The 57,671-nt window shown below is 61.7% G+C and carries 50 protein-coding genes and 1 pseudogene (2 of these 51 only partly in view); 24 read left to right on the top strand and 27 right to left on the bottom strand.

The features are described 5' to 3' along the window. From NR164_RS02740 to NR164_RS02770, 7 genes are all read right to left on the bottom strand, one after another. Positions 1–699: the 5' end (the start) of an HAD-IIB family hydrolase gene (locus tag NR164_RS02740; RefSeq protein ID WP_046484227.1), read on the bottom strand. It extends 990 nt beyond the left edge of the window; only the first 699 of its 1,689 coding nucleotides appear in the window; the start codon lies at positions 697–699; its stop codon lies off the left edge, out of view. Positions 700–736: 37 nt separating this feature from the next. After that, positions 737–1,462, bottom strand: coding sequence for a dienelactone hydrolase family protein (locus NR164_RS02745; RefSeq protein WP_177033227.1), 726 nt, complete (start codon positions 1,460–1,462; stop codon positions 737–739). 296 nt (positions 1,463–1,758) lie between these two features. Then, a complete protein-coding gene (locus NR164_RS02750; protein WP_256822261.1) occupies positions 1,759–2,892 on the bottom strand; it encodes an NAD(P)H-hydrate epimerase in 1,134 nt (377 codons plus the stop codon). Positions 2,893–2,958: 66 nt separating this feature from the next. Next, the gene (locus tag NR164_RS02755) at positions 2,959–4,395 is read right to left on the bottom strand and encodes an NAD(P)(+) transhydrogenase (Re/Si-specific) subunit beta (protein ID WP_017845767.1); all 1,437 of its coding nucleotides are present in this window, start codon (positions 4,393–4,395) and stop codon (positions 2,959–2,961) included. A gap of 9 nt (positions 4,396–4,404) precedes the next feature. Continuing rightward, a complete protein-coding gene (locus NR164_RS02760) occupies positions 4,405–4,746 on the bottom strand; it encodes an NAD(P) transhydrogenase subunit alpha (RefSeq protein ID WP_017845766.1) in 342 nt (113 codons plus the stop codon). Continuing rightward, positions 4,743–5,882 carry an NAD(P) transhydrogenase subunit alpha gene (locus tag NR164_RS02765; RefSeq protein WP_046383386.1) on the bottom strand — a complete coding sequence of 380 codons (1,140 nt, stop codon included), beginning with the start codon at positions 5,880–5,882 and terminating at the stop codon, positions 4,743–4,745. Before NR164_RS02765 ends, NR164_RS02760 begins: the two co-directional genes overlap by 4 nt. 63 nt (positions 5,883–5,945) lie before the next feature. Continuing rightward, positions 5,946–7,328 (bottom strand): NAD-dependent succinate-semialdehyde dehydrogenase, encoded by a 1,383-nt coding sequence (locus tag NR164_RS02770; protein WP_017845764.1) that lies wholly within the window; start codon positions 7,326–7,328, stop codon positions 5,946–5,948. Between the two features lie 399 nt (positions 7,329–7,727). Here NR164_RS02770 and NR164_RS02775 point away from each other — a divergent pair, with 399 nt between their 5' ends. After that, positions 7,728–9,572, top strand: a complete 1,845-nt coding sequence (locus NR164_RS02775) for a response regulator (protein ID WP_079443764.1) — start codon at positions 7,728–7,730, stop codon at positions 9,570–9,572. Positions 9,573–9,582: 10 nt separating this feature from the next. Here NR164_RS02775 and NR164_RS02780 read toward each other — a convergent pair whose 3' ends face one another. From NR164_RS02780 to NR164_RS02790, 3 genes are all read right to left on the bottom strand, one after another. Beyond that, the gene (locus tag NR164_RS02780; RefSeq protein WP_017845762.1) at positions 9,583–10,263 is read right to left on the bottom strand and encodes a BON domain-containing protein; all 681 of its coding nucleotides are present in this window, start codon (positions 10,261–10,263) and stop codon (positions 9,583–9,585) included. 127 nt (positions 10,264–10,390) lie between these two features. Next, the gene (locus NR164_RS02785) at positions 10,391–11,773 is read right to left on the bottom strand and encodes an MBL fold metallo-hydrolase RNA specificity domain-containing protein (protein WP_046383383.1); all 1,383 of its coding nucleotides are present in this window, start codon (positions 11,771–11,773) and stop codon (positions 10,391–10,393) included. 35 nt (positions 11,774–11,808) lie between these two features. After that, entirely contained in the window at positions 11,809–12,729 is a 921-nt protein-coding gene (locus tag NR164_RS02790) for a universal stress protein (RefSeq protein ID WP_177033210.1), read from the bottom strand. A 283-nt stretch (positions 12,730–13,012) separates the two neighbouring features. Between NR164_RS02790 and NR164_RS02795 the strand changes: the two genes are divergently transcribed. From NR164_RS02795 to NR164_RS02805, 3 genes are all read left to right on the top strand, one after another. Next, positions 13,013–13,660 carry a BON domain-containing protein gene (locus NR164_RS02795; RefSeq protein ID WP_256822262.1) on the top strand — a complete coding sequence of 216 codons (648 nt, stop codon included), beginning with the start codon at positions 13,013–13,015 and terminating at the stop codon, positions 13,658–13,660. A gap of 79 nt (positions 13,661–13,739) precedes the next feature. After that, positions 13,740–15,563 (top strand): ATP-dependent zinc metalloprotease FtsH, encoded by a 1,824-nt coding sequence (gene ftsH / locus NR164_RS02800; RefSeq protein WP_256822263.1) that lies wholly within the window; start codon positions 13,740–13,742, stop codon positions 15,561–15,563. 33 nt (positions 15,564–15,596) lie between these two features. Continuing rightward, complete coding sequence (locus NR164_RS02805; RefSeq protein ID WP_079443761.1) at positions 15,597–16,022, top strand: potassium channel family protein; 426 nt, start codon at positions 15,597–15,599, stop codon at positions 16,020–16,022. Positions 16,023–16,025: 3 nt separating this feature from the next. Here the strand turns inward: NR164_RS02805 and NR164_RS02810 are convergent, their stop codons facing one another. Then, a complete protein-coding gene (locus NR164_RS02810; RefSeq protein ID WP_256822264.1) occupies positions 16,026–18,395 on the bottom strand; it encodes a phosphoketolase in 2,370 nt (789 codons plus the stop codon). Between the two features lie 362 nt (positions 18,396–18,757). On the opposite strand from NR164_RS02810, the gene NR164_RS02815 reads away from it, so the two are divergent. After that, a complete protein-coding gene (locus NR164_RS02815; protein ID WP_017845755.1) occupies positions 18,758–19,387 on the top strand; it encodes a helix-turn-helix domain-containing protein in 630 nt (209 codons plus the stop codon). A 30-nt stretch (positions 19,388–19,417) separates the two neighbouring features. Beyond that, positions 19,418–20,401, top strand: coding sequence for a zinc-dependent alcohol dehydrogenase family protein (locus NR164_RS02820; RefSeq protein WP_102617453.1), 984 nt, complete (start codon positions 19,418–19,420; stop codon positions 20,399–20,401). Between the two features lie 13 nt (positions 20,402–20,414). Here NR164_RS02820 and NR164_RS02825 read toward each other — a convergent pair whose 3' ends face one another. From NR164_RS02825 to NR164_RS02835, 3 genes are all read right to left on the bottom strand, one after another. Beyond that, entirely contained in the window at positions 20,415–20,666 is a 252-nt protein-coding gene (locus NR164_RS02825; RefSeq protein ID WP_017845753.1) for an Lpp/OprI family alanine-zipper lipoprotein, read from the bottom strand. Positions 20,667–20,776: 110 nt separating this feature from the next. After that, positions 20,777–21,697: a universal stress protein gene (locus tag NR164_RS02830; protein ID WP_046383377.1), complete on the bottom strand. Its 921-nt coding sequence runs from the start codon at positions 21,695–21,697 to the stop codon at positions 20,777–20,779. Between the two features lie 51 nt (positions 21,698–21,748). Further along, a complete protein-coding gene (locus NR164_RS02835; protein WP_104903156.1) occupies positions 21,749–22,663 on the bottom strand; it encodes a universal stress protein in 915 nt (304 codons plus the stop codon). A gap of 188 nt (positions 22,664–22,851) precedes the next feature. Between NR164_RS02835 and NR164_RS02840 the strand changes: the two genes are divergently transcribed. Both NR164_RS02840 and NR164_RS02845 read left to right on the top strand, forming a co-directional pair. Beyond that, the gene (locus NR164_RS02840) at positions 22,852–23,754 is read left to right on the top strand and encodes a GGDEF domain-containing protein (protein ID WP_017845750.1); all 903 of its coding nucleotides are present in this window, start codon (positions 22,852–22,854) and stop codon (positions 23,752–23,754) included. A 147-nt stretch (positions 23,755–23,901) separates the two neighbouring features. Beyond that, the gene (locus tag NR164_RS02845) at positions 23,902–24,771 is read left to right on the top strand and encodes an oxaloacetate decarboxylase (protein ID WP_046383376.1); all 870 of its coding nucleotides are present in this window, start codon (positions 23,902–23,904) and stop codon (positions 24,769–24,771) included. 20 nt (positions 24,772–24,791) lie between these two features. Here NR164_RS02845 and NR164_RS30435 read toward each other — a convergent pair whose 3' ends face one another. Both NR164_RS30435 and NR164_RS30440 read right to left on the bottom strand, forming a co-directional pair. Then, entirely contained in the window at positions 24,792–25,286 is a 495-nt protein-coding gene (locus tag NR164_RS30435; RefSeq protein ID WP_372340279.1) for a methyl-accepting chemotaxis protein, read from the bottom strand. A 93-nt stretch (positions 25,287–25,379) separates the two neighbouring features. Continuing rightward, positions 25,380–26,147 (bottom strand): annotated as a pseudogene (locus tag NR164_RS30440) (PAS domain-containing protein); the annotation flags it as partial. 198 nt (positions 26,148–26,345) lie between these two features. On the opposite strand from NR164_RS30440, the gene NR164_RS02855 reads away from it, so the two are divergent. Continuing rightward, positions 26,346–26,726 carry a RidA family protein gene (locus tag NR164_RS02855; protein ID WP_177033196.1) on the top strand — a complete coding sequence of 127 codons (381 nt, stop codon included), beginning with the start codon at positions 26,346–26,348 and terminating at the stop codon, positions 26,724–26,726. Between the two features lie 139 nt (positions 26,727–26,865). Further along, positions 26,866–28,854 carry a U32 family peptidase gene (locus NR164_RS02860; protein WP_079443756.1) on the top strand — a complete coding sequence of 663 codons (1,989 nt, stop codon included), beginning with the start codon at positions 26,866–26,868 and terminating at the stop codon, positions 28,852–28,854. 40 nt (positions 28,855–28,894) lie between these two features. Here the strand turns inward: NR164_RS02860 and NR164_RS02865 are convergent, their stop codons facing one another. Continuing rightward, the gene (locus NR164_RS02865; protein WP_046484202.1) at positions 28,895–29,788 is read right to left on the bottom strand and encodes a DMT family transporter; all 894 of its coding nucleotides are present in this window, start codon (positions 29,786–29,788) and stop codon (positions 28,895–28,897) included. Between the two features lie 109 nt (positions 29,789–29,897). Here NR164_RS02865 and NR164_RS02870 point away from each other — a divergent pair, with 109 nt between their 5' ends. Next, entirely contained in the window at positions 29,898–30,338 is a 441-nt protein-coding gene (locus NR164_RS02870) for an Lrp/AsnC family transcriptional regulator (RefSeq protein WP_017845744.1), read from the top strand. Between the two features lie 102 nt (positions 30,339–30,440). Here the strand turns inward: NR164_RS02870 and xylB are convergent, their stop codons facing one another. The 6 genes from xylB to NR164_RS02900 form a co-directional block, all read right to left on the bottom strand. Continuing rightward, a complete protein-coding gene (xylB, locus tag NR164_RS02875) occupies positions 30,441–31,901 on the bottom strand; it encodes a xylulokinase (RefSeq protein ID WP_126588365.1) in 1,461 nt (486 codons plus the stop codon). A 16-nt stretch (positions 31,902–31,917) separates the two neighbouring features. Then, the gene (locus tag NR164_RS02880) at positions 31,918–32,910 is read right to left on the bottom strand and encodes a LacI family DNA-binding transcriptional regulator (RefSeq protein ID WP_046383370.1); all 993 of its coding nucleotides are present in this window, start codon (positions 32,908–32,910) and stop codon (positions 31,918–31,920) included. Positions 32,911–32,932: 22 nt separating this feature from the next. Beyond that, complete coding sequence (locus tag NR164_RS02885; protein ID WP_057004076.1) at positions 32,933–33,865, bottom strand: ABC transporter substrate-binding protein; 933 nt, start codon at positions 33,863–33,865, stop codon at positions 32,933–32,935. A gap of 34 nt (positions 33,866–33,899) precedes the next feature. Next, positions 33,900–34,868 carry a ribose ABC transporter permease gene (locus NR164_RS02890; RefSeq protein ID WP_086005473.1) on the bottom strand — a complete coding sequence of 323 codons (969 nt, stop codon included), beginning with the start codon at positions 34,866–34,868 and terminating at the stop codon, positions 33,900–33,902. A 13-nt stretch (positions 34,869–34,881) separates the two neighbouring features. Then, positions 34,882–36,414 carry a sugar ABC transporter ATP-binding protein gene (locus NR164_RS02895; protein WP_108524059.1) on the bottom strand — a complete coding sequence of 511 codons (1,533 nt, stop codon included), beginning with the start codon at positions 36,412–36,414 and terminating at the stop codon, positions 34,882–34,884. Positions 36,415–36,577: 163 nt separating this feature from the next. Then, positions 36,578–37,120, bottom strand: a complete 543-nt coding sequence (locus tag NR164_RS02900) for a cytochrome b (protein WP_017845739.1) — start codon at positions 37,118–37,120, stop codon at positions 36,578–36,580. A gap of 182 nt (positions 37,121–37,302) precedes the next feature. Between NR164_RS02900 and NR164_RS02905 the strand changes: the two genes are divergently transcribed. From NR164_RS02905 to NR164_RS02935, 7 genes are read left to right on the top strand one after another with little or no spacing between them, the layout of a single operon-like run. Next, positions 37,303–37,980, top strand: coding sequence for a thermostable hemolysin (locus NR164_RS02905; protein WP_256822265.1), 678 nt, complete (start codon positions 37,303–37,305; stop codon positions 37,978–37,980). Continuing rightward, a complete protein-coding gene (locus NR164_RS02910; RefSeq protein WP_256822266.1) occupies positions 37,970–39,448 on the top strand; it encodes an AMP-binding protein in 1,479 nt (492 codons plus the stop codon). Before NR164_RS02905 ends, NR164_RS02910 begins: the two co-directional genes overlap by 11 nt. Next, a complete protein-coding gene (locus tag NR164_RS02915) occupies positions 39,445–40,119 on the top strand; it encodes a TenA family transcriptional regulator (RefSeq protein ID WP_046383364.1) in 675 nt (224 codons plus the stop codon). The genes NR164_RS02910 and NR164_RS02915 overlap by 4 nt, the downstream gene beginning before the upstream one ends. After that, entirely contained in the window at positions 40,106–40,915 is an 810-nt protein-coding gene (locus NR164_RS02920; RefSeq protein WP_046383363.1) for an SDR family oxidoreductase, read from the top strand. Before NR164_RS02915 ends, NR164_RS02920 begins: the two co-directional genes overlap by 14 nt. Beyond that, positions 40,912–41,556, top strand: a complete 645-nt coding sequence (locus NR164_RS02925) for a tetratricopeptide repeat protein (RefSeq protein WP_017845734.1) — start codon at positions 40,912–40,914, stop codon at positions 41,554–41,556. Before NR164_RS02920 ends, NR164_RS02925 begins: the two co-directional genes overlap by 4 nt. Before the next feature lie 11 nt (positions 41,557–41,567). Beyond that, a complete protein-coding gene (locus tag NR164_RS02930) occupies positions 41,568–42,230 on the top strand; it encodes a response regulator (RefSeq protein WP_017845733.1) in 663 nt (220 codons plus the stop codon). Continuing rightward, positions 42,227–43,591: an ATP-binding protein gene (locus NR164_RS02935; protein ID WP_079443752.1), complete on the top strand. Its 1,365-nt coding sequence runs from the start codon at positions 42,227–42,229 to the stop codon at positions 43,589–43,591. The genes NR164_RS02930 and NR164_RS02935 overlap by 4 nt, the downstream gene beginning before the upstream one ends. Positions 43,592–43,598: 7 nt before the next feature. Here the strand turns inward: NR164_RS02935 and NR164_RS02940 are convergent, their stop codons facing one another. Together NR164_RS02940 and NR164_RS02945 are read right to left on the bottom strand one after the other, a co-directional pair. Beyond that, positions 43,599–44,837: an MgtC/SapB family protein gene (locus NR164_RS02940; RefSeq protein ID WP_104903149.1), complete on the bottom strand. Its 1,239-nt coding sequence runs from the start codon at positions 44,835–44,837 to the stop codon at positions 43,599–43,601. Positions 44,838–44,849: 12 nt separating this feature from the next. Then, positions 44,850–45,923 (bottom strand): NAD(P)-dependent alcohol dehydrogenase, encoded by a 1,074-nt coding sequence (locus NR164_RS02945; protein WP_090234857.1) that lies wholly within the window; start codon positions 45,921–45,923, stop codon positions 44,850–44,852. 243 nt (positions 45,924–46,166) lie between these two features. Here NR164_RS02945 and NR164_RS02950 point away from each other — a divergent pair, with 243 nt between their 5' ends. The 4 genes from NR164_RS02950 (at position 46,167) to NR164_RS02965 (ending at position 53,959) form a co-directional block, all read left to right on the top strand. Further along, entirely contained in the window at positions 46,167–47,090 is a 924-nt protein-coding gene (locus NR164_RS02950; protein WP_256822267.1) for a universal stress protein, read from the top strand. A 201-nt stretch (positions 47,091–47,291) separates the two neighbouring features. Further along, positions 47,292–48,041 (top strand): helix-turn-helix domain-containing protein, encoded by a 750-nt coding sequence (locus NR164_RS02955; protein WP_032804245.1) that lies wholly within the window; start codon positions 47,292–47,294, stop codon positions 48,039–48,041. 103 nt (positions 48,042–48,144) lie between these two features. Beyond that, a complete protein-coding gene (locus NR164_RS02960; protein WP_079443749.1) occupies positions 48,145–48,708 on the top strand; it encodes a GNAT family N-acetyltransferase in 564 nt (187 codons plus the stop codon). A 259-nt stretch (positions 48,709–48,967) separates the two neighbouring features. Next, a complete protein-coding gene (locus NR164_RS02965; protein WP_256822268.1) occupies positions 48,968–53,959 on the top strand; it encodes a glycosyltransferase family 32 protein in 4,992 nt (1,663 codons plus the stop codon). 51 nt (positions 53,960–54,010) lie between these two features. Here the strand turns inward: NR164_RS02965 and NR164_RS02970 are convergent, their stop codons facing one another. Beyond that, positions 54,011–54,145, bottom strand: coding sequence for a hypothetical protein (locus tag NR164_RS02970; RefSeq protein ID WP_256350977.1), 135 nt, complete (start codon positions 54,143–54,145; stop codon positions 54,011–54,013). A gap of 422 nt (positions 54,146–54,567) precedes the next feature. Here NR164_RS02970 and NR164_RS02975 point away from each other — a divergent pair, with 422 nt between their 5' ends. Both NR164_RS02975 and NR164_RS02980 read left to right on the top strand, forming a co-directional pair. Continuing rightward, positions 54,568–55,977: a circularly permuted type 2 ATP-grasp protein gene (locus tag NR164_RS02975; protein WP_026139870.1), complete on the top strand. Its 1,410-nt coding sequence runs from the start codon at positions 54,568–54,570 to the stop codon at positions 55,975–55,977. A gap of 2 nt (positions 55,978–55,979) precedes the next feature. Further along, positions 55,980–56,930 (top strand): alpha-E domain-containing protein, encoded by a 951-nt coding sequence (locus tag NR164_RS02980; protein ID WP_017845722.1) that lies wholly within the window; start codon positions 55,980–55,982, stop codon positions 56,928–56,930. On the opposite strand, the gene NR164_RS02985 is transcribed toward NR164_RS02980, so the two are convergent. Then, positions 56,927–57,671, bottom strand: partial view of an AraC family transcriptional regulator gene (locus NR164_RS02985; protein ID WP_256822269.1) — the 3' portion only. The gene runs 176 nt beyond the window's last position; the window shows 745 of its 921 coding nt (coding positions 177–921); the start codon falls outside the window, past its right edge; its stop codon occupies positions 56,927–56,929. The two genes, NR164_RS02980 and NR164_RS02985, sit on opposite strands and share 4 nt — an antisense overlap.

Genomic DNA, 57,671 nt, shown 5'->3' on the forward strand with positions numbered 1-57,671 from the left:
TTGCACGCCGATACGCTCGACCGGCACCAGCGCGGCGTCCTTTTGCAGCAGCATGTCTATCAGCTCGCAGACCCCGCGCCCGTGATCCTGGCTCAGGCAGATGTCCGCGCGGGCCTTGATTGAGTCGATCGCGTTGTTCACCGCCGCCGCACAACCGCAGATCGCGAGAAACGCGTGGTCATTTTCGGCGTCGCCCACGCCGACCACATTCAGTTCGCAGATGCCCAGCCTCAGCAACGCGGCACTCAGCCCCGAGGCCTTGTTCACCCCCGTCGGCAGGACCATGATCGCGTCCTTGTTGAACGTCATCTGCAGCTCCAGGCCCAGCTCGCGAATCGAGCTGATCACCGCGTCCTCGAACGGATGCCAGGTGGCGATGACGGACCTGCCGACGGACAAGGATGAAACCCCTTTGTCGCGCAGGCGCTCGACCAGTTCGGTGGAGGCCGAATCGGCGATGAGTTCCTCGGTGTCAGTGCGCGGGTCGTACAGGAGCGCGCCATTCTCCACGACCACCAGGTCAAACAGATCGAGCTGGGTAAAATGATGCTTGAGCGCCTGCAACTCCCTGCCGGTAATCAACAGCAACTTGCGACCGCTAGCCTTGAGGCCGGCAAGCGCTGTACAGACGTGTTCGGGAACATTGCCGTTTTCGGCAATGGTTCCGTCATAGTCGACCGCCAAGGCTAAGAAATGCATGTTCGCTCCATGACGGGTTGGGTTGTACAGGCCCGCGCTAAGAAGATGAAACCTTGCCATTGATTCCAGGCAGAGGCTCGCTGGGCAAAGGTTCCTTGTGCAGGTACTTTTCGAACCAATCGCCGGTCAGCCTGGCTACGTCCGCCAGGGTGCCCGGCTCTTTGAAAAGGTGCGTCGCGCCTTTGACGACCTCCAGGCTTTGCGTGCAGTGCAACGCCCGACTGGTCCGCACATTCAAGCGCAGGATCATCGGGTCTTCCGCGCCCACCACTTGCAACGTCGGCGCTTTGACCTCGCACAACGCCTGGGCGGCCAGATCGGTGCGCCCGCCTCGACAGACCACCGCCCGCACACCGCCCACGTGAGCCGCGGCGACCAGCACGGCGGCGGCGCCCGTACTGGCACCGAACAAGCCCATGGCAAGTCGGCGTAATTCAGCGTCTCGGGCGATCGCGTCGATGACCTTGACCAGTCGATCGGCGAGCAATGCAATATCGAAACGCAGCACACCGGTCAGGTTATCCCAGCGCTGCTCTGTCCTTGTCAGCAGGTCGATCACCAAGGTGCCCATCCCGTGGCGCGCCAGGTACTCCGCGATAAAATGGTTACGCGGGTTCGAATGACCGCCGCCACTGGCATGGACGAGAACGACCAGGCTTTCGGCGCCTCGCGGCAATCGCAGATCACCGGCCAATTCATAGCCGGTAAAGTTAAACTTTTTGTATTGAAGCTCAGATACTGCAACACCGCAGTGAGAGGCCATTAGTTGAATACCTTCGTATATAACCTTTTCGAGGGGCAAGGTACTTCAAGAGTGGCTTCATCTTTCTTTTTGATTGTTCGTCAGGTCGATGGATTGGGCATGAACGCCTATCAGGTTAAAACCGAAAAAAGCCCGGCCTGCTCTGTTGGATACACGACGATGACCTGAAGCCTCTGGGGGGTAAACTGCGCTTTTCCGGCAAAGCGTACTTGATAAATATCAAACGCACGGCCATCCACGTTTCAAATCGGACATTTGACGTGCAATACACCACTCGCCGACATGTCCACGGACAATCAGCCGTACAGTCGACGCAATAACCCAGGTAAAAGATGCGGCACTTCTTTGGCCAGTAACCCTGGGCCGAATTCGGCAGCGGCCACATCATGCAACCACACGCCCGCTGCCGCAGCCGGAAAGGCCGGCATGCCCTGGGTCCGCAGCCACCGAATAATGCCGCCCAAAAGCTCGCCAGTAGCGGCCGAGGGCACACTGCAATGGATCACGGCGCGGCCATCGGGGCAGGCAATCACTGTGTCACTGCCGCGATGCACAACCACAGCCGAGCCGTGCTGGGCAGCGGCTCGAGTGCGGGTCAGTTTGTCGCCGACGAAGTCGAACATCCGCCGAAATTCGCTCTCGTGAAGGGTCAGCACCTGCGTGGCATCCGCCGCAACGACCGGTGGGTGCCCCGCGACGGTATCGAGACCGGCTCGCGGTAAATCGGGCAGCCACAACCCAGGGTGATTCTCAAATGCCTGGGGGACGATGGCGTCGAGCACCGCTTCGGGCGTGCCAATATCGGCCACAATCACTTCGCCACACAGATCGCGCCCCGGTAACAGCAGATGCCCCGGCTTTTTGCGAAAAAACGTCACCGTCAGCACCGCCGCCACCGCGCCCAACGACTCACCGCTATCGCCCATCACTCCGCTGGGCGTGTCGACCGCGACAATCGGCACCGTACCACGGCCAGCCGCAGCCAGGGTGTCCAACACCTGCCCCTCCAGCGCACGGGCGAGACCGGCGCCGAACACCGCGTCGACAATCAGCTCGGCCCCTTCAAGCACCGCGGGGCTCAGGGCTTGAACCTCGCCCGGCCAGCGCTGTGCATGTTGCCCGGCTTCGCCTTTCAGCGCGGCGCGACTGCCCCACATCGCCACCCGCACTGGCCAGCCCGCTTGCGCAAGCCGGTACGCGCAGACAAAACCATCGCCGCCGTTATTGCCCGGCCCGCAGAGCACCAGCAGCGGCCGGGGTGTCCAGCGCCGCTGGATTTCGTGTGCCACCGCCGCGCCGGCATTGCTCATCAACTCGAAAGACGACACGCCGGCAACCACCGAAAGCCGGTCGGCTTCCGCCATCTGGCGCACCGTCAGCAAGGCCGCCTGGCGCGCGCCGTTATCGAGGTCGGGGCTCAACGTGTTCATGCTTTTCACACTCTCGATCGCTACTGAAGTCACTCACCGCCTGCGCGGTGACGTCGCCCCGCTTGGTTACCCCAAGCCTCTGACCGCCTCGATCATCTTGACCAGGACGGCCTGTGCATCGCCGTACACCATGTTGCAGTTTTCCGCATAAAACAGCTGGTTCTGAATACCAGCATAGCCCTTGCCCTCCCCGCGCTTGACCACGTACACATGATGAGCCTTGTCCACATCCAGGATCGGCATGCCGTAGATGGGCGAGGCTTTGTCGCTGCGCGCGGCGGGGTTGACCACGTCGTTTGCTCCGATCACCAACACCACATCGGTGTCGGCGAAATCGGTGTTGATGTCGTCCAACTGGAAGATCAGGTCGTAAGGCACACCGGCCTCTGCCAGTAGCACGTCCATTTGTCCCGGCATACGCCCCGCCACCGGGTGGACCGCGAATCGCACAAGCACGCCGTGGGCCTGTAACAACTTCACGAACTCATAGAGCTTTTGTTGGCCCTGCGCCACGGCCAGGCCATAACCGGGCACGATGATGACTTTATTGGCGTACCGCATGGCGACGCCGGCATCACTCGCCGCCGTCGGCTTGAGCTCACCCACGATCGCCGCGCCTTTGCGCACGGGTTGGCCGCCAAATCGGGCAAACAGCACATGCGCGACCGTGCGATTCATGGCCTTGGCCATCAGCAATGTGAGCAGCACACCCGCGGCGCCGACCAGCATGCCGGCGATCATCATGGCCGGAACCTGCAACACAAACCCTTCCAGGCCGACCGCCAGGCCGGTGAAGGCATTGTAGATGGAGATGACCACCGGCATGTCGGCACCGCCGATGGGCAATGTCATCAGCACACCAAACAACAGCGCGCAGCCGAAGAACACACCGATCAACCACAGCACGCCGTTCAACGAACCGTGTTCGGCGTGCATGACCACCATCAGCCAAGCGCCTACGCACAGCGTCACCAGCATCAGCAAGGCGTTGATCAGTTGCAGGCCTTTCATGTGCAGCGGCTTGTTGATGCGGCCATCCAACTTGGCCCAGGCAATCAAGGAGCCGGATAACGAAATCGCACCGATCAACGCGCCAAACAAGGTGCCGGCCAATGCCGAAAGGTCGAACACTCGGCCCCCGAACAACTCCATGGCGGCGATCGCGGCGGCGGCGCCCCCGCCCATGCCGTTGTATATCGCGACCATCTGCGGCATGGCGGTCATGGCCGCCTTGCGCCCGCTCCACCACGCTGCGCCACCGCCCAGCAGCAGCGCGACGAGCGCCAGGCTGACGTTGACAGGCAAATGTGGCCGGGCCGCCTCACTCACCGAAAATACGTAGAGAAAACTCACGATAACGGCGGCCGCCATGCCCCAACCGGCGACATGAATGCCACCGGCCGCCGTGACCGGCGAAGACATGCGCCACAACCCGAAAATCAGTAGAAAAGCGGCGAAGAAATACACCAGCCCTATCAGCCACTGCGACGTCATAATCAACATGGTCAAACCTCAAACCTTTTCAGGCTTCCGGGTGGCAGAGTGATGAGCTTTGCGCCGCTTGGGTTCCGGCGCGCTGGTCTGGAACATCGCCAGCATCCGGCCCGTGACGGCGTACCCGCCCGCGGCATTCCCCGCGCCCAGCAACACCGCGACAAAACCAGCCGCCTGTTCGGCCACGCTCGCCGCATCGAGCAGGCCGATAAGCCCGCCGATCACCACGATGCCATGGATAAAATTCGAGCCCGACATCAACGGCGTGTGCAGAATCGCCGGGACCCGCCCGATGATGACCCAGCCGGCGAACGCGGCGAGCATGAAGATATAAAGCCCGACGAAGCCAACACTGTTCATGAGGTCTTCTCCTGGGTTGCGGCATCCGCCGGGTTCAGCGAATGCATGAGTTTGCCGGCATGGGTGAGTACCGTTTGCGCCAGAATCTGATCGTCCCAGTCGATGCTGATGACGTTGTTCTTCAACATCAGCGCCAACAGGTTGAACTGGTTTTTCGCATACAGCAGGCTGGCGTCTTGGCTCAAGGATGAGGGCAGATTCAACGGCGCCATCAGGGTTACCCGACCGATCGTGACGGTCTGTCCAGGCACGCAGCCTTCGCAGTTGCCGCCGCCTTCGGCGCCAAGATCGACGATCACCGCGCCAGGTTTCATCCCGGCAAGCTGTGCGGCACTGATCAGGCGCGGGGACGGCCGCCCCGGCACTGCCGCCGTGGTAATGACCAGGTCCGCCTGTTGGATATGCTCCGTCAGCACTTGAGCGACTTGGGTTTTCTCTGCCTCACTCAGCTCCCGTGCATAGCCGCCCTTGCCTCGCGCATCGACCCCGACATCGACAAACTCGGCCCCCAGGGACCGCGCCTGTTCCGCGGTTTCCGGGCGCACGTCGTAGCCCTCCACCACCGCGCCCAGACGATGGGCAGTCGCGATCGCCTCCAGCCCCGCCACGCCCAACCCCAGGACCAATACCCGCGCCGGCCCCACGATACCCGCCGCGGTGGTGACTTTTGGCAGGATGCGAGACATCTGCACCGAGCCCAGTTGGACCGCATAGTACCCAGACAACGCCGATTGACTGGACAGTGCATCCATCGACTGGGCCCGCGTGATGCGCGGCAGGCGCTCCATGGCAAAACACGTGATTTGGCGCTCCAGTAAACGTTGCACCAAGGCCGGATTCTTCTGCGCATACACAAAACACAGGAGTACCGACCCGGGCTTCATCTTGCCTACGACTTCCAGCGAAGGCGCCTGCACCGCGAGAAGCACATCGGCCTCATGCAGCCACTGTCCGCCGCTGGACACGAACAGCACATCCGAATAAGCAGCGTCCGGCAAAAAACTCGCTTCACCCGCCCCCGTCTGCATATGAAGCCTTGCCCCCAGCGCGCATAACTTCGCGCAGAGGCCAGGCACGAGGGCCACACGTCGTTCGTGCGGGTGGGTTTCTTTCAGCACAGCCACATTGACGTACATCGCGCGCTCCGTTGAAGGCACCCGCGCATGGCCGGGCACCCGGAATGTAAACAGGACAAGGCTTCAGACCGGCGCCTGAGCCAACACGTAACGCACCAGTTTTTTATTCACGAACTGCTGGATACCCATGTCGCCCAACTCGCGGCCATAGCCGGAGTCCTTGATGCCGCCAAAGGGCAACTCGGCATCGCTCCAACTGATGTTGTTGATGAACATCATCCCGGTCTCGACGCGACTTGCCACACGACGCCCCCTGTCCAGGTCACGTGTGAACACCGAGCCGCCCAGGCCGAAGTCGGAGTCGTTGGCCAGGGCGATCGCGGCGTCTTCGTCCTTGACGCGGAAAAACAGCGCCACCGGGCCGAAGAACTCATCCCGGAACGCCGGGTTTTCAGGGGCGATGTCAGTGAGAATGGTCGGCGTCATAAAGGCGCCGGGGCGATCGATACGTGTGCCCCCGAGCAGAACCTTCGCTCCGTGATCGGTCGCCGTGCGAACCTGCCCGAGCAACTGCACCAATGCCGCTTCCGAAGACAGCGGGCCCAGGGTCGTCGCTTCGTCCATGGGATCGCCGGGTTTCAGCGCCGCGAGCCCGGCCTGAAAGCCCTTCAGGAACGCATCGGCGACCTTATCCACGACAATGAAGCGTTTTGCCGCGCAACAGGTCTGCCCGCAGTTGTACATCCGCCCCCAGATCGCCCATTTGACGGCCAGCTCCAGGTCGGCGTCTTCCAGCACAATGAATGCGTCGCTGCCGCCCAGCTCCATGGAGGACGGTTTCAGGTTCTGCCCGGCCCAGGCCGCCAGGCTGCGGCCCGCGGCGACACTGCCGGTCAGTGCAACCCCGCGAACACGCGGGTCATCGACCACCTGTCTGGACTGCTCATGGGAGATCGACAGGTTGGTATACAGCCCGGCAGGCGCGCCGGCTTCGAGCAGGATTTGCTCGAAGGCCATCGCGCATTGAGGCACGCAACCGGCATGCTTGATCACCAGCACGTTGCCTGCCATCAAATGCGGACCGGCCACGCGAGCCAACTGATAGAACGGAAAGTTCCACGGTTCGACCCCAAAGATAACGCCGATGGGACTGCTCTCCATGTGCGCCTCGCCTTGGCTCGGCTCCAGCGCTTGCGGGGCCAGGAAGCGTTCCGCGTTCTTGGCGTAGTACGCCATGATATCGGCGCTGAATTTGACTTCGCCTCGGGCCTCGTCGATGCGCTTGCCCATTTCCAGCGTGATCTTACGGGCCAGGGCATCGAAGCGCTGATGCATCAATTCACCGGCCTTCGCGATGATCGAGGCGCGCTGGGCATACGTTGTGTGTTTCCACGTCGCATAGCACTGCGCCGCAGCCGCCAGTTTGTGCTCCAGTTGCTCAGCCGTCAGCGTATCGAATTGTGCGAGCAACTCGCCGTTGTATGGATTGATCGTTGTATAAGCCATAACGGTTGCCTTCCCATGAGATTGAGTTAACCAACGTCAACCGGCTACCTTCAGCCGCCGTCCCCACGAACCGGCATTACGTTGGCCTGAATGCATTCAGCTGGCTAGCGTCGGAAACTACTTACGTCTCCCCTCTTGAGCCCAGGCCAGAGCCTGAAGAGCGGGCACTCTAACGGTGCCTTCGGCGCACTTCGTTGGCGCAAAGCGCGGTGATGTGAACCGAAAGGCGGCCTGAACAAGGCGCTCAGCGTGAACGGCCTGCTCGCTCGCGATCAACCGAGCGGTTTAGAACCGTCGGGGCTCGGTAAATACTTACATAGATCAATTAAGCCGCCTTACAAACTGCATAGGATTGCGCATCAGGCAATACGACTTTGCGTCTTGCCAGGAGGGGTAATCATGCAAGTCAAGCAATCCATGTCGGAAGAGGTGTTGCCACGTCAGGCATCAGGCCCGGCATCGGCCTACTGTCCCCTCCCCGCTGAACGGCTGGGCGGCATCGATCAGAAACTTCGCCAGACCGCGCAATTGGTTTCACTCATCGTCGGGCAGCTTGAGGCCTGTGAATTCGACCCCGCGACACCGGCGCGCAGGGTGCTTGAACAATTGGATGCCACGCTGGAGAAATTGTTGAGTCGATTCGGGCTCGACCAACCCGCCCCCGCGACAGACTATGATCGCCACGCAGCGGTGGATTTCCCCATACAGACCCTCTTCAAGGCATTGGCTCAAGACTTTTTGCCGTTGGCCGCCGCCCAGCGCCGCAACCTGCGGATCGTGCCGTGTTCGTCGTGGGTCAGGAGCCTTCCCGATTGCCTCAGGCAACTCTTGAGCGGTCTGCTTGCCAACATCATGGACAGTACCAGTACGCTACGCCTGACACTGGGCTGCAGGCGCCACGCGGAGTGGCTGAGCATCGAGCTGTGGTTCGCGGGCTGCAAAAGCCGCGACGACGCCTTGCGTATCGTGTCGATGCCTGTCTATGAGGCTTCGCTGCCGGGTGCCTGTGGCAAGCCTGCCCTTCGCTCGATAGCGGAACTCAGCGCGATGCTGGGTTTACAGCTACAGGTCAAAACCGCTGACGAACGCGCGACGCTGATTTCCATCAGCGCGCCGTTATCGCCGTCAGTCGTTCAGCCCGGCGCGCGCAGGCAACAGAACGCTCGAGCGCTGGGCATGGCTCGCACGTGCCTGCTGTTGATCGTGGAACCGGACGCCCTGCTAGGCGATATGCTCAGTTGCGGTTTGGGGGCGCTGGGCTATCGAACGGCAGCGGTGCGCGATAGCGTCGCCGCGTTGGAATGGATCGCGCGATCGGGCATTCAACCGGACCTGATCTTGACCGAGCACGTGCTCGAGCGGTCCTCGGACGGTGTCCAACTGGTGCAAAAGATTCGCGATCAATTCAGCCGAACCACACCCGCGGTCATATTGACCGCCGAGACGAAAAAGCAGGTTTCCCAGTCCGCCCTGACCGCCGACTGCATGCTCCTTCGCAAACCGGTGAGCCTGAACCTGCTGCGCGTCACCCTCGCCAGTGCATTGAGTACACACGCCGAAGTACACGCTGTTCACGCCATGCCTCCGTCGCGCCAACCCGTCATTTACGTGGTGGACGACGACGCCGCGCTGCGCAGCGACTTGCGCACGCTATTGGAGTCGGAAGGTTACCTGGTGCGCGACTACGGCGCTGCCGAGCAGTTTCTCGACAGTTATACCGCTGACCAACCGGGCTGCCTGATCATTGATGCGCGCCGCTCGGGCATCAGCGGGCTTGAGACGGTGGCCCGTCTTAAAGCACAGGGCGACGAGTTGCCCGTTCTGATGATCAGTTGCAACAGTCGCGTTGCCGATGTCGTCGATGCGATGAAGGCTGGGGTATGCGACTTCATTGAAAAGCCGTTTCGTTATCAGCAGCTGTTAACCAGCGTGAAGAAAGCGTTGGCCAGCCAAGTCGCAACCGAGAGTTCCCAGGTCCTTCGCAAGGCTGCGATTGACCATATCAACCACCTCACCGCACGGCAGCGCCAGATTCTGGCGATGGTGCTGGACGGTCATCCGAGCAAAAACATCGCTGCCAACCTGGGGATCAGTCAACGGACAGTGGAAAAGCACCGAGCGTCGATCATGAGCAGGACCGAAGCCAGGTCGATTCCCGAACTCGCCCGCATCGCCCTGGCGGCCGGCGAAAAAACACTCTCGGCGGCTGCCAATGACAAACGCAACGGGCTCATCGGCGGATGATCGCGGAAGGTTATGTCGAACCCGGCGATTCAAGGCCGCTGGGCGATACCATCAGATTGTCGACAACCTTCTGCACACCCGCAGTGCCCGATGCCGTCAACCGCGCCATATCCCGCTCCGGGAGCGATCCGACAACCCCCGAGAGCGTGACTTCCCCGCCCTCCACACGCACGTCGATAGCGTGGGCGTCGATGATCGCCTTGCGGCGAAACGCTGATTCGATATCGGTCTTGATGGTTTGCGCAGAGGCGTGGGCCTTGACGACGATATCGTTACTGATCCCCTTGATCCCTTGCAGATAGCGCACTGCGTAGCCGGCCGTCTGGCGCTGATGCTCAGAATCCACTTCTCCGCTGAGCACCAGCCAGCCATCGGTCACGCTGACTTTGACGCGGTGGTCCGCCAGCGAGGTATTCCATTGCAATGCGGAAACGGCGGCCGCGACGAGATCGCTGTCAGTCCGCACATGACTGGAAGGCAGCACGACATCGATCTGGTTGAGCAGATCCACGACACCGGCGACATGTGCGACCGCCTGTTCCGCGTGCCAGCGCTCGGCGTGACTGGCGACATTGCCGGAAAGCGTGACGATGCCATCGGACACTTGAACCAAAATCTGATCGGCTTTAAGTGCCAGGTCCCAATTCAGTTCTTCGATCACCTGTTGCCTAAGCTTTTCATCGGTATTCATAAAAAAGCTCCAGAGTTTTTCAAAAGTCTCAATCAGCCAAAGCGTATCCGGTTGCGATGTTTTTCAGCAGGTCGGAAAGTACCCATCCTTGGCGCGGGAGCGGTGATTCAGGCGCGTTTTTTTGGCGCTAGACCGGCAAAGGCTGCGCGACCGCCGGCAGTTCGACACTGTCCCGATACTCCGGCACCGACACCGACCAGCCCAGTTCCTGGCTGATGCGCCGCCGCAGCACGTCCGAGGCGTTCGGCTCGCCGTGTACGACGTAGGTGTGTTTCGGCGCACGCTTGAAGCCGCGCAGCCACTGCATGATTTCATCGGCATCGGCGTGTGCGGACAGGGTTTGCATCGGCACCACCTCGGCGTTGATCGGCACGTCCTGACCGTGGATACGCACCGACGGCACACCCGCGACAATCTGCGCGCCACGTGTGCCGCCGGCCTGAAAGCCTGGCACCAACAGGGTGTTGAGCGGGTTGGGCGCCAGCGCCTTGAGGTGGTGCAGCACCCGCCCACCGGTGGCCATGCCACTGGCGGCAATGATGATCGCGGGGGTGCGCTGCTGGTCCAGGTCAATCGACTGTTGCACGGAACACACAAAGTGCGTGCCATCGCACATGCCCTGGCAGTCCTCCAGCGACAGCCGATGCTCAGAGCGAAAACGCTGGTACAGGCGGGTGACCTCGGTGGCCATCGGGCTGTTGAGGTAGATCGGCAGGTCCGGGATCGCGTGCTGTTGTTTGAGTCGATACAGGTGATACATCAGCAGTTGCGCGCGCCCCACCGCAAACGACGGCACCAGGGTGATGCCGCGCCGCAGCGCCGTGCGGTTGATCACGTCCGCCAGTTGCTGTTCGGGAGGCTCAGCGGGGTGTCGACGATCGCCGTAGGTGGATTCCACCAGCAGGTAATCGGTCTGCTCGATGGTTTCCGGGGCGAACATCAGGGGATCGTTTGGCCGCCCCAGGTCGCCGGAACACACCAGCGTGACGCCATCGGCGACGACTTCGACCGTCGCCGCGCCAAGAATATGCCCGGCGTCACGCAGCAGGATGGTCAAGCCCGGCGCGATCGCGACCCGGTGGTGCAGCTCGATCGGCCGCAGCAGCTTCAACGCGCGCTCGGCGTCCTGTTCGGTATAGAGCGGCAGCGCCGGGTCATGCTTGGAGAAACCATGCCGGTTGGCGAATTCGGCCTCTTCTTCCTGCAGGCGGCCACTGTCGCGCAGGAGGATTTTCGCCAGCTCGCAGGTGGCCGGCGTGGCATACACCGGCCCGCGATAGCCGTTGCGCACCAGAACCGGCAGGTAGCCGCTGTGGTCCAGGTGGGCGTGGGTCAACACGATGGCGTGCAGGTCTTGAACCGGCAGCTGGAACGTGTCCCAGTTGTGCAGGCGCAATTGCTTATAGCCCTGGAACAGGCCGCAATCGATCAGTACGTGCAGGTCGCGATGCTCCAGCAAGTACTTGCTGCCGGTGACCGTACCGGCCGCCCCGAGAAATGTCATACGCATGGCTATGTCCTTGAGGTCTCATGGGATCGGTGGTTTCAGTCAACCCAGGGTGATGGCTTGACGATCATCAAACTGCAGGAGGTGCGGTTCAGCACACTCTCGGCGGTGCTGCCGATCAGCCGGTCAAGCTTGTCGCGATAGACCGTGCCAAGCACCACCACGTCGAATGCATTGCGCCGGGCGAACAAGCTGATCACTTTGTGCGGAATGCCGGTCAGCACATGTTGGCGTTCCTGCTCGACCCCATAGCGTTCGGCGAGCACATCGAAGGCTTCCACCTGCGCGTCATTGACCGCCTCGCCCAAACTGCTATCCAGGCTTTGGGTCGGCACGCTCGTGGGGGTATCGCCCACCACCGACCAGTTGCTGACATTGAGCAGGTGCAGATGGGCATCGCACACATGCGCCAATGTCGAAGCCAGTTCGAGCACGCGCTCGTTCAGCCCGTATGTGAGTTCTTCGAGGTGCGACAGGTCAATGGCCGCGAGTACTTTCAACGGTTTGGGGTGCCTGGCGTCGGTGACCAGGTGCAGGCAGGCCGGACAATCGCGCAACAACAGCCAATCCAGGGGTTGATGGAAGGTCCGGTCAAGGGCCGAGACATGCTGGACGTCCTTGATCACCAGGTCGGCGTGAAAGTCGTTCACATACGCCAGCACGTGCGCCAGGTTGGGTTTGGCCCACACCACTTCACAGCTGACCGCCAGCCCCGCACGCCGTTGAACGCGCATTTGCTGCTCCAGCCAGTGGTGATGGACCTGCAGGTAGCCTTCCCTGGCCTGGGCCATCGCGTCATGGTCAAACAGGCCGGCCACCTCCAGCGATGCGACATAATCAAACGCCACAATGTGCAACAACGCGCCGGTTGCAATGGCCAGTGCCTGGGCCCGGTCAAAGGCCGGGGTGCGTGTCATCTCCGAGGGTGCAATCAATAAAATACGTTTGAGTGGCAGCATTAGATACCTCGGCCTGGGCGCATGTAATCACCTGACTGCAACCCGACGTCCTAGCGAGCAGCGTGGTGCCCTGTTGTTGTGACTGAAAACCGTCGGTCAAGTATCTGGCGCCATAGGGCGCGCGCTCTGATCTTTGTCAACTAATGGCTGGCTTTCACACAATGAGTGAATCACTCAGGCCTTGTTGATATAGCTCAATGATTTTCCGTGGTTCGAGCGTAGAAACCAGTGACTGGCCACTCTCGGCCCGTCATCAGCCACGAATTCGATTGAGGACACCATCATGAGCGACTTGAGTTTGCGCAAAGCCATTATGGAAGAGCTTGAATTCCAACCGCAGATCGATGCAGCCAGCATCGGTGTTGCCGTGGAAAACGGCGTTGTCACGCTCACCGGACATGTCAGTAGCTATGAACAGAAGGTCTGCGCCGAGCAAGCGGTAAAAGGCATCAAAGGCGTGCGCGCAGTCGCCGAGGAGATCCAGGTGCGCCTGCACAAAGGCGCCGGTACCGCGGACGACACCATCGCCTCCCGCGCCCTGAGCATCATCAACTGGAGCGCCGACGTACCGGCGAATGCGGTTAAGGTCATCGTTCAGAACGGCTGGATCACCCTCGAAGGCCAAGTCGACTGGCAGTACCAGAAAGAAACCGTAGAGAAGGCGGTGCGCAAGCTGTCCGGCGTGCTTGGGGTGGATAATCGGCTGACCCTGAGCCCGCGGGTAGACATCGTCGATATCCGCAAACGCATCGAAGATGCGCTCAAACGCAATGCTGAAGTGGACGCCAAGGACATTCATGTCAGGGTCGACGGTGATGTGGTCCGGCTCGACGGCAAGGTTCACCTGTGGCGCGAGCGCAAGCTCGTAGAACGGGCGGCCTGGTCGGTGCCGGGCGTCACGCGGGTGGAAGATCACCTGCTGCTCGCCTGAGGTGATGCATGCTCCAGTGCGCCGACTGGGGCATTCAACGTTTGTGTCTGCCTTGCGTGCCCTTTTTTGAGTCAAGGTCATGAAAAAGAACCATCAGTGGAACCTGTCTTACTTTCTGACCGCGTTTGTCGTGTTCACCGTTGTGCAGTTTCTATGGACGGAACACCGCGTGGTGCAAAACATCCCGTACAGTCAGTTTCTGCAGTTGCTGAACGAGCAGAAAGTCAGCGACCTGCAGGTCGAGAAAGACCAGATCAGCGGCAAGCTGCAAGTGCCGATCGACGGCCATAACCTGTTCACGACGGTGCGGGTCGACCCGACGTTGGCCACCAGCCTGGCGCAGTCGGGCGCGAGCTTCACCGGGGTCACTGACAATACCTTTTTAAGCGGCCTGCTGGGTTGGCTGCTGCCTTTTATGCTGATCATGGTGGTCTGGCACTTTTTGTTTCGCGGCGTCGCGGAAAAACAGGGCCTGGGCGGGCTGATGAACATCGGCAAGTCCCGGGCCAAGGTGTTTGTCCAGCGCGATACCGGGATCACCTTCGCGGATGTCGCCGGCATCGACGAAGCCAAGGCCGAACTGGTGGAGATCGTCTCGTTCCTCAAGGACAAGGCCAAGTACGCACGGCTGGGCGCGCATATTCCCAAAGGCACGCTGCTGGTCGGTCCGCCGGGCACCGGCAAGACCCTGGTGGCCAAAGCCATCGCTGGCGAAGCCGGGGTGCCGTTTTTCTCGATCTCGGGCTCGGAATTCGTCGAGATGTTCGTCGGCGTCGGCGCCGCGCGGGTCCACGATCTGTTCGAACAGGCGCGCCAAGCGGCACCGTGCATCATTTTCATCGATGAACTGGATGCCCTGGGCAAGATGCGTGGCGTCGGCGTGTTCGGCGGCAATGACGAAAAGGAACAGACCCTCAACCAGCTCCTGGCCGAACTGGACGGCTTCGATCCCCGCGAGGGCGTGGTGCTGCTCGCTGCGACCAATCGCCCGGAGATTCTCGACCCGGCGCTGCTGCGTGCCGGCCGGATCGACCGTCAGGTGTTGATCGATCGCCCTGACCGCAAGGGGCGGCAGGCGATTCTCAAGGTCCACCTGCAGAAAATTACCGTGGACAAGGCCCTCGACAGCGAGCGCATCGCCGACATCACCACCGGTTTCACCGGCGCCGACCTGGCGAACCTGGTCAACGAAGCGGCGATTGTCGCCACCCGCCGTGGCGCCGACACGGTCGGCCTGGACGACTTCACTGCGGCCGTGGAACGCCTGATCGCGGGCATCGAACGCAAGAGCAGCGTGCTGCGCCCCGAAGAACGCCAGGTGGTGGCGTACCACGAGATGGGCCATGCACTGGCGGCGAGCCACCTGCCGGCCATGGACCCGGTACACAAGGTGTCCATCGTGCCGCGCGCCATTGGCTCGTTGGGCTACACGCTGCAGCGCCCGACGGAGGACCACTTCCTGATCAGTTACCAGATGCTCAAAGACCGCATCGTCGTGCTGATGGCCGGCCGCGCCGCCGAATTTCTGATATATGCTCAGACGTCCACCGGGGCCGCCGATGACCTGGCCCGTGCGACCGATATCGCGCGGCAGTTGGTGACCCGCTTCGGCATGAGCGCCGAACTGGGGCAGTCGGTGCTGGAGCGACAAAACATGACCTACCTGGGTGAACAGATGCAGAGTACGGGGCAGAAAGATTATTCGGAACAGACCGCCAGGGAAGTCGACCTGTGTATACGCGCCCTGCTCGACGAAGCCTACGCCCGCGCCAAGAGCTTACTCCAGGCGCATCGCGCCGACCTGGAGGCCGGCGCGCGCCTGTTGATGGAAAAGGAAAGCCTGACCCCAGAGGACTTCCCCGCGCTGCTGCCGATGAAACCCGTGCCGGTCGCCGCAGGTTGAGCGTCGCCCTGAAACCACGCACTGAGGCTCGCCATGCTGGCCGTCACGCTGATTAATACGCTGGTGGTCATCATCGCCGTGATCATTCATTACGAATGCCTGTTGCGCCTGAACGACTGGTTGCCGCGGCTCAAGGTCTGGAGCCGCTTCAGGATGGTCATCGGGGTCTTCGGTGCCCTGCTCGCCCACGCGATCGAAGTCTGGTGCTTCGCCCTGGTCTATTACCTGATGACACGCGACGGCGAGTGGGGCAGCCTGTCGGGCCAGTTCGATGGCTCGTTCATGGACTGCGTGTACTTTTCCTTCACGACCTACACCACCATCGGTTTCGGCGACATCACCCCCATGGGCCACATCAAGTTCCTGACCGGCCTGCAAGCGCTGACCGGTCTGGTGCTGATCACGTGGACGGCGTCCTTTCTGTTCCTGGAAATGCAGAAGTACTGGAAGAACAAGTAGCCCCTAGCCGGCCGGGGTCCATTGCCAGTTCAGCACCTCGGGCAGGTCTTCGCCGTGTTCGATCAGGTACAGCTTGTGTTTCTCCATCATCGCCCAGTAGCGCGCCTGCGCGGTGTGGCGTTGCTCGTGCAGCCGGGGCACGCGCTCGATGACGTCCAACGCCAACCGGTAGCGATCCAGGTTGTTGATCACCGCCATATCGAACGGGGTGGTGGTGGCGCCCTCCTCGATGAAGCCGCGCACATGGAAGTTGTCGTGATTGGTGCGCTTGTACAGCAGCCGATGCACCAGCGCCGGGTAGCCGTGGAAGGCAAAGATCACCGGTTTGTCGGTGGTGAACAACTCATCGAAGGCGGCATCCGCCAGGCCATGGGGATGCTGCGATGACGACTGCAGCACCATCAGGTCCACCACATTGATGACCCTGACCCGCAGATCCGGCACGTATTCGCGCAGCAATGTCACGGCGGCCAGGGTTTCCAGGGTCGGTACGTCGCCGGCGCAGGCCATGACCACGTCCGGCTCCTGATCATCGCGGCAGGCCCAGTCCCAGCGGCCGATGCCCGCCAGGCAATGGCGCACGGCCGCGTCGATATCCAGCCACTGCCACTCCGGCTGCTTGCCCACCACGATGACATTGATGTAATTGCGGCTGCGCAGGCAGTGATCCGCCACCGACAGCAGGCAGTTGGCATCCGGCGGCAGGTAGATGCGCGCCACGTCGGACTTCTTGTTCGCCACCAGGTCGATGAAGCCGGGGTCTTGATGAGAAAACCCGTTGTGGTCCTGGCGCCAGACATGGGACGTCAGCAGCAGGTTGAGCGACGCCAGCGGCTTGCGCCAGGGCACGCCGGCTGCGGTTTTCAGCCACTTGGCATGCTGGTTGACCATCGAATCGACGATATGGATGAACGCTTCGTAACACGACAGCAGGCCATGACGCCCGGTGAGCAGGTAGCCTTCGAGCCAGCCCTCACACACGTGTTCGCTGAGAATCTCCATGACCCGGCCATCCGCCGCCAGGTTCACGTCGTCGGCCTCCAACGGGTCCATCCAGGCCTTGGCGCTGACCTCGTACACGGCGTCCAGGCGATTGGAGGCGGTTTCATCCGGGCCGAACAGGCGGAAGTTGGCGGCGCCCTGTGCGTTTTTCATCACGTCGCGCAAAAAGCTGCCCAATACCCGGGTCGCCTCGGCACGCAGGCAACCGGGGGCCGGCAGGGCTACCGCGTAGTCGGTAAAGCATGGCAAGTCGAGCGTGCGTAATACCAGCCCGCCGTTGGCGTGCGGGTTGGCGCTCATGCGGCGGTGCCCGGTGGGCGCCAGCGCGGCGATTTCCGGGAGCAAGGCGCCGTCGGCATCGAACAGTTCGTCGGGACGGTAGCTGTTCAGCCATTCCGCCAGTTGCTGCACATGCCCCGGCGCCTGAAAGTTGGCCAACGGCACTTGGTGGGCGCGCCAGGTGCCTTCGACCCGACAGCCATCGACAAATTTCGGCCCGGTCCAGCCTTTGGGCGTGCGCAATACCAGCACCGGCCACAGCTGGCGCTCCGGCGTCTCGGCGCGCCGGGGCTGGCGTGCCGCGTGCTGAATCTCGCGGATTTTCAGCAGCATGGTGTGAAGGGTGCGGGCAAGCTCCTGATGCACCTGCGCCGGGTCATCGCCTTCGACGAAGTACGCATCGTAACCATAGCCATACAACAGCGCCGACAGTTCATCTTCGCTGATCCTGGACAGGACCGTGGGGTTGGCGATCTTGTAGCCGTTGAGGTGCAGGATCGGCAGCACTGCCCCATCGCGCGCGGGGTTGATGAATTTGTTGGAGTGCCAGCTGGCGGCCAGCGGGCCGGTTTCGGCCTCGCCGTCGCCGATCACGCAGGCGACGATCAGGTCCGGGTTATCGAAGACCGCGCCATAGGCGTGCGCCAGGCAGTAACCCAGCTCGCCGCCTTCATGGATCGAGCCCGGGATTTGCGCCGAAACGTGGCTGGAAATCCCATAGGGCCAGGAAAACTGCCGAAACAGCCGCAGCAGGCCATTGGCATTGCGCTCCACCGAGGGATAACACTCGGTGTAGGTGCCTTCCAGGTAGGTCTGCGCGACCACCGCCGGCCCGCCATGCCCGGGGCCGGCGACAAAGAGCATGTTCAAGTCGTACTGGTTGATCAGCCGATTGAGGTGCGTATAGAGCAGATTCAGCCCCGGCGTGGTGCCCCAATGCCCCAACAGGCGCGGTTTGATGTGCGCCAGGGTCAAGGGTGTCTTTAACAACGGGTTGCTCTTGAGGTAGATCTGCCCGACCGCCAGGTAATTGGACGCCCGCCAATACGCGTCCAGCCCTTCCAGCTCCTCTGCACTCAAAAAATCGCTCATACACCCCTCCGTCAAGGCTCGACCCGTGGATTGTCGTTCGTCGATTCTGGGTGCCTCAACTGCGCGAGGCTTGATGTATATCAAGTCTTAAAGCCGGCGCTGAAGCTCAATTGAAACAGGAACTCGGGATATTGAGCAAAAGTCGAAGAAGCGCATTTTCCTCGTTCTCTCTATCACTCAGGCACATGCCTGGACGGAGCGCATGCATGAATGCCCATCACCTGCGTTTAGTCGGTCGCTCGACGGTGCTACCGCACACCTCCTGCCCCAGACCGGTAATCCCCCCCAAAACGGCATGTTCCGGTTGCGGCGTGTCGGCATGCAGCTTGCCGATCGGTCTCGATAGTCCTGACGTGTCCCACTTGGATGCGTTGGTGGTGCAACGCTTCAAGGTCAAAAAAGGCGCAGCTTTATTCCGTACCGGCGACCCCTTGCGTTCGCTGTATACGGTTCGCACCGGCTCGTTCAAGACCGGCATCGTGTCTGTCGATGGCCGTGAACAAGTGACCGGCTTTCAACTCTCCGGCGATATGCTCGGCCTGGACGCCATCAGTGACGATGCACACGCCTGCACGGCGGTCGCCCTTGAGGACAGTGAGGTCTGCCCCATCCACTTCGCCCATCTGGAGAGCCTGGCGCGCAACCTTCCGTCGCTGCAGCACAACCTCACGCGGCTGCTGAGCCGTGAAATCGTGCAGGATCACACCCTGCTGATGCTGATGGGCAACATGAGCTCGGATGAACGCCTGGCCGCGTTCCTGCTGAACCTGTCGCAACGCTTCAGCTCACGCGGGTATTCGGCCAGGCACTTTGTGCTGAAAATGCGCCGTGAGGAAATCGGCTCCTACCTGGGCTTGCGCCTGGAAACCATCTGCCGCGGCATCGCGCACCTGCGCGACCAGGGGTTGGCGCAGATCGTCGGCCGCAACGTCACGATCCTGGACCTGGAAGGTCTCAAGCGTCTGGTCGCGGGCTGCCGCCGACCGATCTAGCATTACCGCCCGAACACCTGGAGATTCGTCATGCGTGCGATGGTTCTGCACACCCCCGGCCAGCCGCTGCAACTGGAGCAGCGCCCGATCCCGACACCCGGAAGCGGGCAGCTGTTGATCAAGGTCCTGGCCTGTGGCGTGTGCCGCACCGACCTGCACCTGGTCGACGGCGAGTTGCCGCAAGCGCAACTGCCACGGGTGCCAGGCCATGAAATCGTCGGTGAAGTGACGGCCGTGGGCGCCGCGGTCGGGGCTGACTGGATCGGCCGCCGCGTCGGGGTGCCGTGGCTCGGCTGGACCTGCGGCGAGTGCGCTTTCTGTCGATCGGGCCGGGAAAACCTCTGCGATCAGGCGCTGTTTACCGGCTGCAATCTGGACGGCGGCTACGCTGAATACACGGTGGCGGACGAACGCTTCTGCCTGCCGATTCCCGACACACTCTCGGACGTTCAAGCCGCGCCCCTGTTGTGTGCCGGCCTGATCGGCTTTCGCGCCTTGCAGATGGCCGCCGACGCCGCCCACCTGGGGCTTTACGGCTTCGGTGCGGCCGCCCATCTGGCGATCCAGGTGGCGCTGGGCCGCGGGCAACAGGTGTACGCGTTCACCCGCCCGGGTGACAGCGCAGGCCAGGCCTATGCACGCTCATTGGGCGCCGTGTGGGCCGGGCCTTCGGACCAACTGCCGCCGCACCTGCTGGATGCCAGCCTGATATTCGCCCCGGTCGGAGCGCTTGTACCGCTGGCATTGGCCGCCACCGTCAAGGGCGGCTGTGTGATTTGCGCCGGGATTCACATGAGCGATATTCCGGCCTTCCCCTATCGACTGCTATGGGGCGAGCGCAGCGTGCGTTCAGTGGCGAACCTGACCCGACAGGACGGCACAGCGTTTTTTCAAACCGTGCAGCACACGCCGGTCCACTGCGACATCACCCGCTTCGCCCTGGAAGACGCCAATCAGGCACTCGCGCACCTGCGCAGCGGGCAGTTCAACGGCGCGATCGTGCTGACCCCATAACACGCAGCAGCGGCTATTTGCGGGTCGCGCTGGTCAGCATATGGATCGCTCTTTCGTTGGCTTCGTCAGCGGTGCGCTGGGCCTGGTTGGCCAGCGCCATCGCCTGCTCCGCCTTGAGGTAGGCTTCGTCAGCGCGCAGGCGCGCCGTGGCGGCATTGTTTTCCGCGGAGTCCAGGCGAGCCTCAAGCTCCTTGACATGTTGACTGCACCCGGCGGACGTTGCCAATACCAGCGCCAACAGTGAAACGGACAGGTAGCGGTTCATGGTGTTTCCCCTCGATTCATCGCGGTAAGAAATCAACAACGCACATTTTCAGTATCCGGCGTGGGCCCGCCCTGCCTCTGACCTTTGTCAATAAAGGATCAGAGCCCGGGCTAGCCCTTGACGTCGTTTCCCGGCTGGCGGATCGCTAAAATGCTGCCCGGCACCGAATACAGCGCCCGTTCGGTGTTGCTGCCGATCAGTCGGTCGAGCCCGACCCGGTGAGCAGTCCCCATGACCACCACGTCGGCCTGGAATTGCTCGACAAACTCCTGAATCACCGGCACTGGCTGGCCCATGACAAAGTGCCGTCTTTCCGGCGGTACGCCATAACGGTCGGCCAAGGTCACGAACGCCTGGTGCAACGACTGGCGCAGCTCTTCGGCGAAGTCCACGTTCCAACCGCCCATGGCCATCGGCGCATCACCGTTGAATGCCGGTGACAGGTCATAGGCGTACAACAGATGCAGCGGCGCATCGCATTGCAGGGCCATGGAGTAGGCGCACTGAATGATGGTGTCGTTCAGACCGCTGATCTGCGTGCCGGGCTCGAACGGATCGACGGCCGCCACTACGCGATGGGGCAAACCGTAGCGCGCCTGGCTCACCAGATGCAGGGGGGTCGGGCACTCGCGCAGCAGGTGGCAATCGAGCGGGGTGATGAATATGCGCTTGAGAACCGGCTCCAGCTTCACGTCCTTGATCACCAGGTCCGGGTTCAGATCGGCGATCGTGCGCAGGATCTCCAGCACAGGGTGGGTGGTGAAGAGCAATTCAACCGTCACCTTCAGCCCGTTACCGCCCAGGCGCTGGACTTCGTCGATCAGCCAATCGCGATAGCGGTGCAGGTAGTCCTGAAAAGCCGACTCATCGACGTGTTCTTCCCACAAATGAATGATCGGCGCAGGTTCGATAAACGCCCTGATATCGAGCGCCGCGCCGCTGGCCTTGGCCAGGGCCACCGCGCGCAGCAGCGCCGGGGAGTGATACAACGAACGGTCGGTGATCAGCAACAGACGTTGATATTGGCTCATTTCGCACCTCGTCGGGCACCGGTTGGTCCTGGCGCCAGGTTCAATCCTTCATCAGTTGCGCGTCGGTTTGATCGCCCACATGCTGCACGGCGCGTGGTGCAGCAGGCTTTCGGCGGTAGTGCCCAACAGCTTGTTCAAGCCCCAGTGCTGCACGGTGCCCATGACGATAATGTCGATCTGGTGATCGCGGGCGAAGTCGCAAATGTTGAAGAGCGGCGTGCCCTCGATAAAGTGCCGATGCTCGACGGGAATCCCCTGGCGCTCGGCCAACGCGGCAAACGCCTCATGCTGGGCTTCATTCAACGACTCATAGAGCCCGGCGGCCAGGGGCACCGCGCCGAAGCCCATGTCCTTGGCATACACCGCGGCCCAGTCGTACACATGCAGCAACTCGAGCTGGGCCTGGCATTGCGCGGCCAGCTTGACCGCCGCTTCGACAATCTGGTCGTTGAAGATCTGGTCCTGCTCCTCGCTGCGCAACACATCGACAATCGCCAGCACCTTGCGTGGCAACGGGTGGCGCGAGTCGGTGACCAGATGCACCGGCACCGGGCAGTCGCGCAGCAGTTGCCAATCCAGCGGGGTGAAGAACACCCGTTTCAACGCTGGCTCTTCCTCGGCATCCTTGATGATCAGGGCCAGCGACATCTCGTTGACGAAATGCAGGATTTCCTCATAAGGATGATGCACCCAGACCACCTCGCTGGTGACCTCGACCCCGCGCTGGCGCATTACCTCGGCCTGCTCGGCGAGCCAGTGGCGATGGGTGTCCAGGTACCCTTCCCGGGCCCGATTGATCTGTTCGGGCGCGAACAGCCCGGCGATCGCCAGGGCCTGCAAATAGTCGAATGCCACGATATGCAACGGCAACTGCATCGCGCGCGCCAAGGCAGCTGCACGATCGAACGCCGGTGTGCGGGTCATGGACGAAGGGGCAATCAACAGTAAACGCTGAGTCTGCAACATGGGGGCACCTCGGCACGCGGCCATCTGATTCGGTGGATAGGCCTTCAGATTGAGCGTTCCGGCTCAGCGGCTACTTGATCTTTATCAGTTGGTGCCCGCAAAAGTTGATTTTCATCAACAGCCGCCAGGCCCCTTGCCCCTAGCCTGCATCAAGACTTGCAGCGTCACCGGCTCCGTCGGAGGGCACCATGATCGAAGATGAGCAGCAAGTGTTGGTGAGGGCGTTGGACGCGGCGACAAACCCGGTGCTGATCACCGAGAGATCGGGTTGCATTGTGTGGATCAACCGAGCGTTCAGCCTGTTGAGTGGCTATTCGAAGCTGGAGCTGGTCGGTAAAACCCCGCACCTTTTGTCGTCGGGACGGCAAACCACCACGTTCTATCGAGAGCTGTGGATGACCATCATGGCGGGCCTGACCTGGCAGGGTGAGATGGTCGAGCGCCGCAAGGACGGCTCCAACTGTACGATCAATCAGGTCATTACCCCGGTGCTCGACCCGCAGGGCGTGGTCACGCACTTCATCGCGATCCTGCACAACTTCAAGGTGATGGACGAAGAACGTGCGCGCATGCAACAACTGGCGTTCCATGACGGACTGACCGGCTTGCCCAACCGCAGCCTGTTTCTGAGCCTGCTCAATCAAGCGATGAGTCATGCCACCCAGCAGCAACAGCCGCTGGCGTTGATGTTTATCGACCTGGACCGTTTCAAAGCGGTCAACGACACCCATGGGCATGCGTGCGGCGACAAGTTGCTGGTGGCGGTGGCCGAACGCCTCAGCCAGTCGGTGCGCAGGTCCGATGTCGTCGGCCGTTTGAGCGGCGATGAATTTGCGATCCTGGTGACCGGCATGGACCACGCCAGGCAGGTCGAGGTGTTGGCCGATAAATTGATCGGCGCGATCAACCAGCCGTTCATGATCGATGCCCACCGCCTGAACACACACATCAGCGTCGGCATCAGCCTGTATCCATGGGACGGGGCAAGCGTCGAGCAACTGCTCGCACGGGCCGACGACGCGATGTACCAGGCTAAACGACGCGGTGGCAGCGCCTGTCATTTCAACCTGCTTAGCCAGCCTGCCGACTGAACGGCGCACACCTCGCGCCCACCGTATGTGCGGTGGGCATAGCCCATTCTCAAACGTCATAATCCTGGGTTTTGTGGCGTGGTAATCTCTGACGACTATGAATAGGCATTGATCGTCAGTCGACAATGACCAGAACCAGGAAAGATCATGCCCAAAGTGTCCCACTCAGCCCTGCGTCGTAATTTCCGTGAACTGCTTGCTACGCCACTGTGCGTTGAGACGGCCTCTGTGTTCGACCCGATGTCGGCGCGTATCGCCGCCGACCTGGGCTTCGAAGTCGGCATTCTGGGGGGCTCGGTCGCTTCGCTGCAGGTACTGGCGGCACCCGATTTTGCGTTGATCACCTTGAGTGAGTTCGCTGAACAGGCCACCCGGATCGGCCGCGTTGCGCAGTTGCCGGTGATTGCCGATGCCGACCACGGCTATGGCAATGCCCTGAATGTCATGCGTACCGTCGCGGAGCTGGAACGCGCAGGCGTAGCGGCACTGACGATTGAAGACACGCTGTTGCCGGCGCAGTTCGGGCGCAAATCGACCGATCTGATTTCCATCGAGGAAGGCATCGGCAAAGTCAGGGCCGCCCTTGAAGCACGGGTCGACCCCGAGCTGTCCATCATCGCCCGCACTAACGCAAAGGTGTTGCCGACCGAGGCCGTGATCGAACGCACCCTGGCCTATGAAAAAGCCGGTGCCGATGGGATCTGCATGGTGGGTGTCAGCGACTTCGAGCACCTTGAGCAGATTGCGCAACAACTCACGGTGCCCTTGATGCTGGTGACCTACGGCAACCCGAAACTCAATGACAGCCAGCGCCTGGCAAGCCTGGGAGTACGCATCGTGGTGGCCGGCCACGGCGCCTACTTCGCGGCGATCAAGGCCACCTACGACAGCCTGCGCGCCCAACGTCAGCTCACCCACAGCACCTCGAACCTCAGTGCCACCGAGCTTACTCACACCTACACCCTGCCGGAGAGCTACGTGGCCTGGGCCAAAGAGTTCATGGATGTAGAGGAGTGAGACTGACCCCGGGTGCGCGTCTAGCCGACCCAGCCGACAGCGGTTTTCGGAACCACCTCCGACTCATCCAGCTTTGACGCAAACATGCTCACGGCTTGCACCGCATCGCTGGTGCTGGTGCGGATCTGCAGAATCACCGAACCCGCCTGGTCGGCCAGGCTGACGCCACGTTGCGCGCCTTCCTGGGTCGCGCTCATGCTGGCGACCGCGTCACGGGTTTCCGACAGAATCAGGCCGATCATCTCGGCAATCTCGGCAGTCGAACGGCTGGTGCGCCCCGCCAGTTGCCTGACCTCATCGGCCACCACCGCAAAACCACGGCCCTGATCACCCGCGCGCGCGGCCTCGATGGCGGCGTTGAGCGCCAGTAGGTTGGTCTGGTCGGCAATACCGCGAATGGTATTGACGATCGCAGTGATCTGCTCGGAACGATCGCCCAGTTGCCCCACCAGACGTGCCGAGGCGCCGATGTTTTCGGCAATGCGGCGCATTTCACTGGCGGTTTCGTGGATCACCTGGGTGCCATGTTCGGCGAATCGCTCGGTTTCCGAGGAAATATGATAAGCGCGGGAAGCACCGCGTGAATCCTCCTCGAACTTCTCGACGCGCTCGCTGATGTCGCTGGCGAACTTGACGATTTTGATCAGCTTGCCGTCGCCGTCATACACCGGGTTGTAACTCGCTTCCAGCCACACCACGCGGCCGTGCTTGCCGATACGCTTGAATTGCCCGGTGAAGAATTCACCATTGTTCAAGCGCCGCCAGAAGTCGGCGTACTCAGGGCTGTTGACCTGGGTCGGTTCGCAAAACATACGGTGATGTTTGCCTTTGAGTTCCGTCAGTGAATACCCCATGACCGCGAGGAAATTCTCGTTGGCATCGAGCACTTGCCCGTTCAAGTCGAACTCGATCACCGCCATCGCCCGGTCCAGCGCAGCCAGCTTGCTGCGGGTCGCCGCCTCCTGCTCCACTTTGCGCGTGACGTCGAGGGCGTACTTGACCACTTTCACGACCTGGCCACGCTCATCCAGCACCGGGTTGTAGCTGGCCTCCAGCCAGATGATCTTGCCGTGGGCGTCCACGCGTTTGAATGTGCCCGAGACGAACTTGCCGGCCCTGAGTTCCTGCCAGAACTCGGCATAGGCAGGGCTGCTGGTCAGCGCCGACGGGCAAAAATCACGGTGGGTCTTGCCGGCCAATTGAGCGCTGCTGTAACCCAGGGTTTTCATAAAGTTGTCATTGGCGCGCAACACCTTGCCATTGAGGTCGAATTCGACCACGGCCATGGAGCGTTCAAGCGCGGCAATCAATCCTTGGTATTCAGCGACTTCGGCCCTCCTGGCCGCCAGTTCTGTTTTTAGTGTGTGATTGAACATGACGTAGCCTCAGCCGTGTGTGGAATCGCGGTTTATTTCCTGCGCTATCGGCCAATAAATACCGGACTTGACCGATGAAAAATAAATATCATTTGACGTCAAATACCCGTCGCTCGCCACGCCTGCAAAGCCGAAGGGTACTGATCCGCGCGCGCCCTGTGTTTAAATTGACCACCCTTTCCCTGCCAAGAGATCCGCATGGCCAACAACGACCTATCCTTCACCCCTGATCCGGATGCCGACTCGATTTCCTCCGACGTGATCGGCTTCAACGGCATCCTGGTCTCCACCCAGATCCCGACCCGCGCCGACGGCAGCCTGGAACTGGGCGACATCACCGCGCAAAGCGAATGCACGCTGCAAGCCCTGAAAGTCGCCCTTGAACGCGCCGGCAGTTCCATGGACCGGGTGATGCACCTGACCATCTACCTGACCGACATGGCCGACCGCGCGGCGTTCAACGAGGTCTACAAGCGCTTCTTCGCCAAGCCGTGGCCGGTGCGTGCCGCAGTTGGCGTGGCGGCCCTGGCGGTGGAAGGCATGCGCGTGGAAGTCACCGCGATGGCCGCCAAGGCCTGAACCCGCGTCGATTGAAACACCCGTCATTGGCCTGGCACCTTGCAGGCCAAGCCCGCCGGCGGCCCTGCGGTAGGTGCCGGTCAGGCGTTTCACGGCTACAATGCGCGCCTCGACCGTGACAAGCCTGACTAAAAAAACTATGTCCTTGCCCAAGCATCACCTGGAATTGCTCAGCCCTGCCCGCGATGTCGCCATCGCGCGCGAGGCCATCCTGCATGGCGCCGACGCCATCTACATCGGCGGCCCAAGCTTCGGCGCCCGCCACAACGCCTGCAACGAGGTCAGCGATATCGCGCAGTTGGTCGAATTCGCCCGGCGCTACCACGCCCGCGTCTTCACCACCCTCAACACCATCTTGCATGACAACGAACTGGAACCGGCGCGCAAGCTGATCCATCAGCTCTACGACGCTGGCGTCGACGCGTTGATCGTGCAAGACCTGGGCGTGATGGAGCTGGATATCCCGCCGATCGAGCTGCACGCCAGTACCCAGACCGACATCCGCACCCTGGGCCGCGCCAAATTTCTCGACCAGGCCGGCTTCTCGCAACTGGTATTGGCCCGCGAGCTGAACCTGCAGGAAATCCGCGCCATTGCCGATGAAACCGATGCCGCCATCGAGTTCTTCATCCACGGCGCCCTGTGCGTGGCGTTCTCCGGGCAGTGCAATATCTCCCACGCGCAGAACGGCCGCAGCGCCAACCGCGGCGACTGTTCCCAGGCGTGCCGCCTGCCGTACACCCTCAAAGACGATCAAGGCCGCGTCGTCGCCTTTGAAAAGCACCTGCTGTCGATGAAAGACAACAACCAGAGCGCCAACCTGCGCGCCCTGGTCGATGCCGGTGTGCGCTCGTTCAAGATCGAAGGGCGCTACAAGGACATGGGCTATGTGAAGAACATCACCGCCTATTACCGCCAGCGCCTCGACGAGATCCTCGAAGACCGCCCCGACCTGGCCCGCGCTTCCAGCGGCCGGACCGCGCATTTCTTCCTGCCCGACCCGGAAAAGACCTTCCACCGGGGCAGCACCGACTATTTCGTCAGCGACCGCAAGATCGACATCGGCGCCTTCGACACCCCGACCTTCACCGGTCTGCCGGTGGGCGTGGTGGAAAAAGCCGGCAAACGCGACCTGCAAGTGATCACCCATGAGCCGCTGTCCAACGGCGACGGCCTGAATGTGCTGGTCAAGCGTGAAGTGGTGGGTTTTCGCGCCAATATCGCCGAGGCCAAGGGCGAGTTCGAGGAAGACGGCGAGAAGCGCTACCGCTATCGCGTCGAGCCGAACGAAATGCCGGCCGGCCTGCATCAGTTGCGCCCCAACCACCCGCTGAACCGCAACCTCGACCACAACTGGCAACAGGCGCTGCTCAAAACCTCCGCCGAGCGCCGGATCGGCCTGTCGTGGGTCGCCCGACTGCGCGAAGATCGCCTGGAACTGAACGCCACCAGCGAAGAAGGCATCACCGCCAGCGTCGCCCTGCCCGGCCCGTTCGGCGCGGCCAACAAGCCGGAACAGGCGCTGGACACCCTGCGTGACCTGCTCGGCCAACTGGGCACCACCGAATACCACGCCACCGCCATCGAGCTGGATGCGCCGCAGGCATTCTTCATCCCCAACTCGCAGCTCAAGGCCGCGCGCCGTGAAGTGATCGAAGCGCTGACAGCGGCGCGCATCGACGCTCACCCGCGTGGTGGGCGCAAGGCCGAAACCAGCCCGCCGCCGGTGTACCCGGAAGCGCACCTGTCGTTCCTGGCCAACGTGTATAACCAGAAGGCCCGGGATTTCTACCATCGCCACGGCGTGAAACTGATCGACGCGGCCTTCGAAGCCCACGAAGAAACCGGTGAAGTGCCGGTGATGATCACCAAGCACTGCCTGCGTTTCTCGTTCAACCTCTGCCCCAAACAGGCCAAGGGCGTGACGGGGGTGAAGACCAAGGTTGCGCCGATGCAGTTGATCCATGGCGATGAAGTGCTGACCCTGAAATTCGACTGCAAGCCATGCGAAATGCATGTGGTGGGCAAGATCAAGGGGCACATCCTCGGGTTGCCGCAGCCAGGCAGCGTGGTCGGCTACATCAGCCCGGACGATCTGCTCAAGACCATCCCGCGCGCGCCGCATTGATCGAACCGCGGGCGCGCTGCAACGGCGCGCCCGCTCTCGATCACTGCACTTGCACCACCGCTTTGGGGCGCCACCACCAGCCCCTTTGCAAACCGGCGGCAGCCAACAGAATCGCGGCGACACCCAGCCATTGCAGCCAACCCAGGCGATGCCCGAAGGCAATCCAGTCGACCAGAATCGCCGCAATCGGGTAGATAAACGACAACGCGCCGGTGATGGCCGTCGGCAACTTCTGGATCGCCCCGTACAGCAACACATACATCAAACCGGTGTGTACCACCCCGAGCGTCAACAAGGCCGCCCAGGCGTTGTGCGCCACCGGCAGACTGTGCCACGGCACCAGCGGCGCCAGTAACAACGCACCGGTCGTGACCTGGATCAGCGCGATCAAATGCGGCGGCACCGCCTTCAGGCGCTTGATGATCAGCGCGGCAAGCGCATACAGAAACGCCGCGCCGAGGGCCAGGGCGATACCGGCCAGGTAGTCGTCGCCGGTTGGCTGATTGCCATGGGCGCTGACAATCGCCAGCATCCCGAGGAATGCCACACTCAGCCACGCCAGCTTCGGCACGCTGAGCTTTTCACCGAGAAACAGCGCCGCCAGTATCACCAATATGAACGGCTGCACGTTGTACACCGCGGTGCTGATGGCGATGGACGCGCGGGAATACGATTCGAACAGCAGCAACCAGTTGCCGACAATGGCCCCTCCGCTGAGCATCGCCAGGCCGAGCCCGGCCCAACTGAGCAAGTCCCGGCGCAGATACCCGAGCAGCGCGCACACCAGCAATAATGTCAGCGCCCCGATCACGCAGCGCCAGAACACCACTTCGAGCACCGATACGCCCGACACCAGTACAAACCAGCCAATGGTGCCCGAGATCAGCATGGCGGCGACCATTTCCCACGACCCGCGACGGATGGATGTATCCATGATTGAGACTCCTCAAGTGAGGCTCAATTATGGCAAGCTGGTTCGCCGCGGCTCCAGCGCCTAAAAAAGGCGAAAAGCCTCAATGACCTTTATTTATTAGGCGCACACCATGATCGACACCATCGACCAACAACTGATCGGCGCTTTGATGGACGACTCCCGGCTGTCCCTCAAGGCCCTGGCCGGCATCACCGGCCTGTCCTCGCCCAGCGTCGGCGAACGCCTGCGCCGCCTGGAAGAGCGCGGCGTGCTGACCCATTACACGGTCGACATCGACCCCAAACACTTCGGCTACCTGCTGCAAGCCATCGTGCGTATCCGTCCCCTGCCCGGCCAATTGCAGGAAGTGGAGCGGCAGATCCAGGCCATCCCCGAATTCACCGAATGCGACAAAGTCACCGGCGAGGACTGCTTCATCGCACGCCTGCATGTACGCACCATGGACCACCTCGACAGCCTGCTGGATCGGCTCAACGTCTATGCCGAGACCAACACCGCCATCGTCAAGAAAACCCCAGTGAAGCGGCGCCTGCCACCGCTGACGGACTAACGCCGACAAACCTTAGGTGGGGATAGCAGTGGTTCAGGCACTTATGCAGTGACTGACACTCCGCTATCGGGAGCAAGCTCCCTCCCACAGGGCCAGGTCAAGTCAGTCGTGCAGAGCCTTGGCCGCGCCCAACAGCCCCTGAAACTTGCGATAACGCGCCTCCAGCACCGGCTGTTGCGCCACGTCCGGTACATACCGCGCCTTGACCGGCATGCCCGCCGCGAGCAACGCCGCGCCCTGCCCGATGGCCAAAAAGCCCAACTTCGCTGCGCCGATGCACGCGCTCAGTTCACTGCCGTGCAGCGTGAAGATTTCCCGCTGCAGGATGTTGGCCAGCAACTGCGCCCAATACTCACTGCGCGCGCCGCCACCCACCAGCGCACAGGCGGTGACGTCGGCGCCGCTCGATTGCACCGCGCGCAACGCGTCGAGCAGGCCAAAACCCACACCTTCCATCACCGCATACCCCAGCATCGCCGGGGTGCAGTCGTGGCCCAGGTTCATAAAGCCGCCGCGCAATAAGGGGTCGTTATGCGGGGTGCGTTCGCCGGCCAGGTACGGCAGGAACAACGGCGTGTCCAGCGGTACCGATTGGCCGATGGGCAACTGGGCCTGGACCTGATCCAACAGCGCCTGTTCATCCGGCATGCCCGTCAGGCGCGTGACCCAGCGCAAACAACTGGCGCCAGCCAGCATCGCGCCCATGGTGTACCAACGGTCGGGCAGCGCATGGCAGAAGCTGTGTACCGCGCTGGCCGGGTTGCCCGCCGCATGGTCGGTGATGGCGACAATTGCCGCGCTGGTGCCCAGCGTGATGAAACCGTCGCCGGCATTGATCGCGCCGATGCCGACCGCCGCAACCGGGTTGTCGCCACCGCCGCCGGCAATCACCACCTCGGCGCGCAAACCCAGCTCGCGGGCGGTCAGACACGCGCTTGCCGCACCGCCCTCCACCAGCCTGGGCATTTGTTCCGGCGCCAGGCCGGTGGCCCGCAGCATGGGGCTGAACCATTGACGATTGGCCACGTCCAGCCACAGCGTTCCGGCCGCATCAGACATCTCGCTGACGCGCTCCCCGCTCAAGCGCAGGCGCAGGTAATCCTTGGGCGACAGCACGCAATCGATGGCCTTGAACACCTCGGGCTCATGCCGTTGCAGCCAGAGCAGTTTCGGCGCGGTCAAGCCGGCCATGGGCAAGCTGCCGGTGACATCGGCAAACCCTGGCCCAAGCTGAGCCGCTTCGGCCACCGCGCGCGAGTCGTCCCACAGAATCGCCGGGTATAACACGCGATCGTCATCCCCCAGCAATACCGCGCCGTGCATTTGCCCAGACAGGCCGATGCACGCCACACGGGCAAACGATTCATGAGCGCGCAACACATCCAGCGCCTGCAAACAGGCTTGCCACCAGTCTTGCGGCGCCTGTTCGGACCAGCCGGGGTGCCGGCGCGAGACGCTCAAGCGCACGCCGGCCTGAGCCAGCACCGCGCCGCTGGCGTCCATCAGGATGGCTTTGAGTTCCGAGGTGCCCAGGTCGATGCCGAGGGAAACAGCAGTGTTCATACGCGAGTCATTCCAATCAATCACAGCCACAGGAGTTACGTATTTGCAGGGTCGGCTCCAGACGCACACTGCGGGTCGGCGCATCGGGTGCGGCCATGCGTTGCAGTAACAGGTTGACCGCACGAGCGCCGAGCGCCTGGACCGGCTGGGCGATCAACGTCAGGCGCGGCACAAAGAAATCCGCCCAATCAAAATCATCGAAGCCCACCAGCGCCATCTGCGCCGGCACTTCGATATGTGCATCGCGCAAGGCCTGCATGGCGCCGAGGGTCATCAGGTTGTTGCCGGCCATGATCGCGGTCGGCGGCGCGGCCAGGCCCAGTAACTGCACCGTGGCCTGGCGTGCCGGTTCGGTGTTGGAGCCGCCGTTGACCAGCAGTTGCGGATCGAACGCCAGCCCCGCGGCCGCCAATGCCGCGCGATAACCAGCCACCCGTTCATCCGTGGTGCTGAACCCCGGGCGCCCGGCGATAAAGCCGATTCGGCGATGCCCATGGGCGATCAGGTGGGCAATCAGCGCCTGGGTGGGCTGGGTATTCGCCACCCCGACCTGATCGAATTGTTCACTCATCATTCGGTCCACCAGCACCGCCGGAATCTCGCTGGCCCGTAGATACTCCAGGGCCAGCGAGCCGTTCGAGGGCGCCAATACAATGCCGTCGACGCGCCGGTGATGCAGCGCCGTGACCACCCGCAGCTCCTGCTCCGGGTCGTCGTGGGTATCGACGAACAGCATCATGTAGCCGTGCTTGGCGCACTCGGTTTCGATCGCGTGTACGGTTTCGCTGAAGTAATGATTGGACAGCGCCGAGATCGCCACGCCGATGGTGTTGGTGCTCGAACGCGCCAGCGAGCGCGCCAGGGTGTTGGGGATATAACCCAGTTCCTGGATCGCGCGCTGCACCGCTTGCACCGTGGCCGGGCTGACCTTGCGGGTGCCGTTCAACACATGGGACACCGTTGACGTCGACACCCCCGCTCTGCTTGCGACGTCATCCATGGTGACCACGGCGCTGTCCCCCCTCAATGACTCAGTGTTTACTCGACCAGCCGCTGTACGTCGCGACGTTGTCGCGGGTGATCAGTTTGGGCGTGAGCAGCGTAACCGTTTCGGCCGGCGCCTTGTCGTTGAGAAGGTCATTGCCGATGTTCACCGCCGTCTGCGCCATGGCCCATGGGTCCTGGCTGGAGGACGCCTGGATCTGGGTGTCGGTCTTCAGCGCATTCTCGATATCCGGCGCGCCATCTACCGAGGTGATGATGATACCGCTGCGTTTGAGCTGCTTGGCCGCCAGGTCGCTGCCGATGGCCTGGGGGTCGTTGATCGCGAACAGACCGTCGATTTTCGCAAAACGCGTGAGGTAGCCCTGCATCACGTTCAGGCCGCCTTCACGCGAGCCCTTGCCGTCCTGGTCATCGGACAGCACTTTGATCTGCGGCGCAGCGGCCAAGGCGGCCTTGCAACCTTTGACGCGGTCGGTCACGGCGGTCACTTGCGGGCCGTTCTGGATAATCACGTTGCCTTTACCCGCGAGCTTGTCCACCAGGAATTGGCAGGCCAGTTTGCCGGCTTCGACGTTGTCGGTCTGCACGGTCGCGTTGACCCCCTTGGCGTCCACGTCCACCGCCACCACGACGATACCGGCGTCACGGGCTTTCTTGATCGCCGAGGCCATCGCGGAGGGGTCGACGGCGTTGATCAGAATCAGGTCGACCTTGGACGAGATGAAGTTGTCGATCTGCGAAAACTGCTTGCTCAAGTCATAGTCGGCCGACACCGACGTGACCTTGACGCCGGGGTTCAGCTCCTTGGCGCGGGCCGTGGCGCCGTCGGCCAGGGTCACGAAATACGGGTTGCCCAGCGAGCCCATGCTGATGCCCAGGGCTTTCAATTCACGCGCTTCCACGGCTTGGGACATCAGGGCAGCCAAGGCAATGACGGGGAAGATGTGTTTTAGGTTCATGTGGGTCTCTCTTGTGATTGTTGTAGGAGTGAACTCAGGTCCGCGCACCGGACTGGCGATAGCGATCCAGCGCGACCGCGCCGATGATCACGATGCCCTTGATGATGTACTGCCAGATATCCGAGACGCCCAGCAGCACCAGGCCATTGGTCAGTACCGCGATGATCAGTGCGCCGATCAGCGTGCCGCCGATGGTGCCGACGCCGCCGGTAAAGCTGGTGCCGCCGAGGATCACCGCGGCGATCGCATCCAGCTCGTAGGATTGCCCCAGTTGCAGGCCATTGGCGGCGAACAGGCGTGAAGCACTCATCACCGCGCCAAGCCCGGCCAACGCACCGGACATCGCGTAGACGAACAGCAGCACCTTCCACACCTTGATCCCGGAAAGCCGCGCCGCTTCCGGGTTGCCGCCCACCGAATAGATCTGCACGCCCATCACCGTGCGCCGCAGGATGAACCACGACAACGCCACCACCGCGACCGCGATCACCACCAACCACGGCACGCCGAGGATCGAGTCGTTGCCGATAAAGGCAAACGGCAGGTCGGGGTTGAACACGGTCTTGTCGTCGGCCAGCAAACGCGCCAGGCCGCGCATGGCGGTCAGCGCGCCGAGGGTGACGATAAACGGCGGCAAGCGCATGAACGCGATCAACCCACCGTTGACCAGGCCCAGCAACAGGCCAAAGCCAATCCCGGCGGCAATCCCGAACATGCCGAACTGCGGCGACATCGAGGCCTGCAACGCCACCACGGCGGACGCCGCGAGGATCGCGCCGACGGACAGGTCGATGCCGGCAGTGAGGATCACAAAGGTCATGCCCGCCGCCAGCACCACGTTGACCGAGGCCTGTTGCGTGATGATCGACAGGTTCTGCACCGTCAGGAAGTTTTCGCTGGCCAGGGCAAAGCCCACCAGCAGCAGGACCAGCACCGGCAGCATGCCGACGCTGCGCATCAGTTCCCTGAGCCGCTCGGCCTTGCCGATTGGCGGGAGGGTCATTGTGTTGTTCGAATCAGCCATGGGCAGCCACCTGATCGCCACCGGTGGCGAGGTCAATAATACGTTCCTGGGAAATGACGTGGCCCGAAGCCCCGCCGACTTCGGCCACCAACTGGCCTTCGCGCATGATCAGCACGCGGTCGCAGGTGCCGATGATTTCCGGCAACTCGCTGGAAATCACCACGACGCCTACGCCGGCCTGCGCCAGTTGATTGATGATGCGGTAGATCTCGGATTTGGAGCCGATGTCCACGCCGCGCGTGGGTTCGTCGAGGATCAGCACATGCGGCTTGACCTCCAGCAGCCGCGCCAACAAGACCTTTTGCTGATTGCCGCCGGACAACGCGCCGACGTTGACCTTGCCCGACGCCACGCGAATCGACAGCGACTTGATCGCATCCTGCGAGCGTTGCGCGGCATGCCGTCGATTGAGCACGCCACCGGCATGGGCGTCCGGCACACAGGCGCAGACATTGATGTTGTCGGCCACGCTCATGTCCAGGAACAGGCCCTGGGCCTTGCGGTCTTCGGTGAGGTACACCACGCCGGCGCGGATCGCGTCGGCCGGGGTGCGCAGTTGGGTGACGGTCTTGCCCACCACTTCCAGGGTGCCGCCGGTGCGCGGGTCGGCGCCGAAGATCAGCCGCGCCAGTTCGGTGCGCCCTGCCCCCACCAGGCCGGCGATGCCCAGCACTTCGCCGGCATGCAGGTCGAAGCTGCAGTTGCGCACGCGTTTGCCATCGGCCATGTCGCGCACGCGCATCACCACCGCGCCAGGGTCATAGGCCGCGTGTTCCTTCTTGTAGAAACCGGAGAGGTCGCGGCCGACCATCATCTTCACCAACACCTCGGCCGACAGCGCGTCGCGGGTCAGTTCGCCGATGTACTGGCCGTCGCGCAGCACCGAAACCCGGTCCGACAGTTCGTAGATCTCAGCCATGCGATGGCTGATATAGATGATCGCCAGGCCCTGGCTGCGCAGCTGTTTGATCAGCGCGAACAGGCGATCGGTCTCGCGCGATGAGAGCGGCGTGGTGGGCTCGTCCATGACCAGGATCTTGGCGTGGGCATGCAGGGCGCGGGCGATTTCCACCAATTGGCGTTCGGCAATCGACAGGCTGCTGACCCGCGTTGCCGCGGTGAACTCGGCGCCCAGGCGTTGCAGCACTTCCACGCAACCGGCCTGCATGCCCTGGCGGTCGATGGTCCAGCCACGGCGCAGTTCGCGGCCCAGGTAGATGTTCTCGGCCACGCTCAGGTTCGGGCACAGGCTCAGTTCTTGATAGATCACGGCGATGCCGAGGGCTTTGGCAGTGGCGGGGTCGAACGTGGCGACAGGCTGGCCGGCGATGCGGATGGTGCCGCCCGGGTCGGCCTGGTAAGCGCCGGAGAGGATTTTCATCAGGGTGGATTTGCCGGCGCCGTTCTCCCCCATCAAGGCGTGGATTTCGCCGGGGTAGACTTTCAGGCTGACATTCTTGAGCACGCGCAAACCGTTGAAGGTTTTGCTGATGCCCTGCATTTCAAGCAAGGGTTCGAGGCTCATGACTGAGCTCCTGAATTTATTATTTTTGTATTCGCGCTCCTTGGATCAGAGCCGATCACCACCGACTCTAATCAGATAGATTTGCTTACGCAAGCGCTTGCGTAGCCCGTTTGTCGCTTGATGAAACGTTTCATCAAGCGACTTAACCGCAACCTCAGCGTTCTTAACGTTTTGGCAGCATGCGCAGCAAGGTGTTGTCCCGCACCCAATAGTGGTGGAACAAACCGGCGGCGGCGTGCAGGCCGATCAGCCAGTAACCGGCGCTGCCCAACCATTCATGCCAGTGCTTGAACTGCCTGGCCAGGTCCGGGTCCGCTGCGACCAGGGTCGGCAAGGAAAACTCGAAATACGGCACCGGTTTGCCTGCGGCGTTGAGCATCAGCCAGGCCAGCAGCGGCGTGACGATCATCAGGCCGTACAACGCCAGGTGCATCAGGTGCGACATGCCCGTCTGCCAGGCCGGCGGGCGCGGCACGATCGGTGGGCGCGGCGTCAGGCGCCCGAGCAGGCGCAGCCAGACCAGCAGGAAAATCCCGATACCGAACAGCGCATGGGCGCCGAGGAACAGCCCCTTGAGTGCGTGCCCGCGGGGCAACAGACCTTTGATTTCGATGCAACCGTACACGCCGACAAACAACGCCAGCATCAACCAGTGCAGAATCATCGACAGCCTTGAATAGCGCGCTGTCATCAGGTTTTCGCTCATAGAAAAGGCACCTTGTGCAGGGGTTGGGGCCGAACCCGGCCTTGATAAAGTCGCGGTCACCCTGCCCGGCTAGTCTTAAGACAATCTGAAGATCGCTGAAACGATCATTTTCGCCACCTTCAGACTTCGTTAAGAAATGCCTTTGATACTTCTCCCAACTTCACTTGGGAGGCATAACGCCAATGCCCGGTATCGATTGGAAGATTCCCCTGCCCCTGCTGTTCGGCCAAGCCGACAGCGCATCGCTGTGCCTTTCCCGAGCACTGCCTCAAGACCCCCAACGCCCGGCCTTCGAAGCCTTCATCCAGCAGCGCTTTCGGATTGCCCACGGTGCCGATATCCGTCATTTCATGCCGCAGCTGTTTGGCGTCAGCCAGGCCAACGGTGAACTCTGCGCCGTCGCCGGGGTGCGCCTGGCGAGCGACGAGCCGTTGTTCCTGGAGCGCTACCTCGACCATCCGATCGAGCCGCTGATCAGCGCCGCCGCCGCGCAACCGGTAGACCGCCGGGCCATCGCCGAAGTCGGCAACCTGGCCGCCAGCGACACCGGCAGTGCGCGCCTGAGCATCATCGCCATCACCTGGTTGCTGGCCATGGCCGGCCTGGAGTGGGTGGCATTCACCGGCAATATCGGCCTGGTCAACAGTTTCCATCGCCTCGGCCTGAAGCCCGTCACCCTGTGCGCCGCCGACCCGCAGCGCCTGGGCGATGAGCGCCATCACTGGGGCAGTTATTACGAAAGCCAACCCTGGGTGCATGTCGGCAATATCCGCGCCGGCTTCATCCATCTGCGCAACATGGGCCTGTTCTCGCGCCTGGGGTTGCCGACCACGATTGAGGATGCCTGCCATGTCGCCTGAAACCCGCCGTTTCCACGCTGTTCTTCGCGGCTATGCCGAACGCAATGACGGCGCCGTCGCCCTGTGGGGCGACACCTTGAAGATGGATTACACCGCGCTGTTCGCCGAGGTGACCGCTCGACAGGAACGCCTGCGCGATGAAGGCGTGAAGGTGGTGGCGCTGGCCCTGGACAATGGCATCGAGGCCATGCTGTGGGACCTGGCGATCCTGTTCGAAGGCTTGACCTGCCTGACCCTGCCGCCGTTCTTCAGCCCGACCCAGCGCGCCCACTGCCTGGAACAGAGCCACGCCGAGCGCGTGATCGCCGAGCCCTACCTGGACGCCGAATTGCACGCTGGCGGTTACCGCAAAACCGGCGACTTCTGGCGCCGCGCGTTCGACGGCCGCCCTTCAATGCCCCTGGGCACGGCCAAGGTGACCTTTACCTCCGGCACCACCGGCACGCCCAAAGGCGTGTGCCTGAGCGCCGACAGCGTACTGCGGGTGGCGCGCGAGTTGTACCAGGCCAGCCATGCCAGCGACCCGCGCCATCACCTGTCATTATTGCCGCTTGCCATCCTGCTCGAGAACCTGGGGTGCTACGCCGCGCTGTATGCCGGCGCCACCTTGAGCCTGCCCAGCCAGAAGAGCCTGGGCATCCAGGGCGCCAGTGCGGTGGACGCCGCGCAATTGCTCGGTTGCCTGGCGGTGCGCCAACCCCACAGCCTGATCCTGGTTCCGCAGTTGCTACTGATGCTGGTCATCGCCGCCGAGCAGAAAGCCTTCAACCCGCAAGGCCTGCGCTTTGCCGCGGTGGGCGGTGCGCGGGTCTCCAAGGCCTTGCTGCTGCGCGCGCAGCACTTGGGCGTGCCGGTGTTCGAAGGCTATGGCCTGTCGGAATGCGCCTCGGTGGTGTGCCTCAACCGGCCCGGCGCCCAGCGCGCCGGCAGTGTTGGCCAGCCGCTGCCCCATGTGGAGATCCGCCTCGCCGAAGACAACGAGGTGCTGATCAAGGGCTCGACCTTGCTCGGCTATCTGGGCCAGCCCGAACAGCCCGAACAATGGTGGCCCAGCGGTGATCTGGGCGCGTTCGACGACGACGGTTTTCTCTACCTCAAAGGCCGCAAGAAGCATCAGTTCGTCACCAGTTACGGGCGCAACGTCAACCCGGACTGGGTCGAGGCCGAACTGACCCAGGGCGGCGCCATCGCCCAGGCCTTCGTCTACGGCGAAGCCCTGCCGCAGAACCACGCGCTGCTGTGGCCTCATCGCGCCGACTGCACCGACGCCCAACTGGCCGCCGCCGTGGCCCTGGCCAACAGCGGCCTGCCCGACTACGCACAGGTGCATTGCTGGACGCGCCTGGAAGAACCGTTCACCGCCGCCAACGGCTTGCTCACCGCCAATGGCCGGCCACGGCGTGACGCCATCGTCGCGCACTATCAATCCCAACTTGCCCCTGCACTCAACGAGGAAACTTCATCGTGAACTTTTTCGACACCCTGCAAGACGCTACCCAACAAGAACGCCAGGCCCTGTTCAGCCTGCCGATCATCCGTGATGCACTGGAAGGCAAGGTCAGCCTGGAGAGCTACCGTGAATTCCTCGCCCAGGCCTACTACCACGTGCGCCACACCGTGCCGTTGATGATGGCCTGCGGTGCGCGCCTGCCCTCGCGCCTGGAGTGGTTGCGCAAGGCAGTCAGCGACTACATCGAGGATGAATATGGCCATGAGCAATGGGTGCTCGATGACATCGAGGCCTGTGGCGGCGACCGCGACGCGGTACGTGACGGACGCCCGGGCTTGCCCATCGAGTTGATGGTCAGCTACCTCTACGACCTGATCGCCCGTGACAATCCGGTCGGCCTGTTCGGCATGGTCAATGTGCTGGAAGGCACCAGCATCGCCCTGGCCACCCACGCCGCCGGCAGCATCCGCGATCACCTGCAACTGCCGGAGACGGCGTTCAGCTACCTGAGCTCCCACGGTGCCCTGGACATCGGGCACATGGAAACGTACCGCCGCTTGATGAACAGCCTGGACGACCCCGAAGACCAGGCCGCCGTGATCCGCGCCTCCAAAGTCGTGTACGCGCTGTACACCGACATGTTCCGCAACCTGCCGCGTAGCGGGGAGGCTCCCCATGCGCCTGTCTGAAGCCCGTGTGGTGCTGACCGGCGCCAGCGGTGGCATTGGCCTGGCGATTGCCACCGCACTGTGCGCCAGTGGCGCGCATGTGCTGGCCGTGGCGCGTCATCGCGAACCGCTGGAAGCCTTGTTGGCGCAATACCCGGAACAACTGTGCTGGGTCGGCGCCGACCTGACCTTCCTCAACGACCGGCGCAAGGTGCTGGCCGCCGCGCAAGCCATCGGCGGCGTCAACCTGCTGATCAACGCAGCCGGGATCAACCACTTCGCCATGCTGGAACAGCTCGACGAAAACGAGATCAACGGCATGCTCGCGTTGAACATCACCGCGCCGATCTGCCTGACCAAGCTGCTGCTGCCCATGCTCAAGCAAGCCGCGAGCGCGATGGTGGTGAACGTCGGCTCCACTTACGGCTCCATCGGTTACCCCGGTTATGCCACCTACTGCGCGACCAAGTTCGCCTTGCGCGGGTTTTCCGAAGCCCTGCGCCGGGAACTGGCCGATACGCGGGTCGGCGTGTTGTACGTCGCGCCGCGTGCCACCCACACGCGCATGAACAGCCCTGCGGCGCAGGCCTTGAACGATGCGCTCAAATCCAACGTCGACGACCCGCACAGCGTGGCCGCCGCCGTGATCAAAGCGATTGCCAACGACCGCCGCGACCTTTACCTGGGCTGGCCGGAGCGCTTTTTTGTGCGCCTCAACAGCCTGCTGCCGAACCTGGTCGACCGAGGCTTGCGCAAACAACTGCCGCTGGTCCGCCGCCTCAGCGATAAACCCGTGAAAAAGGATCTGAACCCATGAAACGCCTCTTCGCCGCGCTGCTGCTCACCGCCCTGAGCCCACTCACCTGGGCGCTGGACAGCGCCGACCAGCAACGCCTGACCGAGATCCAGACACGCTGGGCCCATATTCAATACAACTTGCCCGAGGAACAGCGCACCAAGGCCTTTGAGCAACTTGCCGCCCAGGCGACAGCCTTCACCCAGGCGCGCCCTCAAGCGGCCGAGGCCTGGATCTGGTCCGGCATCGTCAGCAGCAGTTGGGCCGGTGCCCAGGGCGGGCTTGGCGCGTTGAGCAAGGTCAAGGCGGCCAAGGTCGACCTGGAAAAAGCCCTCGCCCTCGACCCCAAGGCCCTGCAAGGCTCGGCCTACACCAGCCTCGCCGCATTGTATGATCGGGTTCCCGGCTGGCCGATCGGCTTTGGCGATGCCGACAAGGCTGACCAGTTACTCAAACAGGCCTTGCAACTGAACCCGACGGGCATAGATAGTCTGTATTTCTGGGGGGATCACCTGTACCGGCAAAAACGCTACAGCGAAGCCCGCGAGGCCCTGCAAAAAGCCCTGCTGGCCGCTCCACGGCCGGGCCGGGAAACCGCCGATGCCGGGCGGCGCAAAGAGATCGAAAGCGTGCTGGCCGACATCAACAAAAAACTCAACTGACGGGAGTCCGCGTGCGCCTATTACTGATCGAGGATGACGAAGCATTGGGTGAAGGTATTCACCAGGCGCTGGTGCGGGAAGGCTACACCGTTGATTGGCTCAAAGATGGCAGCAGTGCATTACATGCACTGCTCAGCGAAACCTTTGACGTGGCGGTGCTCGATCTCGGGCTGCCGCGCATGGATGGGCTGGAGGTGCTGCGCCGCTTGCGCGACAGCGGCTCGAACCTGCCAGTACTGATCCTCACGGCACGGGATGCCACCGAAGACCGGATCGCCGGGCTGGACGCCGGCGCCGACGATTACCTGATCAAGCCCTTCGACCTGGCCGAACTCAAGGCGCGCCTGCGTGCGTTGCTGCGCCGCAGCGCCGGGCGCGCACGGGTGATGATCGAACACGCGGGCATCTGCCTGGACCCGAGCACGCAACAGGTCAGCTACCATGGCGAACCGGTGCTGCTCACCCCCAAGGAATACCAACTGCTGCACGAACTGCTGTCGCCACCGGGCCGCGTCATGACCCGCGACCAGTTGATGCAGTTGCTCTACGGCTGGAACGAAGAAGCTGAAAGCAACACCCTGGAAGTGCATATCCATCACCTGCGCAAGAAGTTCTCCAGCGAGCTGATCCGCACCGTTCGCGGCGTCGGCTATCTGGTTGAGGAGCGCGGATGACTTCTATACGACGGCGAACCCTGACCCTGATCATCGGCCTGCTGCTCGCCGGTCTGCTGCTGATCAGCGCGCTCAACCTGCATGACAGCAACCACGAAATCGCCGAAGTCTATGACGCGCAACTGGCGCAGAACGCCCGCCTGCTCCAGGGCGTGATGAGCATGCCGCTTGCCAGCCAGGACCAGGAAGACCTGTACCGCGCATTCAACAAAGCCTTGGGCGAAGCGATGCCCAAGGTGGATGGGCACCCCTACGAAAGCAAAGTCGCCTTCCAGGTCTGGAACCCCAAGGGCGAACTGCTGGTGTTCACCGCCAGCGCCCCGTCATTTGTCCCCGCGCCCACCCAGCCGGGCTTCAGCAACGTCGAAGACCTGAACGGCCGTCAATGGCGCGGCTTCGTGCTCAAGGACAAGGACAACGGCCTGCGGATCTGGGTGGGTGAGCGCGACGACGTGCGCGCCGACCTGGTGCAACGCATCGTGCGGCATACCTTGTGGCCCAACGTGCTGGGCAGCCTGATTCTCGCGGCGATGGTCTGGCTGGCGATCGGCTGGGGCCTCAAGCCCCTGGCCGACATGGCCGCCACCCTGCGCGCGCGGCATTCGGGCTCCCTCGAACCGATGCAACTGACGCCGCTGCCCACGGAGCTTGAGCCGATGCAGGCGGCGCTCAACCGCATGCTCGCGCAGATCCAGGAAATGCTCGGCCGCGAACGGCGCTTCATTGCCGATGCGGCCCATGAAATGCGTACACCATTGGCGGTATTGCGCGTGCATGCCCAGAACCTGCTGGAAGCCGGCACAGAAACCGAACGGCGCGAGTCCCTGGCCTTTCTGATCGCCGGCGTCGACCGCACCAGCCGACTGGTCAACCAATTGCTGACCATGGCGCGCCTGGAGCCCAGCGCCGGGCAACCGCCGGTACAGGCCATCGACCTGGCGACAACGGTGCGCGAAACCCTGATTCAGTTGACCCCATGGCTGTTGAGCAAAGGCCTTGAGCTGGTATTCGACGCCGAGGATGGCCCGTGCCCGGTGAATACCGACGCCGCCGCGATCAATATCGCCCTGACCAACCTGGTGACCAACGCCGCGAATTTCTCCCCGGAACACGGGGTGATCACCGTGGGCTTGCGCAAGAACGCCATGCGTTTTGCCCTTACCGTCGACGATCAGGGCCCTGGCATCGACGAAAACCAGCGCGAGCGCCTGTTCGAACGCTTCTACAGCCGTGGCAATGCCCAGGGCGCAGGCCTGGGCCTGACCATCGTACAAACCATCGCCCAACGCCTGGGCGGCCAGGTCAGCCTGGAAAACCTGGCGGCCGGCGGCCTGCGGGCGACCCTGGAAATCCCTGCCTGACGGAGCATCAGCCGGCCCATGTGACCAGCCACATCGCGCCGACCAGCAAGACCTGGCCGACGATCACATACACCGCGAAGTAACGACCGCCGCTGACCCCGGCCACCACGCACTTGCTCAGCGCGTTGCAACTGACCGCGAGCAACACCGGGATGGACGCGGCCTCCAGGGACAGTTGGCCGCTGGTGGCCAGGGCCGCGATCGAGGCGATGGACGCGTGGGCATCGGCAAAGCCACTCAGGGTGGCAGTCAATATCACGCCGACCTGGCCGAAGTGATGGAGCATCAGCGACGACAAGAAGGTAATGCCGGTCAGGGTCACGACCATGATCAGCGCCAGCTTGAGGTCGAATGCGCCGCCCACCTTGATGGTTTGGCTGGCCGCCGCCGTCGGCGCGTGCCACATCAGGCACACACCGTACAACGCGGTGGTGGCAAACCCGGCGAGCAGCGGCCAGGCCATCTGCGACAGCAGCGCCGGCTCCACGGTGCCGAGGATCAGAGCCGCCTGGGCCACCGTCGCAATATTCGAGAAAATGGCCGCCGCCGCGAGGATGCGCAGGTGCTCCGGCTCTTTGGCGACCATCTGGCCCATGGCGGCAACGGTCACGGTACTGGAGGCGAACCCCGAAGCAATGGCGCTCACGACGTAGCCATAACGTGGTCCCAGCGCGCGCACCGCCACGTGCCCCACCGCGCCGACCGCCATCAACAACACCGTCAACGTGCAGATAGTGCGCGGGTTCAGCGCGCCGTAGGGGCCGATAAAGCGATCCGGCGCCAACGGCAGGACCACCAGCGCAACGACCAGCAGCAACAGGCCGTCGCGCATTTCCACATCGGTCAATTGACTGCGAGCAAAGTTGTGCAACTTGTCGCGATAGGCCAGCAGGCCGGCCACCACCACGCCGACGGCCGTGGCCTGTTCGGGAGCGACCCCGCACCAGGCGCCCAATAGCAGCACCGTGAGCAACGCCACTTCACTGGTGATCCCCGGGTCGTTGTCCCGGCTCTTCCAGTAAGCGGTACTGACGATCACGGCCAGGCACCCCGCGATCAGGCCCAGCAACAGGCCACCGCCGACTTGCTGCGAGACGTAGCCCAATAACGCGGTAATCGAATAGGTGCGCAAACCGGCAAACGCGCGCAACTCGCCCTGGCCCTTGTGGCGTTCGCGCTCAAGGCCGATCAGCATGCCGATGCCCAGCGCCGCGGCGGCACCGGCCAGCCCGAGGGTTTGCGTCATTTACAGGCGCCTTCAGGGGGTGATCGCGACCTTCATGACACCGTCGCGCTGATGGGCAAACAGCTCATAGGCGGCCTCGATATCGTCGAGCTTGAAACGGTGCGTCACCAGGGGCGACAGATCCACCCCGCCGCTGGCCACCACGGCGAGCAAACGGCGCATGCGTTCCTTGCCGCCAGGGCACAGGGTCGACACGATGCTGTAATCCCCCAAGCCCGCGCTGAACGCGTCGTAGGGAATGCGCAGGTCGCTGGAGTAGACCCCCAGGCTGGAGACCCGCCCTCCCGGACGCAGCACGCGCAATGCCGACTCGAACGTACCCTGGGTGCCCAGGGCCTCGATCGCCACATCAACCCCACGGCCGTCGGTGATGGTCATGATCTGCTCGACCACATTGCCTTTCTTGAAGTCGACGATATGGGTGGCGCCCAGGCTGCGGGCGACGTTCATGCGCTCGCTGACGCCATCGACACCGATGATCATCGACGCGCCTTTGAGCCGGGCGCCCGCCACCGCGCACAGGCCGATCGGCCCGAGGGCGAAGACCGCGACGGTGTCGCCGATGGTCACCTCACCGCGCTCGGCGCCGGAAAAGCCGGTGGACATGATGTCCGGGCACATGAGCACTTGTTCGTCGCTCAGCCCATCGGGGATCGGGCACAGGTTGGCCAGCGCATCGGGGACCAGTACGTATTCGGCCTGGCAGCCGTCGATGGTATTGCCGAACTTCCAGCCGCCGGCCGCGCGAAAGCCATGCCGGGTGTCGGGGCCGTCCTGGGAGCCGCAGCCGCACAGGCAGGCATAACTCTGCCCGCTGGGCGTGATGGCGCCGGCGATCACCCGCTGCCCCTCAACGAAACCACGCACCTGGGAGCCCAGCCGCTCGATCACGCCCACCGGTTCATGGCCCACGGTCAGCCCTTTGGCCACCGGGTACTCACCGCGCAGGATATGCACGTCGGTGCCGCAGATGGTCGTGGTGGTGATACGCACCAACGCGTCCAGCGGGCCGACTTCGGGGATGGGTTTGTCGTCGAGGACGATGCGGTTTTTTTCAACGAAGACAGCTGCTCTCATGGTTGCCACGGCGTGACCTCCTGCGTCTGGAAAAGCCTGAATGACATCCAGACTGCACCGCGATGACAACACAGGGGTTGATCATTATCAACAATCCTCTGATTGATCGAGACACCCGGCCGGATGTCGCTGAGCGTGCGCTGGCTCAAGGCGACTTGATGCAAGTCAAACCGGCGCCGGCGCCCGGCGCCATGATCTAGAGTAAGTATCATTGCCCGATGCTATCTGCTGGTTACCCAAGGGAGATTGCCCATGTCTGCTCAAGCACGTTTCTTACTGCTGGTTTCGCCACTGATGGAACACAGCCCCGCCTTCGACCGGGCCGCCGCCCTGGCCAAGGCTGAAGGCGCCGCGCTGCACATCCTCGCCTTCGATTACCTGGAAGGCCTGGCTACCGCCGGCCTGGTCAACGAGCAGGCCCTGGAACAGATGCGAATTGGCTATGTCGAGCGCCATCACCAGTGGCTGGAGGATCAGGCCAGGCCCTTGCGCAACCTCGGCCTGACCGTCACCACCGAAGTGGCGTGGGTGGAGCGCCCGCTGCAGGAAATTCTGATTCGTCTTAAGGAAGAGCCCATGGCCGTGGTGATCAAGGCGCTGGAGCATGAGTCCCTGTTGTCGCGCTTGTTGTTTACGCCGCTGGACGTCCACCTGATTCGCGAATGCCCGGTGCCACTGCATTTTGTCAGCGGTGCGCCCCATGCGTTACCGCGCAAGATCGTGGCGGCCGTCGACCCGTTCCATCACGACGAGCACTACGACAGCCTTAATGACCGCATCCTGCATGAAGCCGTCAAACTGGCGACAGCCTGCGATGCCGAGGTCGAGGTGATTTATGCTCATGACCTGTCCGATCTCGGGGCTCAGGAGTATGGATTCGGCAGCGGTGCCGGGTTCTTCTCTTCGGTGGCCGCCAAACGGCTGTTCGACGAACAGGGGCAGGCCTTCAATGACTTGGCCGCGCGCAACGGTATTCCGCCAGCGCAGCGCCATATGATCTTGGGTAACCCGGCGAAAGTGCTGTCCAGCTATGCCGATGCCTACAACGTCGATGTGATCGTCATGGGCCGGGTCGGTCATCGCGGCCTATCGCGCCTGCTCGGCAGTACCGCCGAAACGCTGCTGTACAAAATGCCTTGCAGCGTGTGGATGGTTAAACCGGAAGTGCTCGACTGAGCGCGGCAATCGTATGCACACCCTCGCTGCACACTCGCAGCGAGGGCATGTCAAAGGCATTCATTGAGGGGGCATAACGAGACTCATCACACTCGAAAGCGATCAGCGGTCAAATATATGAAACATGCACCTATCTTTCTCCAATATTTGGATGTTAAGTAGGAGGAATATATATGTGTGTGTGTGCAAGAGGCTTTTGTGATGAAGTCAACTCCAGTTCTTGTACAAGTCCAACATTTAAAAACAACCTGCGCGAGCTGCAGCGTTTTAGAGTTGTGTTTACCCCTGGGTTTGACCGAGATCGAAGTGGGTCGCCTGGACACATTGATTCCACAACGCGTCAAAGTCAAAAAAGGTGCTTCGCTGTATCGCACCGCCGATCCGTTACGCTCGCTTTACGCCGTGCGTACCGGATTCTTCAAGACCTGCATACTGTCCATGGATGGTCGCGAGCAAGTCACCGGGTTCCAGATGGCCGGGGAAATGCTCGGCCTCGACGCCATCAGTGCCGATGCCCATGCCTGCAACGCGATTGCGCTGGAAGACAGCGAAGTGTGCCCTCTGCACTTCAACCAACTGGAGCGACTGGCCGGTCAAATACCGTCGTTGCAACATAACTTGAACAAAATCATGAGCCGCGAAATTGTGCGTGATCACGGCATGTTATTGCAGATGGGTAATATGAACGCCGATGAGCGGCTTTGTGCATTTGTATTGAATATATCAATGCGTATGAGTACGCGTGGTTATTCATCGCGATCTTTTATATTACGCATGAGACGAGAAGAGATCGGCTCTTATCTGGGCCTGCGCCTGGAGACGGTGTGCCGCAGCATTGCGCAGTTACGCAAACTGGGCCTGGTGCATATCAGCGCGCGCAATGTCGAGATTCTCGACCTGGCGAAACTCAAGACGTTCATATCCGGCTGTCATCGGCATGGTCCCGAGTAACAGGGCCTCATCTGATCCAAATCAGCTTTATCTGTCGGCAAAGGCGTAGAACCGAAGCAACAGGGGGCCGCTCCTGTCGCCCCCAAACCTCGGAGTTCACACCATGCTTACCGTCGAAGAGCACAACAGACAAGCCGCCATCGCCTATAAAACAAGCCCGGAACCGCACTGGATCGATAAGCTCAATGACGGCCGCCATGTGCTGGTGCGCGCGTTGAGAATCGAAGACCGGGACCGCGAATATAACTTCATCAAGAGCTTGTCCCGCGAGTCCCGGCACGCGCGCTTCCTCGGCGAAATCAACGAGCCCGGCAAGACCCTGCTCGATCAATTGATGGATGTCGACAATCAGCAACGCGTGGCGTTTATTGCCCTGGTGCATGACAACGGCAAACTGATCGAAATCGGCGTTGCGCGCTATGCCGCGGCCAAAGAGCACGAATGCGAATGCGCGGTCACCGTGGCGGACCCTTGGCAGCACCTGGGACTTGGGCACATTTTGATGCAACACCTGATGACCGCGGCGAAAAAAAACGGCTTCACGTCGATGTACACCGTGGATGAAGCGAGCAACACCCCGTTGCGTGAGCTGACCAACGCGTTGGGCTTCCACACCGTCACCAATCCGGATGACGCTACCCAAGTGATCAGCAGCGTGAAGCTCTGAGTAGCAGCACGGTAAAAGGGCGGCGCGCCGCCCTTGCCTTCCATACACTCGTTCGAGTGTATTCATACCGAACCGAAAACGTCTGTTGCGCGAACGCCTGTAAGCAGGGTGAACCGCACCTGCGCCTGGCACTGCGCAATACCAGGTAACGCTGTTTTGGCTAAATGAAGGAATCAAGACCGCTTCTGTCGCTACACACGGTTAATGCCACGGGCACTGCCCCCCTGGCGTCATCTCGTAACCTCAGGCGACAGACCTCATGACCAGTGTTTCCACGCACATCACCGCACAACCCCAGCCATTCGCCCTATCCCACCTGCCACTCACCAGACACAAACGCGAAGCCCCTGCCCCCACCGAGTCGGCAGGCGACGCTCGTACCGAAGGCGATCGCGCATTGGCGGCCGAATACAGTACTGCGTTGCTGCTGGCGGCCAATCGCGAGAGCAATATCAACATCCGCCCGATACCTGCCGATTCCTCATTCGGTCGGTGGTGGGGGCAGTTGCGTGCCGCCTTTCGATCACCTGACGTCGTTCAGTGGATGCGTGACAAAGGTATTAATGCTGAGTCGATAACACTCAAACCGGAATCGGGAACGATCACCTTCAAGCTCAAGCCTTCGGTTGATCCCGAACAGAAACTGCATACCGTCGGGCAAGACGACAGGCGCTGGGGCGCGATCAGCGGCCCCATCCTCCAGGCCGCGCGTGTGATCAACGCGGGGCACGAGGATACGGCCTTCACGCCGCCGGCAAGTGATCTCAGTGAATCCGCACCTTGGTTTATGGTGGGGCGGTTTTATCAAGAGCGGCAAGACCTTACAGGGCCGGCGATGCGCAGGCGCGCTGAAGAACTCGACCGGGACCAAGGTTTTTCACCTCTCGACCCGAGCAGCGCGGCAGGCTTGATTGAATCGCGTAGCGCGGACGCGCTCCAAAAACAGGAAGCCACGGTGGGCGATGTGCTGAATCGGCATGAGGCCATCAACGAGCTGCGGCACCTGGCAAAGTCCGTGGACATCCGCAATCCCGAGCAAATCCCGGGCGAATTGAAGAGGCGGACGCTCTCTCTGTCTTCCCCGAGCACCTACCAACCCATCAGTGCTAGCCAATCGAACAGGGTCAGCCTCGTGCAATTCCTGGAAGATCATGGCTGGCATATTCCCACCCATCACGAACAGCTGGAGAACCTCGCAACCGCCCTCTCAACCCCAGCGCCCAAGATGCCGGCACACGGTAACCTCGGCGGAGCGCTGGCTTGGCCTGTGCCGCTGGATCAGGGAGACCTGCAACAGCTGAAGGCAGATATTGGTACGGGCAAAATTGGCGATATTGACTTAGGACCGTCAAAAAATGTCCTGGACTACCTGCTGAGCGGCAGGACAATTTCCGCGGCGGAACAGAGCAACCCGCGAAGGCTGATCGATACCTGGATCACATCGCCCAGAGGCAAGGCGCTGGGTGAGGCCATTCAAACTGCGTTCGAGACGCGGGGTGTCAAAGGCAGTGCTTCTGACTGGCTGCTCACGGCCCTGAACAGCGAAAGCGCCAGCGTCTCTGGCGACGACGTCGATCACCAAGCCCCTGGTCAAATTGAAGGCTATCGGCTGGTCTCGGCGGAGAACTCGGGCAAATCACCGTCGACGGTTGTCAAGGAGCTGGAGGATCACCTGGTCGCCAAAGGCAAAGCCTCATCCCCGGAAAAGGCCACGATTCAGGCTCACCTGTTACTGGCCAGCCGGGCACCGGAATTCCTGATCAAGGACATCCCGGAAGGCGTCGTCGTGGGCACCCACAGCTGGGTCAGTCTTGCCACGGCGGTTGCCCGAATCGAAGCGAAAGCGCCGGGAAACACGGCGTCGATGAGCTACGCCGACGTTATGCTCGAAGCCAGCGTTGCGCCGATCTCTGACGACGAACGCACTGTCGAATATGTCGCCCAGACCGACGCAATCAAACACTGGAGCGTTGCCAACGGTATGGATTACCCGTCGACGGATGCCTCAATGACGACTGCCCGCGAGGCCTACAGCGCGCAGATTCGAGAGTTGAGAGAGGCTGCGCAAACGCACATCGGGCAAATGCCGACGACGAGGGGCATTGCGCTGGAACAGTTAAAAGTAGCGCTGCCTCACGTCGACCCGGAACTGTTCGAAGAAAAAACTATCACCCTGCAGCCTTCCAACCGGCACTTCCCCGGGCCTTACTCGATACTGGACATGTATATCGATGGTCGAGGACTCAAAGGCGCACCGGACTCAGCGGATAATTGGGGGGAAGCGGGCCGTGGTTTCGTGAACCTACTGACATTTGGCGGCGTCACTCTGCGGCCGGACGGTCGTCCCAGCGCATGGGTGTCCTCCTCGGACGGGTTCAGCATTAGCGATGTGCTGGAACGGCTTAACGAACTACCGCGCCCGACGGAGATATTCAACGAGACGTTCTCGGATTACTCCAGTGCCGTCAAAAAAACGACCGCCGCGCAGCTCAAGCACCTTATTTCGAAACAGCCGCTGGAGGATCGGCAGAATCTGGAGTTTGGCAAAATAACAATCCGCAAAGAAATGTCGTTCCACCGCGCCGATCAGCCCAGGCGTGTTTCAGACGGTGTTCTGCTGGTCGAGACCGAGCGCAATGGCCAGCGCATGAGCTATGAAATCGACCGACTAAAGGGGACGGTGACCAAGCTGCCGGACAAGACTTATCGGGACTATGAGCCGACGGTTCATTCTATAAAAGCAGGCAAACGTTTTGATGAGGTAAAACCCGCAGGTCACTATGCAGCGGGGATAACCCATGAAAACAAAGATGCACAAGGCGCACCCAATAGTTTCAGTAGCGCTAGAACTCAATACATCGTTGATGCATTGGTAGAGGATATCAACTTGCCTGCGGTGGAGAAGTACGCCAAGGGCAGAACCACCTTTGACTCTGAAGTACCGCTGCATGAGACCGTTGAGGAGATCGCGCTCAACCTGATCCCGTTACGGTCAGCCATTGTTAATTTTACCAACGGCAATGTTGGTGGGGGCGTTGTCGATCTTGCCTTCGATATCTTTGGTTTCGCCGTCGGCTTGGGAGCCGCGGCAAAAGGCGCGAAAGTCGCGGCGGCCGGCGCATCGACAGTTGCCAAGGTTGGTCAGGTCGCCAAGATTATAGGGCGCGCGACCGTGGGCGCACTCAATCCATTGGACGGGGTTGCCGACCTGGTTCGCGGCGTGGCAAACGGCCTGCATCAAGGCGTCAGCACAGCGATCAAGGGGGTCAAACATCTGCGCGGCTCTTACCGAGGTGTCGATCTACTTGAATTGGCGAAAAAAACCGATGTCGCCGAAGGCACACTCAAAACAGCTAATGGCACACGCGAAAGCAAAGCGCTGGGAAAATTCGATGAGGCGACCAATAAGTGGTACGCCTACGATCCGCTCGCGAAGCAGGCATACGGCAGGCCGTTGGACAATTTCAGCGTTGACACGCCGAGGTTGAATGACCCCAATAGCCTGCACTCGATCGGCAGTAATGATGTGGTGAAGACCGCCAGTCAGCAGCACGGCGTGGCAGCAACCGGCACATTCAGCGTGGGGCAAGAGACGGTCGAAGGTAACGTGGTTTTGTTTCAAGGTAATTGGCATCGCTACGACGCGATCAATAAACGTGCCTTCGGCCCGCCGCTGACAGATTTCAAACCGAGCCGGGTCGCGGCCAATGGTGATGTGAGGTCGATGGACGCCGATTTGTTGGGCTATGAGGTCAAGTACATTGCGCCCCAAGAGTTATCGACAAAAGGCTTACAGTCCAATGTGTACGTGGGTCGCAGTAAAAAAGAATATGTAAAAATCGATGATAAGTTTTATGAGTCACACCTCAAGGATGGCCAGCGAGTTATCCGGCATCCGGCGCGCACTGGGCCTGACCTACCGGTCAGGGATCTGGGGCTTTCCGGATGGGAACCGCTCTCCAGAACCGACCGCCTCCTGGGGGGCGCGGGCGGCAACCCCTGGAACCCCGGAGAAAATACCTACTTAATCCCGCTGGACGATATCCACCTGACGGGAAACCCGACACGCCCCTATTCGCTGAACCACAAGGGCGTAGAACATGATGTCACCTTCAACATCTATGCCGGTACGTGGAAATCCAGCAACCTCAAACCAGCAAGCGGTGCCCAAGACCAGGACTACTTCTGGAGGAGTGGCAAAGGAAAATGGCAACGGGGAACGTTTAGTGAGTTTAAACACGCAAAAAAAGTCGATGCCCGCGCGTTTAAATACGTTGATGTTTCCCCTCCGACAATTTTACGGGTTCCAAAAGATGCTCATCCTATCCCCAAACAGATTCACTATTTTTGGGCCGGCAGTGACATTCCGCCGAACCTGATAGAAAACATCGCCAACAACTCTGCCAATGCACCTGGGTATAAATCCATTATCCATGTAGATGCGGACAGCCCGGCGATGTTTGAAAAAATCAAAAGCAAATTGCACACTCAAGCGCCTGGCCTAAGCGTCATGAATCTGCACGAGGACGATTTTTTCAAACAATTGAAAGACACTGAAATGTACAACTATTTTCGACAGGGGCAAGGTAAAAATCTCGCCGCCACTTCGGATGTCGCCCGTTACCCACTGATGAATAAATACGGAGGCATTTACCTCGACACCGATGATGCGATTCCAGTCAATATTGGCGCTACCGCATTGAAGGCGGGCTCCAGCGACATTCTGCTTAACAGACCCGTCGCCCATACTATTACGGACTACAAACCCTTCTACAACACCAGTAACTTTGCGACGCAGCCTGGCAATCCGGTTATTAACGATATGATCGCGGAGATGAACAAGCGATTTTCCGCTAACAAAGCTTACTTTGAAAGCAACCGCCCCACCGTCACCAGAGGCCCCGGAGGGGAAATCCAATACACCTCTGAATTTCGCACCTACGAAAGTAAGATTTTCGAGACGGTAGGCCCAACAATGTTTGATGACGTGCTCCAGTCAAAAAGACCTGACATGTACCATCTGGGCCTCGATGGGTTGGCTAAAGAATCGAAGATTGTCGACGGTAAGCTGGTCTCATCCGGACCGATAGTCGATATTGAACGTGAAGCGCGCCAATATTATGCGAGCAAGGGTATTACTCCGCCGGACCTGCTGGGTAATCAGATAAAAAAAATGAAGGAGCACTACCTATCACTTCTTCACCAACTCCAGATAAGGATTGGCGCCGAACACTCCTGGATAGGAACATGATCAACTAATGCTCATACCGGCAGCCGGCCAACGCTGGCAAGGTATGAACAATCAGTCTTGATGTTCACCGCTGCCAGGGTCCGCGGCGTCATCCGGTTCCTTGAGCGGCACTTCTGCATCATCCATCAGCGACCCCGGGTCTTCGTTGCCGGGGTCGTTGAGGTCTTCTTCCGAATCTTTTGACATGACCGTCTCCTCTGATCGCCTTGACATAGCGTAGCTCTTTTGAAGAACGCGGCCTGCGTCAAGATGAGGCCCTGCGCGGGTCGTTAAAGTTCCGATGAATCCCTGGCCGGGCATTCAGAGACGTTCAAGTTCGCGTATGCACTGTTGTAGTGCGCGCGCCGTTCCCTTGTGGCGAGCAAACGCGCTCGCCACAAGGGAATAGAGACGCTTTGCCGGTTTCGGCACAGGCATTGCTTAGTCCATTCATCGTTCACCCGTCATGCCCGGATACAGGAGCATTCGTTACCCCCCGACCCAGAGCCGACCCCATAAGAAAGTAAGGACCTGGCCCGATGGCACCCTGCGCCACGGGCTCATAAAAAATGCGTTTTTCAAAGCGGCAGTGCCCCCCGCGCTTCCCTCGGCACTGACAAGGTACTGGAATGGCTCGATCTTTCTTTGATGAAATGAATGACGCACACGGTGTATGCCGCGCGCACTATCAGGAATTCTCCCGCTGGCTGGCCAATACGCCGCCAGAACTGCTGGACCAGCGTCGCCGCGAAGCCGACCTGTTGTTCCACCGCGCCGGGATCACCTTCACCTTGTATGGCGACGAGCAGGACACCGAACGCCTGATCCCCTTCGACATCATCCCGCGCAGCATCCCTGCCAGTGAATGGAGCATCATCGAGCGTGGCTGTATCCAGCGCGTCACTGCGCTGAACATGTTCCTTGCCGATATCTACCACGACCAGCGCATCATCAAGGCCGGGATCGTTCCGGCGGACCAGGTGCTTGGCAACGAGGGTTATCAGAAGGCGATGGTCGGCCTCGACCTGCACCGCGACATCTACTCGCATATTTCCGGGGTGGATCTGGTGCGCGATGGCGACGGCACCTACTACGTGCTCGAAGACAACCTGCGCACGCCCAGCGGTGTGAGCTATATGCTCGAAGACCGCAAGATGATGATGCGCCTGTTCCCCGAAGTGTTCGCCAAACAGCGCATCGCGCCAGTGGACCACTACCCCAACCTGCTGCTCAAAACCCTGAAAAGCGCCAGCCGCCTGGACAACCCCAATGTGGTGGTGCTGACGCCGGGGCGCTTTAACAGCGCATTTTTCGAGCATGCGTTCCTGGCCCGGGAAATGGGCGTGGAGTTGGTGGAAGGCGCCGACCTGTTCGTGCAGGATCTCAAGGTGTTCATGCGTACCACCGACGGCCCCAAGGCCGTGGACGTGATCTACCGCCGTATCGACGACGCGTTCCTCGACCCGCTGGCGTTCAACCCGGAATCGATGCTCGGCGTGCCCGGCCTGGTCGCGGCCTACTGCGCCGGCAACGTGGTGCTGGCCAACGCCATCGGCACCGGCGTCGCGGACGACAAGTCGATCTACCCCTACGTGCCGGAAATGATCCGCTTCTACCTGGACGAAGAACCGGTCCTGCAAAACGTGCCGACGTTTCAGTGCCGCAAGCCGGATGAGCTGTCCCATGTGCTGGCCCACCTGCCGGAACTGGTGGTCAAGGAAACCCAGGGCTCCGGCGGCTACGGCATGTTGGTCGGCCCCGCTTCCACGGCGGCTGAGATCGAGGACTTCCGCCAACGCATCAAGGCGCGTCCCCACGCCTATATCGCCCAACCGACCCTGAGCCTGTCCACCTGCCCGACATTTGTCGAAAACGGCATCGCCCCCCGGCATATCGACCTGCGCCCGTTCGTGCTGTCGGGCAAGGAGACGCGCCTGGTACCCGGTGGCCTCACGCGCGTGGCGTTGCGCGAAGGGTCGTTGATCGTCAACTCGTCGCAAGGCGGCGGAACCAAGGACACCTGGGTGGTGGAGGGCTGAGTATGTTGAGTAGAACCGCCGCGGACCTGTACTGGATGTCCCGTTACCTGGAGCGTGCCGAGAACCTGGCGCGCATGCTCGAGGTCAGTTATTCGCTGTCATTGATGCCCCAGGCCGGGCGCAGCGATGGCCTGGACGAACTGGCGATGTCGCTGCTCAGCAGCGGCACCCTGGACAGCTACCTGGAGCGCCACGGCCAACTGGATGCCGAGCGCATGCTGCACTTCTTCGCCCTCGACGAAGAAAACCCGGCCAGCATCTACAACTGCCTGCGCGCCGCGCGGGGCAACGCCCATGCCGTGCGCGGGCGCATCACCGCCGACATGTGGGAAAACCTCAACGCCACCTGGCTGGAAATGCGCAGCATCGCCGCCGGCGGGCTGGCGCGCCATGGCATCAGCCACTTCTGCGATTGGGTCAAACAGCGTTCGCACCTGTTTCGCGGGGCGACGTCCGGCACCATCATGCGCAATGACGCCTACCGGTTCATTCGCCTGGGCACCTTCGTCGAGCGCGCCGACAACACCTTGCGCCTGCTGGATGCGCGCTACGAGATGTTCGGCGAGGAATCGGAGGAAGTCAGCGACTTGTCGGCGCGCGGTTATTACCAGTGGAGCGCCCTGCTCCGCGCCCTGTCGTCATTCGAGGCGTACACGGAGCTGTATCCGAATGCGCTGAATGCACGCTCGGTCTCGGAGTTGCTGCTGTTGCGCAGTGATGTGCCGCGTTCGTTGCATGCCTGTATCGAGGAACTGAGCCACATTCTGGCGGACTTGCCAGGCAGTTATGGGCGCACCGCGCAGCGCTTGGCCGCCGAGTTCGAAGCGCGGCTGCGCTATACCGGGATCGACGAAATCCTCGAAGCAGGCTTGCACAGCCGCCTGACGGAATTCATCGACACGGTACGCGAATTGGCGCGGGCGATTCACCGCTCGTACCTGGAGGTGGTTTAGACACCGAGGGGCGCGTGCTTTCGCTCGCGGTATTCCCGCGGGGAGCAGTTCATCAGGCGCTTGAAGGCACTGCTGAACGCGCTGTCCGACTGATACCCGAGTGACTGGCCGATACAGGAAACACTCCTGGCAGACGTGTTCAAGGCCTGTAACGCCAGGTGCATGCGCCAGCGCGTCAGATACTCCTGGGGCGCCATTCCGACCCGCTGCTTGAAGTGCAGGGCAAAAGTCGAACGGGACTGGCTCGCGACACCGGCCATGTCGCTCAAGGTCCAGCGGCGTGCCGGCGCGGCGTGTATTTGCTGCAGTACCGGCGCCAACCGCGGATCGTTCAACGCCGCCAACCAACCGGTGGTAGTAGCGCCCATGGATGACTGATAGAGGCGCAGGATCTGCACCAACATCATTTGCGCCAGATGCTCGGTCATCAACGCCGCGCCTTGCATCGGGCTGGCATATTCCCGAGCCAGGCGATCCAGACACCAGCGCAACACGCTGGCCTGCTCGGACCTCGCACTGATACGCACCACCGGCGGCAACCCCTCCAGCAATAGACGGGCGTCGTCACCGTAGCTAAAGCGCCCGCCTATCAGGAACAGATCCACAGTCTCACCCAGGCGAGCGATCCCCCCCACGGCGTCACGATACACCGCGCGCGCGTCAACGCCCTCAAGTGCAAGGTTGCTGGACAACCTCCAGGGACGGTTCTGCGTCAACAAAAAGCAATCGCCCTCGCTCAAG

The sequence above is a fragment of the Pseudomonas sp. Pse79 genome (assembly GCF_024519615.1).
Classification (GTDB): domain Bacteria; phylum Pseudomonadota; class Gammaproteobacteria; order Pseudomonadales; family Pseudomonadaceae; genus Aquipseudomonas; species Aquipseudomonas veronii.

Excerpts from the sequence above, each read along its gene's own strand:
- NR164_RS02745 (WP_177033227.1), bottom strand. The coding sequence starts at position 1,462 with ATGGCCTCTCACTGCGGTGTTGCAGTATCTGAGCTTCAATACAAAAAG.
- NR164_RS02750 (WP_256822261.1), bottom strand. The coding sequence starts at position 2,892 with ATGAACACGTTGAGCCCCGACCTCGATAACGGCGCGCGCCAGGCGGCC.
- NR164_RS02755 (WP_017845767.1), bottom strand. The coding sequence starts at position 4,395 with ATGTTGATTATGACGTCGCAGTGGCTGATAGGGCTGGTGTATTTCTTC.
- NR164_RS02760 (WP_017845766.1), bottom strand. The coding sequence starts at position 4,746 with ATGAACAGTGTTGGCTTCGTCGGGCTTTATATCTTCATGCTCGCCGCG.
- NR164_RS02765 (WP_046383386.1), bottom strand. The coding sequence starts at position 5,882 with ATGTACGTCAATGTGGCTGTGCTGAAAGAAACCCACCCGCACGAACGA.
- NR164_RS02770 (WP_017845764.1), bottom strand. The coding sequence starts at position 7,328 with ATGGCTTATACAACGATCAATCCATACAACGGCGAGTTGCTCGCACAA.
- NR164_RS02775 (WP_079443764.1), top strand. The coding sequence starts at position 7,728 with ATGCAAGTCAAGCAATCCATGTCGGAAGAGGTGTTGCCACGTCAGGCA.
- NR164_RS02780 (WP_017845762.1), bottom strand. The coding sequence starts at position 10,263 with ATGAATACCGATGAAAAGCTTAGGCAACAGGTGATCGAAGAACTGAAT.
- NR164_RS02785 (WP_046383383.1), bottom strand. The coding sequence starts at position 11,773 with ATGCGTATGACATTTCTCGGGGCGGCCGGTACGGTCACCGGCAGCAAG.
- NR164_RS02790 (WP_177033210.1), bottom strand. The coding sequence starts at position 12,729 with ATGCTGCCACTCAAACGTATTTTATTGATTGCACCCTCGGAGATGACA.
- NR164_RS02795 (WP_256822262.1), top strand. The coding sequence starts at position 13,013 with ATGAGCGACTTGAGTTTGCGCAAAGCCATTATGGAAGAGCTTGAATTC.
- ftsH (WP_256822263.1), top strand. The coding sequence starts at position 13,740 with ATGAAAAAGAACCATCAGTGGAACCTGTCTTACTTTCTGACCGCGTTT.
- NR164_RS02805 (WP_079443761.1), top strand. The coding sequence starts at position 15,597 with ATGCTGGCCGTCACGCTGATTAATACGCTGGTGGTCATCATCGCCGTG.
- NR164_RS02810 (WP_256822264.1), bottom strand. The coding sequence starts at position 18,395 with ATGAGCGATTTTTTGAGTGCAGAGGAGCTGGAAGGGCTGGACGCGTAT.
- NR164_RS02820 (WP_102617453.1), top strand. The coding sequence starts at position 19,418 with ATGCGTGCGATGGTTCTGCACACCCCCGGCCAGCCGCTGCAACTGGAG.
- NR164_RS02825 (WP_017845753.1), bottom strand. The coding sequence starts at position 20,666 with ATGAACCGCTACCTGTCCGTTTCACTGTTGGCGCTGGTATTGGCAACG.
- NR164_RS02830 (WP_046383377.1), bottom strand. The coding sequence starts at position 21,697 with ATGAGCCAATATCAACGTCTGTTGCTGATCACCGACCGTTCGTTGTAT.
- NR164_RS02835 (WP_104903156.1), bottom strand. The coding sequence starts at position 22,663 with ATGTTGCAGACTCAGCGTTTACTGTTGATTGCCCCTTCGTCCATGACC.
- NR164_RS02840 (WP_017845750.1), top strand. The coding sequence starts at position 22,852 with ATGATCGAAGATGAGCAGCAAGTGTTGGTGAGGGCGTTGGACGCGGCG.
- NR164_RS02845 (WP_046383376.1), top strand. The coding sequence starts at position 23,902 with ATGCCCAAAGTGTCCCACTCAGCCCTGCGTCGTAATTTCCGTGAACTG.
- NR164_RS02855 (WP_177033196.1), top strand. The coding sequence starts at position 26,346 with ATGGCCAACAACGACCTATCCTTCACCCCTGATCCGGATGCCGACTCG.
- NR164_RS02860 (WP_079443756.1), top strand. The coding sequence starts at position 26,866 with ATGTCCTTGCCCAAGCATCACCTGGAATTGCTCAGCCCTGCCCGCGAT.
- NR164_RS02865 (WP_046484202.1), bottom strand. The coding sequence starts at position 29,788 with ATGGATACATCCATCCGTCGCGGGTCGTGGGAAATGGTCGCCGCCATG.
- NR164_RS02870 (WP_017845744.1), top strand. The coding sequence starts at position 29,898 with ATGATCGACACCATCGACCAACAACTGATCGGCGCTTTGATGGACGAC.
- xylB (WP_126588365.1), bottom strand. The coding sequence starts at position 31,901 with ATGAACACTGCTGTTTCCCTCGGCATCGACCTGGGCACCTCGGAACTC.
- NR164_RS02885 (WP_057004076.1), bottom strand. The coding sequence starts at position 33,865 with ATGAACCTAAAACACATCTTCCCCGTCATTGCCTTGGCTGCCCTGATG.
- NR164_RS02890 (WP_086005473.1), bottom strand. The coding sequence starts at position 34,868 with ATGACCCTCCCGCCAATCGGCAAGGCCGAGCGGCTCAGGGAACTGATG.
- NR164_RS02895 (WP_108524059.1), bottom strand. The coding sequence starts at position 36,414 with ATGAGCCTCGAACCCTTGCTTGAAATGCAGGGCATCAGCAAAACCTTC.
- NR164_RS02900 (WP_017845739.1), bottom strand. The coding sequence starts at position 37,120 with ATGAGCGAAAACCTGATGACAGCGCGCTATTCAAGGCTGTCGATGATT.
- NR164_RS02905 (WP_256822265.1), top strand. The coding sequence starts at position 37,303 with ATGCCCGGTATCGATTGGAAGATTCCCCTGCCCCTGCTGTTCGGCCAA.
- NR164_RS02910 (WP_256822266.1), top strand. The coding sequence starts at position 37,970 with ATGTCGCCTGAAACCCGCCGTTTCCACGCTGTTCTTCGCGGCTATGCC.
- NR164_RS02920 (WP_046383363.1), top strand. The coding sequence starts at position 40,106 with ATGCGCCTGTCTGAAGCCCGTGTGGTGCTGACCGGCGCCAGCGGTGGC.
- NR164_RS02925 (WP_017845734.1), top strand. The coding sequence starts at position 40,912 with ATGAAACGCCTCTTCGCCGCGCTGCTGCTCACCGCCCTGAGCCCACTC.
- NR164_RS02935 (WP_079443752.1), top strand. The coding sequence starts at position 42,227 with ATGACTTCTATACGACGGCGAACCCTGACCCTGATCATCGGCCTGCTG.
- NR164_RS02940 (WP_104903149.1), bottom strand. The coding sequence starts at position 44,837 with ATGACGCAAACCCTCGGGCTGGCCGGTGCCGCCGCGGCGCTGGGCATC.
- NR164_RS02950 (WP_256822267.1), top strand. The coding sequence starts at position 46,167 with ATGTCTGCTCAAGCACGTTTCTTACTGCTGGTTTCGCCACTGATGGAA.
- NR164_RS02955 (WP_032804245.1), top strand. The coding sequence starts at position 47,292 with ATGAAGTCAACTCCAGTTCTTGTACAAGTCCAACATTTAAAAACAACC.
- NR164_RS02960 (WP_079443749.1), top strand. The coding sequence starts at position 48,145 with ATGCTTACCGTCGAAGAGCACAACAGACAAGCCGCCATCGCCTATAAA.
- NR164_RS02965 (WP_256822268.1), top strand. The coding sequence starts at position 48,968 with ATGACCAGTGTTTCCACGCACATCACCGCACAACCCCAGCCATTCGCC.
- NR164_RS02970 (WP_256350977.1), bottom strand. The coding sequence starts at position 54,145 with ATGTCAAAAGATTCGGAAGAAGACCTCAACGACCCCGGCAACGAAGAC.
- NR164_RS02975 (WP_026139870.1), top strand. The coding sequence starts at position 54,568 with ATGGCTCGATCTTTCTTTGATGAAATGAATGACGCACACGGTGTATGC.
- NR164_RS02980 (WP_017845722.1), top strand. The coding sequence starts at position 55,980 with ATGTTGAGTAGAACCGCCGCGGACCTGTACTGGATGTCCCGTTACCTG.